We start from the raw sequence: 44404 nt of genomic DNA on the forward strand, positions 1-44404 counted from the left end.
GCACGCAAGTGGGGCTGGTGTTCCAGCAGTTCAACTTGATCAGCAGCCTGCGGTCGAAGACAACCTGGGGTTCCAGGCGCGGCTGGCGGGGCGCTTCGATCCCCGCTGGCAAGCACAGTTGGTGGAGCGCCTGGGGCTGGGTGATTTGCTTCAGCGCTACCCCGAACAGCTCTCCGGCGGGCCAGCAGCAGCGGGTGGCCCTGGGTCGGGCCCTGGCGGCGAAACCGGGCCTGCTGCTGGCTGACGAACCCACCGGCAGCCTCGACGAAGCCACGGGCGATCAGGTCCTGCAACTGTTGCTGGAGGTGTTGGCCGACAGCTCCACCAGCCTGTTGATGGTCACCCACAGCCAGCGGGTGGCCAGCCGCCTGGCGCGGACCGTGGTGTTGCAGGGTGGCCGTCTGGCCGCTGTGCAGGAGGCTTGAGGTGCGGGTCATGCGTTGGACCCTCGACGCCTTGCTCAGCCATTGGCGCCAGCACCCGGTGCAGTTTTTCAGTGTGCTGACCGGGCTGTGGCTGGCCACCAGCCTGCTGACCGGGGTCCTGGCGCTGAACAGCCAGGCCCGGGACAGTTATGCCCGGGCCAGCCAACTGCTGGGCGGCGAACCCCAATCCAGCCTGGCCACCGCCAATGGCGCCAACTTTTCCCAAGACCTCTTCATCAGTCTGCGGCGGGCCGGCTGGCCGGTGTCGCCGGTGCTGCAAGGCCGGGTGCAGCTCAAGGGACACCCAGACCAGCGCCTGCAACTGATGGGCATCGAGCCGCTGTCCCTGCCGGCCGGTTCCGCGGTGGCCGGGCAAGCCCTGGACCTTCGCAGCATCGTCGAGTTCTTCAGCCCGCCGGGCAGCACCTGGGTGGCACCGCAAACCTTGCAGGCCCTCGGCTATCAACCGGGTGAGCAACCCCAGGCCCTGGAGGGCCAGCGCTTGCCGCCGTTGCGCAGCCAGGAGGGCATGGCCCCGGGCGTGTTGCTGGTGGACATCGGCTTTGCCCAGGCCGTGCTGGGGCAGCCCGGGCAACTGTCGCGCCTGCTGCTGCCCAGGGAGTTCGCCAGCCAAATGCCGCCGTTGCCCGAGGCCCTTGCGGGGCCGTTGCAACTGCGCCCGGGTACGCAAGACAACGACTTGTCACGGCTCACCGAAAGCTTTCACCTGAACCTCAATGCCTTGGGTTTCCTGTCATTTGTGGTCGGGCTGTTTATCGTCCACGCTGCCATCGGCCTGGCCCTGGAACAGCGTCGTGGCCTGTTGCGCACGGTGCGTGCCTGCGGCGTCAGTGCGCGGATGCTGATCCTGTGCCTGGGGCTGGAATTGGGTGCTCTGGCCCTGTTGGGCGGGGTGGCCGGGGTGGCCAGTGGTTACCTGCTGGCGGCGCTGTTGCTGCCCGACGTGGCCGCCAGCCTGCGCGGTTTGTATGGCGCCGAAGTGGCGGGGCAGTTGAGCCTGAGCCCCTGGTGGTGGCTCAGCGGCATTGGCTTGAGCCTGCTGGGCGCGTTGCTGGCCGGTGCCAACAGCCTGTTGCGTGCCGCACGCTTGCCGTTGCTGGCCCTGGCCAACCCCCAAGCCTGGCATCAAGCCCATGCCCGCTGGCTGCGCCGCCAGGCTTGGGTCGCCGCGCTGGCGGTGGTAGTGGCTGTCACGGCGTGGTGGTTGGGCGACAGCCTGGGCAGCGGCTTTGTGCTGATGGCGGCCTTGTTGCTGGGTGCTGCCCTGGCGCTGCCGGTGTTGCTGAATGCCTTGCTCGGTGGGTTGTTGGGGCGCAGTCGCTCGGTGCTGGGGCAATGGTTTGTCGCCGACTGCCGCCAGCAACTGCCGGCCCTGAGCCTGGCGTTGATGGCGCTGCTGCTGGCCCTGGCGGCCAATATCGGTGCCGGCAGCATGACCGCCGGCTTCCGCGAGACCTTCAACGACTGGCTCGAACAACGCCTGACTGCCGAGCTGTACCTCAACCCGCAAGACCCGGCCCAGGCCCGCGAGCTGCAACAGTGGCTGCCCACTCAGCCGGAGGTGCAGGCAGTGCTGCCCAGTTGGCTGGTGCCGTTGCCATTGCAGGGTTGGCCGGCGGAGCTGTACGGGGTGATCGATCACCCGACCTACCGCCAGCACTGGCCCCTGCTGGAGGCTCTGGGGGACAAGCCCTGGGAGCAACTGGCCGAGGGCGACAGCCTGATGCTCAGCGAGCAGTTGGCGCGCCGGCTCAAAGTGCGCCTCGGTGATCGCTTGCCGATCCCGGTGCCCGACGGCCAATGGGCACCGCAGGTGGTGGGGATCTATGCCGACTACGGCAACCCTAAGGGCCACGTGCTGGTCAACGTCGAGCACCTGTTGCAGCACTGGCCGGGGCTGGCGCCGAGCCGCTTCAACCTGCGGATTGCACCGTCCGCCATCGGGCCTCTGGTTGCCGCCTTGCATCAGCGCTTTGCCCTCGACGACAGCCGCATCGTCGATCAGGCGCAACTCAAGGGCTGGTCGAGCCAAGTCTTCGAGCGCACCTTCGCCGCCACGGCTGCCCTTAACAGCCTGACCCTGGGCGTGGCCGGCGTGGCGCTGTTTATCAGCCTGCTGACCCAGAGCCAGAGCCGCCTTGGCCAGTTGGCGCCGCTGTGGGCCTTGGGCGTGACCCGGCGCCAACTGATGCTGCTCAACCTGGGCCAGACCTGGCTGCTGGCGGTGCTGACCCTGGTGCTGGCGTTGCCCTTGGGTATCGCCCTGGCCTGGTGCCTGGATACGGTGATCAACGTCCAGGCCTTTGGCTGGCGCCTGCCATTGCGGGTGTTCCCCTGGCAGCTCGCGCAGTTGTTGGGCTTGGCGCTGCTGGCCACCTTGCTGGCGTCGGCGTGGCCGCTGTTCAAACTCTACCGCACGCAACCGGTGGACCTGCTGAGGACCTTTGCCGATGAGCGTTGAATGGGCACGGGGCCTGGTTCTGTTACTGCTGCTGGGTTTGAGCGGATGCGATCAGTCGAGCGAACCGCAGCAGGGCTTTGCCGGGTTGGGCAACCAGGCGGCCGAGTTCACTCAGGTGGTGCCCGGTCGGGTATTCAGCTTTCCGGCCGATCACGGCGCCCATGAGGGGTTTCGCATCGAATGGTGGTACCTCACCGCCGATCTGGTGGACCCGAGTGGTCAGCGCTTCGGGGTGCAGTGGACGTTGTTTCGCAGCGCCTTGCGCCCTGGCCCCGAGCAGCCGGGCTGGCATTCGCCGGTGGTGTGGTTGGGGCACGCGGCGGCGACCTCGGCCAGCAGCCACCATGCGGCCGAGCGCTACGCCCGGGGCGGCGTTGGCCAGGCCGGGGTGAGTGCCCAGCCGTTCCAGGCCTGGATCGATGACTGGGGGTTGCGCAGCCTGTCAGCGGCAGGCGACCCCCTTGCGCACCTGCACGTGCAGGCCAACGGGCCGGGGTTCGCTTACCAACTGCAATTGCGCACTCAGCAGCTGCTGGTGCTGCAGGGTGAGCAGGGCTATAGCCGCAAGTCCGAGCAGGGCCAGGCGTCCTATTACTACAGCCAGCCGTTTTTCCAGGCGGCGGGCAGCCTGCAGATCGGTGGCCAGACCTATCAGGTCAGCGGTCCGGCCTGGCTTGATCGCGAGTGGAGCAGCCAGCCCCTGGCGGCCGGGCAGAGTGGCTGGGACTGGTTCTCCCTGCACCTGGACAGTGGCGAGCGGCTGATGCTGTTCCGCGTCCGAGAAAGCACCGGTGCGCACTACATCACCGGCACCTGGATCAGCGCCGACGGGCGAACCCGGACCTTGCACAAGGGGGAGATCGAGCTGTTGCCCTTGGATGTTTCCAAGGTCGAGGGCCGTGAATTGCCCACCCGCTGGCAGTTGAAAATTCCCTCCAAGGGCCTGGACGTCACGACTCAGGCACTCAACCCCAAGGCCTGGATGAACTTGCGCATTCCTTACTGGGAAGGGCCGGTGCACATCAGCGGCAGCCACGGCGGCAGCGGCTACCTGGAAATGACCGGTTATTGAGGCGGCAGCCGAAGAAAAATCCGACCGTCAAACACCCGTTTTTACGGGCTACTCCGAACAATTCTGGCGGGAATTGTGTGCAGTTTTTTTCAGAATCTGGGCAAGGACTTTCCTTGTTCATTCGATTAAAATAGCGCCCGTTCGCCCGGTGCAAAGGCTCTTTACCAGTGCATGGATTGCCGAGGCCATAGCACTGGGCGAACACCTTTTGTGGGGGGCTTGCCCTCAATACTTCACAGTCCGCAATGGACCGATTTTCTCGCTCAACGCTGCCGTAAATTCCCCCTCATCGGCAAACCGCCCCTCTTCGATAAAGCTCAGAAACCACTCGGCCTGCAAGGCTGTGAACACGGCCCACCAGCGTGGCTCGCTGGCCGCGGCCAGGGTTATCACGCTGCCTGCCAGACCATGCCCTTTGCCCTCGGTCAGCATGATGCTGCGGTCTTGCGGGCAGTAGGCAATCTGCTTGGGCCAGTCGGCGTGATGGGGGTATTGGGGGTACAGGTCTTTTTCGGCGATCACGTAGTAGAGCTTCATACGCCGATCACCATGGGCGCGACTTGGCCTTGGCGACAGCGCTCGACGAACGCCAGTGCCGCCTGCGGGTCACGCTGGAACTGCTCGAAGGCGGCAGCGTCCAGCTCGAAGTAGTGGTCGAACTCGATCAGGCACCCGTTGGGGCGCAACGGCATCGACACATAGGTCCTGCCCGACTCCGTTTCGATGCCGATGCAAAACTGCTCGACGCGGTTGATGAACACATCGTGATAGGTCATGGGTGCTCTCGGTAATCAATGGATTGGCCCAGCAGGAAGTGCAGGAAGCCCCTATCGTCGAGGGGGCTCCAGCTGTCGTTGTCGTGCAGGTAGATCGACACCTGAGGCAGGCAATGGCCCTTGCTGATGGGAAAGCCATAGAGGTCGCCACAGCCATTGTCGGAAAACACCACATGCGCCCCACGCAAATGGGCGCACTGCTGGTTGCGCTGGATCAGGTTGAAATCACTGGCTTCATCCAGCGAGTAGACGATGCCCAGCCCGAAGTAGCCGCCACCGTAGCGGCTGATGAAACTCAGATAGTCCTCGGGCAGCAGGCAGTTCAACTGCTGCTGGGCATGCTCGATCTGGCCGGCGCTTGGCGGCTGGTCCGGCTCCAGCGCGAACCAGATCGGTTGCTCCTGGCGTGCGCTGTCGATGAGACGGTTGAAGTGCTCAAAACGGTTCGGTGGTGGCGCAGTGGTCATTTCGGTTCTGGACATGGTCTGGTGGGTTGGGCCCGTGGCGATAAGTGGGTGGCGTGGCGCTATGGCGTGACTGTCACGGGCTGATGGTCAGTCGCCTGACCAAGTTGCCGCCTCAGGTTGGCTGGCCCGCTCGCAGTGGTAGCTGCCGGCAATGACGCTCAGCACCGGGCGAGCGCTCCAGGCACAGATAAAGCTGTAGCTGTGGGGGCTTGATGTCAGTTCCTGTGGATCGACCTGGGCCATTAACAGGGGCATGGCAGCCATACTCAATTCGGCGATCTGCGAGCCCTCGGCGCCCAGGCTCTGGAACGCCACCAGGTCGTTGAAGGACAGCACCCATGGCTGCTCCTGCCAGTCGATGAATTCAACCCGCAAAAGCCCGGGGCGGCTACCGATGCCTTGGATGCTACCGTCGACCACCGAGAACGACGCGTCTGGCTGGAGGGGGGGTTGTGATGGCCGGTTCATCGTTCAACTCCATGCAGGGTCAGGTCCTGGGCGACCAGTTCGACCCATCCCGTATGGGCCTCTGTGTGGGGCTGGAGGCTGATCAGGACGATAGAGCCATGCAGGTTGAGCACGGCTGTGCCATCCGCTTCCAGGGCCACCAGCTCGGCGCACAGGTGCAGCCCATCAGCCTGCACGTTCAGGCTGGCGCTGTGGCGCTGAGTTGGCTTCAGGTTGTGCCCCCAACGGAATTCATCATCGAGGTCGAGCTCGACTTCGCACCAGGTGTCGACTGAAGGCAGTGGGCCTGACCAGTTGGCTTCGCCCGTACCGCACGCGCTGAAAAAGCTGACCCGTGGTGGGGTGGATGGGTGGATCTGCAAGAGGCGAACGTTCATGGCTGCAAACACAGGCTGGAAAGACCGTGGGATTGCAGGTGCTGTTGCACACGCGCCACCTGCGAAGCGTCGGGTTTGTGCGTGCTGCACGCGCGGTAAATATCGTTGAGCACCCGGTGCGCATCCCGGCCGCTGATCGCGGCAACCAGCTCGGCCAGATTGCGGTCGGAAAAGTGCTCGTAGAGCAAGGCCAGCAGCGGCAGGTAATCCCCATCGGGCAGGCCCTGTGGGTAGGCGGCATGGAGCATGTTCAGACTGCTTTGCATGGGGGGAACACCTCGCGTCGGGCCATGACCATCGGCTTAAAGCACACGCAGGTCATGCAGGTGCAACAGGCCGTCATCGCCCTGGAACAGCACCTCCAGGGACAGGGTCAGGTCGCTCAGGCCTTCCTCCGCCGTCCACAGCGGTACATCCAGATGCAGGCCCGAACCATCCTTGTAGGGGTAGGCCTCGATGCTGTCCATAAAGGTCGGGGGAGGGCTGATCAGCTTGGCGCCGTATTCGCTTAGGCGTCGCTGCAGGTCGTCTGCGTGTAGCCGGCCCAGCCAGCCTTCGGTGGCGATTTTTGTGTAGTCAGCCGCGACCAGTGCGTCGATCAGCTCGCGGATCTGCTGTTGCAGAGGGGGGGCGACGTCCATGGTCCAGTCCCTGTCAGGTGAGCGCGGAGCCTGAATTGATGCGGTGTTTTTTACAAGCCGGTGGCAGGCTTTTTTATCTGCAGCCAGGCCACCGATCAGGCATGGGGTACATGGGTGCGCAGTTCAATTCCCAGGGCACGCATGACCTTGAGTACGGTGTCGAAGCGCGGCTTGGCACCGGGAGCGAAGGTTTTGTACAGGCTGGCGCGGCCCAGGCCCGAGTCGCGGGAAACCTGGGCCATGCCCCGTGCTCGGGCGACGTGGCCCAGGGCTCGCAGCAGTTCATCGGTATCGCCGTCGGCGAGGATCTGGGACAGGTACTCGCTGATGGCCTCGTCACTGTCGAGCAGGGTGGCGATGTCGAAGGGAATCAGTGTGTCAGCCATTTAAAACTCCTTTGCCAGGGCCCGGGCTTTTTGGATATCGGCGGCTTGGGTGGCCTTGTTGCCGCCCTGCAGCAGAATGATCAGCCAGGTGCCACGCCGGATGAAATAAATGCGGTAGCCGGCGCTGATATCTACACGCATTTCACAGAGTTCGCCGCCCAGGGCTTTGACGTCGCCGAGGTTGCCCGCCGCCGCACGTTCAAGACGCCGTGCGATGGCGATCCGGGCCCGCAGATCGCGAAGCGAGGAGTGCCAGCGCGCAAAGACGGGCGTCTGCTGGAGGGTGTAGTTCATGGTGGAGTGTATCCATATGGAGACTTATTACAATGCCGTCGTGCAACTGATCCGACTGGCGGTCCATGGCGAATGCCTGGCTATCAGGTAAGCAGCAGAGGGGGAGGAGGGGGCGCGATTTTCGTATCGGAATGTTGAGTGGGCGACATTAGTCGGGGGATTGAAGTGGGCCAAAGGTGAAGAGCGACAGCCCGTGGGAGGCGTTTTCACCCGGGTCATTTAATGCAGCGCTTTGCGTTTACTCTAAAATGCCTTCGAATGTTTGTAGCATCAGCCTCAAGTCAAAAGCCGTCGGCCCCACTTGCCCACGATTACGGGCGGTGCCGATAGGGCATTAGCGAATTTTCCAGAGCGAGTGCGCATGAGTGATTTTCAACCGTTGGCCCAATCTTGCGGCATAGCGTTGCCGGATGTGTTTGTCCGCCTGTTGGCGGATGGCAAGACCCGCTACGGCAAAGACCGCGCTGATTGGCAGAAAGAGTGGCGCAACTACAGCTTGTCGGCGCAGCCCGCGTTGTCGTGTGTCTATGACCTAGAGTGGATCGATGCTCAGGAGGCCGCTGAGTTTGTCGAGCAATGGCTCAATCCGGCCTATCAGAATGGACGGCGCTTTTTGCCCTTTGCGCAATCAGGTGCCGGTGATGCGTATTGCTTGACGCCCATGGCCGACGGGCAAATGGGCGTGGCTTTTATCTGGCATGACCAAACGTTCAGCGAAGTGGAAAGCCTGTCCTTCGCTGAGTTCGTGTATCGGTTGTTGGTGGAGTCCGCGAGGGACGTTGAGCACCAGCTTGAAAGCGATTTTGACCTGAGCGATGCCCGGCAGTGTGTGATCGCCAACCTGCGATTGTTTGATGGCTACCTGCCGGAACCCTTGCGCACGGGCCTGGAGCGGGTGCGGGTGCTGATTGAGCAACGGGAGGCAGATTCACCGGCCTTGATCAGTGCCGAGGAAGCCAGGGTGGCGTTGGCCGTGCTGCCGCCGAGCGTTGTCGAGAAGGTGTCGATAACCGCCTCCTGGGAGTGCGAGCCGAGCTGAAGGCTTCGGGTCTGTTTGCCTTGACGCCTTTGTCGGCTGGACAAGCCGCCAAGGGCGTGGTTCAGCCCTATTGAGCCGCTCAGTCAGGTGCCGGACCGTTGCAATAAAACAGTCTTCGGCCAGTGATGGCTATTTGATCGTGCGCTGATAGACTGCCTAGCACTATCCCCTTCATGCTTTTCTCTCCGCACAGTTTCAACGGAGGAGCCTTGGGCCCTGCGCAGTACAGCAAAGGCAAAGGACTGTCATTGGCCAGGAGGCTATATAAATCGCGCATTCTGGGCCTTAGCCTGGGACTGATTTGTGTCGCGGCCGGTCTTTACCCCTTGCATCCTCCCGCTTGGCTGTGGGGGCTCATGTTGTTCAACGCCTTCATCTGGCCCCATGTGGCTTATCAATGGGCGCGTCGGGCGCGGGTGCCGTTCTGGGCTGAGCATCGCAATCTGCTGGTGGACTCCTTGATGGGCGGCTTCTGGGTCGCGGCCATGCAGTTCAATCCGCTGCCCCTGGCTACCACCTTGGGGATGATGGCGATGCACAACGTCGCCATTGGCGGCATGCGTTTCTTTTTGTTCGGTTCGCTGGCCCAGGCCTTGGGCATCGGCATATCCCTGCTGCTGTTCCCCGTGACCTCGGTGCCCGACACCACGCCGCTGCAGTTGTACGCCTGCCTGCCGATGTTGACCCTGTACCCGCTGGTGCTGGGCTACATCTGCTACCAGCAGGCCTTCACCCTGGGCCGGCATAAACGTGAATTGCTGGCGCTGAGTCGCACCGACAGCCTGACCGGGTTGCTCAACCATGGTGCCTGGAAAGACCAGTTGGACATCGAGTTCCAGCGTTGCAAGCGCCAGCAGCAGGGCGGGGCGATCGCCCTGATCGATATCGATCACTTCAAGGTCATCAACGACACCTACGGCCATGTGGCGGGGGACATCGTGCTGCGCCAGTTGAGCAAGATCCTTCGGCAGAACCTGCGGGTCAGCGACCTGGCCGGGCGTTATGGCGGCGATGAGTTCTGCGTGATTTTGCCGGATGTGCCCATTGCCCATGCGGCGCAGTTGATGGAAGCGCTGCGGGACCGGTTCAGCGCGCTGGGCTATGAGCAAAACCCCGCATTGCAGGTCAGCCTGAGCATTGGCCTGGCGGCGTTCGACCCCCAGCATGGGGATGCCCTGGGCTGGCTGAATGACGCCGACCTGGCCTTGTACGAGGCCAAGAGCACGGGACGCAACAAGGTCGCCTATCGGCCTTGGGATGAACAGTCGCTGCGGCTGATGACCTCACACTGACGCCACGCCGCCCTGGCTGGTGTTGGTGCCCTCTACGTTGATTCCCCTGGTTTCCCCTCCATCAGCAGCGCAGTTAGCGCACCAGGCTGCCGCGGAACGCTGCGCTCAGGGCACGTAAGGTGGCCTGGGTCCGGGCATCGCCGGCACGGGTATGAAGCACGATTTCAGTCAGCGGCAGGCTCGGCAGGCCCAGGCGTTCGCCCACTTCCACGGCGCCGCTCGGTGCCACGCGGTGGGCCAGGGCGGCCACCCCCAGCCCGGCACTCACCGCTGCGCCCACGGCCATCACGCCACCTCCGATAAACACTTCGCGCCAGGCCACTGTGGCGGCGTCCAGCACCTGCACTGCCAGTTGCCGTACGCCACAAGGTGCGGCCAGGGTCGCCAGGGGCAGGGGCGCCTCCGGCGAATGCTGCCAGTGGGGGGCGGCAAACCAGCCCATGGGCTCGGCCACCAGCACTTCGCCGTCCTGCCGGGCCCCCTCGTTGCGCACGATGGCGGCGTCCAGTTCATGGCGGTCGAAGGCCGCGGTCAGCTCCCGGGACGCGGCGATGCGCACTTCGATCAGCAACAAGGGGTCGTACGTGGCGATGCGCCCCAGCATGTGCGGCAGATCGGGCCCGGCCACATGGTCGCTGATGCCGATCACCAGGCGCCGTTTCGGCGCCGCCTGCAGATGGCCCAGGGCCCGCTCATGGGCGCGCAGCAACTCGCGGGCGGCGACGATAAAAGTCTCGCCTTCTGCAGTCAGGCGCACATGACGCGGCGTGCGTTCGAGTAGCCGGTAGCCCAGGCGTTCCTCCAGGCGCTTGAGTTTGAGGCTGATGGCCGCCTGGGAGGTGTCCAGGGCCTGGGCGGCCCGGGTGAAACTGGCGAAGTCGGCGATCAGGACAAAGGCCTGCACGGTGTCGAGGTCCAGGGGCTTGGCGGGCTCAGACATAGCAATCTCTTATCGCAGATATATTTGGCGATATCTTGTTGTAATCATCAGGGCTGCGCAAGCTGGCAACACCTTCCGTGCACTGGAGCACTGCCATGTTTGCCAAACAGTATTCTCACCGCTTGCCCGCCGATTACGACATGGGCCTGATCCGCCGTCGGGCGGCAGAACGGGGGCCGTTGTGGGACCAGGTCCCGGGTTTGCTGTTCAAGGTCTTCGCCGGCCAGGAGCGGGGTGTACACGGCGCGGTGCACAACGGTTATGCGTCGATTTACCTGTGGGCTGATCCCTCAGCAGCGGGGGCGTTCCTGATGGGCCCGGGGTTTCAGGGGGTGATCGATTCATTTGGCCGCCCGGTGATTGAGTCCTGGCTGCCGCTGGACTGGCGTCGTGGCCCGGCGACGCAAGCCCGGGTGCTGTACCGCGAGAGTTACGACATCGATCCGCAGGCCGATCGAACCCAACTGCTGGCCGAGGAACAGCAACGCAACCAGGCCATCGCCGCCGACCCAGAGACCTTTGCGGTGTTCGTGGCCCTGGACCTGCAAGTCTGGCGATTGCTGCGCTTTACCTTGTCGTCCGGAGCGCCGGTTCCTGCTCACGGGGTCGAACACTATGAAGTGCTGTACCTGGCGCAGCCCGGGCTCAAGGCGGTCGCAGGCTGACACGGCAGGCTGGGAAACGGGCATCGACCCGTGCTACAAACCCCGCCTCAACCCTGGCTGTCCTTTATCGAGAACCCCCCTGTGCAGGCGACCCGCTTGACCCTGATGTGCCACGGCCGGACCGCCGCCCAGAAGCGTGCCTGTTTCCCCCTGGATGAGCCGCTGGACATGCCCTGGTCAACCCCCAAGGGCAGCCGCGCTGGGCAGTTCAAGGGCACGCCGCGCCTGCTGTGCGGGCCTGAACTCAGGGCCCGGCAGACCGCCGAGCTGTTTGCCGGGCCGGCGACCATCGTTCCAGCCCTGCGGGACCTCGACCTGGGCTGCTGGCAGGGGCAGGGCCTCGATCAGGTGCAACAACAGCAGCCCGATGCCTTGCAGGCCTGGCTTGATGACAGCGCTGCGGCGCCCCACGGCGGTGAGTCCTTGCTGCAACTCCAGGCGCGCCTTGCGCAGTGGTTACAGGAAGTCTCTGCGCAGCCTGGGCATCTGCTGGCCATCACCCATCCCTGGGTGATCCGGGTGGCGCTGGCCCAGGTGCTGAATTGCCCGTTGCACAGCTGCCGGCAGATGGACGTGGAGCCGCTGTCGAGCCTGGAATTGCGCTTCAATGGGGGGTGGCGGTTGCGCCTGCAAGCCAACAACGAGGATGTGCAGGGTTGAACCGACGCTGACGCAAACCATGCTGACTCAGCCCCCTGGCCCCACCGATCACGACCCGCCCCGAGAGCCTGTCCCCATGAAAACCCTTCTGATCATCGGCATTGGTGCCGGCAACCCCGACCACATCACCGTGCAGGCGATCAAGGCGTTGAATCGCAGCCAGGTGATTTTCCTGATGGACAAGGGTGCCCGTAAGGACTCGTTGGTCGACCTGCGCCGCGAGCTGTGTCGGCAGCACATCGCCGGCGGCGACTACCGGTTTGTCGAGGCGCCCAGCCCCGAGCGCGAGCGTGGGGAGGTGGACTATCAGAGCAGCGTCGAGGCCCTCAACCTCGCTAAGCAGCAACTGTTCGAGCGGCTGATAAATGAAGAACTGGCGGACGGTGAGACCGGGGCTTTCCTGGCCTGGGGCGACCCGGCGCTGTACGACAGCACGATCCGCATTCTCCAGGGGCTCCTCGCGGCGGGGCAGTGCCGGTTCGAGTTCGAGGTGATCCCCGGCATCACCAGCGTCCAGGCCCTGGCGGCGCGGCACCGGGTGCCGTTGAACCGCATCGGCCGTTCCCTGGAAATCACCACCGGGCGCCGTGTGGCTGCGGGCCAGTTCAGTGAGGCCGACAGCCTGGTGGTGATGCTCGATGCCGAGGACGCTTACCAGCACCTGCGTGGCCAGGATTGGGATATTTTCTGGGGCGCCTACCTGGGCACACCCGAGGAAATCCTGGTGGCCGGTCGCCTCGACGAGGTGGCGGATCAGATCCAGCGCCAGCGCACGGCGGCCCGCGCCGCGAACGGCTGGATCATGGACACGTATCTGCTGCGCAAACCCTAGGCACCGGCTGCGCACATCCTGGGCGCAGCTGCCAGCCTCGGCGCTAGGGGCTGAGGTCAGCGCCGCTTCGGCCGAACCGCTCGCGGTACGCCGATGGCGGCAAGCCCACCACGCTGCGAAAGGCCACACGAAAACTCTCCACCGAGCGATAACCGCAACGCTGGGCGATGTGCTCGGTGGTGTCGGTGCCACTTTCCAGCAGTTCCCGGGCTCGGGCCAGCCGCTCGTGTTGCAGCCAGGCCTTCGGCGTGGCGCCGGTGGCGTCGCTGAAACGCCGCAGAAGGGTGCGTTCGCTCATCAGCGCCTGGCCGGCCAGGTCGCGCACTTCCAGTGGCTCGTGCAGGTGCTCGCGGGCCCATTGCATGACTCGCGACAAATCGTTGCGCGGCGTGCGCCCCACCGGGGTCGGGATAAATTGCGCCTGGCCGCCGGTGCGTTGCGGTGACATCACCAGGCGCCGGGCCACGCTGTTGGCCACCGCCGTGCCGAAATCCCGGGCCACCAAGTGCAGGCAGGCGTCGATCCCGGCCGCGCTGCCGGCCGAGGTGATCAGTTGCCCGGAGTCGACATAGAGCACATCCGGGTCCACCCGAATCTTCGGAAAGCGCTCGGCCAGTTCGTCGGTGTAGCGCCAATGGGTGGTGGCGCCCAGGCCATCGAGCAAACCGCTGGCGGCCAGGGCAAACACCCCGGAGCAGATCGACAGCAGCCGCGCACCGCGCTGGTGAGCCCGCTGCAGGGCCTCGATCAGCAGGGGCGGCAAGGGCTCGCTGCGGCTGCGCCAGCCGGGGATGATTATCGTCTGCGCCTGCTCCAGCAGGTCCAGGCCGCCATCGGCCAACACCTGGATGCCACCGGTGGCGCGCATCGGGCCACTGTCCACGGCGACGATGCAATGCCGGTACCAGGGGAAATCGAACTCCGGCCGCGGCAGGCCGAAGATCTCCACAGCAATGCCGAATTCAAAGGTGCAGAGGCCGTCATAGGCCAGGATGGCGACCAAACCGGGGGCAGTGTGCATTTGGCGGAAAGTTACCAGTCAATGTCTGGGCCGCCACTGTAGCGCCAGGTGCGCAGCGGATAAAGTCCTTCCCAGCCCTTATCGACTCCTGGAGAGCGCCCATGACCAGCCTGGTCCGTGATATTCCCGCCGCCCCTTCGGCCATTGCCCTGATGCATTTTTCCAACCGCCTGACCTTCGAGACCGATTGTTCCGACGTACACGCTAGCCAAGCCGCCGGGGAGGTGGATTTTGTCCTGGTGGACGTGCGCGGCCCTGACGCGTTCGAGCGCGGGCATGTGCCGGGGGCGATCAATATTCCGACACGGCAGCTTAGCGCCGAGGGCTTGGCGGCCTACCCGCGAGACACCTTGTTTGTGGTGTATTGCGCCGGGCCCCATTGCAACGGGGCGAACAAGGCGGCGGTGAAACTGGCCGCGCTGGAGTACCCGGTCAAAGAGATGATCGGCGGCGTCACGGGCTGGCTGGATGAAGGCTTTGCCTTGACCACCAATGTGCTGCGCGAGCAACCCGTCACCTTGGCCTGCGATTGCTGAGCGGTCACTGCTTGATAGTGCGCGGACCGTTGACGACGGTCCGCGTGTGACGCTCCAACGTTCAAGGGTTTTCAACGAGACTCGCGGGTCGGATTTCGGCCGCCAACGTGCACCCTTTGGTGGCGATCCGCGGGGTTTTTACTGGCTTTTGCAACGAACCGGGGCAGGGTTTTCGGCGCGCGCGCGAGGTCATGGATTTTTTATAAGTATTTGTCGCATCAACATAATTTCATTCCTGGGGGCGCCTCTAGACTGCTGGCCACTTCGCTGCTCAGGCAGTCGAAACCAGCCAATAAAAACCTCCGCCCCTTGGAGTTATAAATGAACAAGTTCGCGCTGTTCGGTGCCCTGGCACTGTCCCTGTTTTCCCTGACCGCCACCGCTGACGAGGCCAAGCCGATCCGCATCGGTATCGAAGCCGGCTACCCGCCGTTCTCGATGAAAACCTCCGACGGCAAACTCACCGGTTTCGACGTCGACCTGGGCGACGCCCTGTGTGAGCAGATGAAGGTCAAATGCACCTGGGTCGAGCAAGAGTTCGACGGCCTGATTCCGGCGCTGAAAGTGAAGAAGATCGACGCCATCCTGTCGTCCATGACCATCACCGACGACCGCAAGAAGAACGTCGACTTCACCATCAAGTACTACCACACCCCTGCGCGCTTCGTGATGAAGGCCGGTTCGACCGTCAAAGACCCGCTGACCGAACTCAAGGGCAAGAAAGTCGGTGTGCTGCGTGCCAGTACCCACGACCGCTTCGCCACTGAAGTGCTGGCCCCGGCCGGGATCAACCTGGTGCGCTACGGCTCCCAGCAGGAAGCCAACCTGGACATGCTCGCCGGTCGCGTCGATGCCTTGCTGGCCGACTCGGTCAACCTCGACGACGGTTTCCTGAAAACCGACGCCGGCAAAGGATTTGCCTTTGTAGGCCCTGAGTACAACGATCCGAAATACTTCGGCGGCGGTGCCGGCATTGCGGTGCGCAAGGGTGACACGGCCCTGGCGGAGCAATTCAACAAGGCCATCACCGACATCCGTGCCAACGGCAAGTACAAGCAAGTGCAAGACAAGTACTTCGATTTCGACGTCTACGGCGAGTAATTCCCTCGTTGTAAAAAGGTGGCCACGGTTGACCCGTTGGCCACCTTTTTTGTGCCTCAGTGTTTTATCCTGCGCCACGCTTTTTTTACCCGGGAGCCCCCATGCAACGCATCGACCATTCTCTGCCCTGGAGTCACCTGGGCAGCCAGCGCCAGCTCAGCGTGTTCCGTTTCGGCAGCGGCCAGCGCAAGGTGTACATCCAGGCCAGCCTGCACGCCGATGAGCTGCCGGGCATGCGCACCGCCTGGGAACTCAAGCAACGCCTGGCCGAGCTGGAGACACGCGGGCAATTGCAGGGGGTGATCGAACTGGTGCCGGTGGCCAACCCCATTGGCCTCGACCAGCATGTGCAAGGCAGCCACCTGGGACGTTTCGAGTTGGGCAGCGGCAAAAACTTCAACCGCGCCTTCGTCGAACTCAGCGGCCCGGTGGGCGACCTGATCGGCGCGCAACTGGGCAGCGACGCGGCCGCCAACATCGTCCTGATTCGCCACGCCATGGGCCAGGTCCTGGACGGGCTGCCAGCCCCGGGGTCGCAGTTGGAAGCCCTGCACCGGCTGTTGCTGCGCCACGCCTGCGACGCCGATATCACCCTCGACCTGCACTGTGATTTCGAGGCAGCGATCCACCTGTACGCACTGCCCCAGCACTGGCCGCAATGGCAATCCCTGGCGGCACGGCTCAAGGCCGGGGTGGCTTTGCTGTGCGAGGACTCGGGCGGCAGTTCGTTCGATGAATCCTGCTCTTCGCCCTGGTTGCGCCTGGCCCGGGACTTTCCCAAGGCGGCGATCCCGCCGGCCAACCTGGCCACGACCCTGGAACTGGGCAGCATGGGCGACACCCGGGTCGAGCAGGCGCGGGCCAACAGCGAGGCAATCCTCGGTTTTCTTGCGGAGCAGGGGTTTATCACCGGTGATTGGCCAGCCGCGCCCGAACACTGTTGCGAAGGCATGCCGTTCGAGGGCACCGAGTATCTGTTTGCGCCGCACCACGGCGTGGTCAGCTTCCTGCGGGACGCCGGAGAATGGGTGGAGCAGGGCGATGCCCTGTTCGAAGTGGTGGACCCGCTCAGCGATCAGGTCAGCACCGTGCGCGCCGGCACCGCGGGGGTGCTCTTTGCCCTGGATCGCGGACGCTACACCCAGCCGGGCACCTGGCTGGCCAAGGTCGCCGGACGCGACGCGATACGGGCCGGCAAGCTGATCAACGACTGACCCCCGGCCTCACCCCCAAGGATGGAACCCATGAACCGTGTTGCCCTGAGACAAAGCGCCCTGACCTGCATGGTGCTGCTGATTGTGTTTCCGCAAACCCTGATGGCCGTGTCGGCGGGGCTGATGGGGCTGCAAGCGGCCCTGAATGGCCTGGCCCGCGACCCCGTTGCCGCCTTGGGGTTGCTGTTGATGGTGCTGGCCTGCTGGTACGGCGTGCTCAGTGGCTGGATCGTCTATTTCCACCTGATGAGCGCGCAGCCGCTGTTCGAGCACAAACGTCGCTGGGCCCTGGGCTTGTGGTGCGGCATTGGCGTTTCGGTGCTGCTGATGTTCGGCGCCTACCTGCCCGTGGGCTTCAGCCCCCTGGTGATGGGCCCCGGGGTCATGGTCGCGATGGTGTTGCTGCTGTTGATGCGCCGGGCGCCGTACCAGACCTGGCCAACGGGCTGATCGAATCGCTCCTGGGTTCAGCCGCGCGTCGAGTGTTAGGCTCTGGCCTGGTCTTTTTCAGCCCTCAAGGAGCCCCCTATGATCCGCTGTCTAGCGCTCTTGGCGCTGCTCGCCGCGCCGGTTGTCCAGGCGCAGGCGCCGCTGCACGACGACCTGCCTTTGCGTTACCTGGAGCAGGCCGACAACCCGGCGCCCCACCAGCCTTTGGTGATTTTTCTTCACGGTTATGGCAGTAACGAAGAAGACCTGTTCGGCCTTCGGGAAGGCTTGCCGAGGGGCTATAACTACCTGTCGGTGCGGGCGCCGCTGACCCTGGAAGAGGGCAGTTACCAGTGGTTTCGACGTAAAGGCGACGGGCCTTATGACGGCGTGACCGAGGACCTGGCCGACAGCACCCGGGTGCTGGGAAGCTTTGTCGAGAAAGCCGCCGCCAAGTACCACGCCACGGCCGACAAGGTGTTCCTGGTGGGCTTCAGCCAGGGGGCGATGATGTCTTATCAACTGGCGCTGCGACAGCCCCAGGCGGTACGCGGGATCGCCGCCTTGAGTGGCAAGGTGCTGCCGGTGCTGCGCGCGGAACTCAAGGCCCGGCCGGCGCTGACGCAACTGGCGATCTTTATCGGTCATGGCACCAACGACTCACTGGTGCCCTACAGCGATGGCGTCGAGGCCAACAGCCTGCTACGGGCGCTGGGGCTGCAACCCCAGTGGCAGGTGTACCCGGGCATGGGCCACGGTATCAACGCGGCCGAGGTCCAGGACCTGGCCCGTTGGCTTCAGGCCCTCAACCCCTAGGCGGGGTTATTGACCGAGGATCTGCTTCATCAGGGTTTCATGGCCGGCCTTGTCGCCGGCCCGGGAAATCACCTGGATCACCATCATTTTGTTGCCCGAACCGGCCAGCAGGGTGGAGTTCAGGGTCAGGCCGCCGCCCATGCTTGCGGTGCTGTCGATCTGCCGTACGCCCAGGCTTTTGACGCGCATGCTTTTTTCGCTCTGCTTGCTGAAGTCCGGCAGGGCGGCGGCCTGTTGCGAGAGAAAACCCGCCACCGCGCCATCGAGGAAGACGCTGTCGTTGTCTTCGACCTGCTGGCCGTTAGGCAGCGTGTTATGCGCAGCGATCACCACGGTCTTGGTCGTGGCGTTGGAGTACAGGGTGCCGCTGGCGCCGGCGGTGCCACTGGCCTCGTCGCCGGCCCCCAGCGTGGAAGCGGTGAAGCCCTTGGGCAGGGTGAAGCTGAACTTGCCATTGAGCATCGAGATGTTTTGCGCCGCAGGGGTCTTGCTGCTTTTCTTGTCCGCCGCCTGGGCGCTCATGGCGCCGAAACCGGCCAGTGCCGCGAGGATCAGGACTGCGGCGTGTTTGCCGAACAATGACATGGGGAAGGGCTCCAGGGTGGTCGCGAAAGGCGCGCATCATCCCATGGCCGTGATTGAGCGCTCCAGTGGGATTTGTGCCTTCGGATAAAAAGCCGCCCCATCTAAACCGCCTGTGCCCCAGGCCCGAGTGCTTAGGCGCGGCCTGCCAGCAAGCGCTTGCTGATGCCCAGCACCGCCATCGACACCAGCACTGCCACGACAAAGGCCACCAGCCCCAGGTGTGGCAACGCCAGGGCCAGCACCAGGCAAAACGCCGCGAACGAATATAGCCCGGTGGCCAGGGCCCGCAACAGCACGGTGGTAAAGGCTGGGCCATGGCGTTGATGGGAGAACACCGCAAGCACGCTGCCCAGCACCGGGAACACCGCTAGCAGGCCGCTCCACTGTTGGCCCACAGTGCTCGCCAGCCAGGTCACGGCCAGGGTCAGCAGGGCCCCGGCGAACATGCGGTATGGCAGTTTGTCGGAGCCCGGGCCAGGGCTCACGGCAAGCGTGCCCACGGCGGGAAACAGGCGCGGCGCGAGGATCAGCGCCGACAGGGCGCAGACGACGGAAAACCCCAGGGACGTCGGCACTTGGGCAATCGCTGTGGCCAACAACGCCCAGACCAGGATGGCGACCGCCAGGGCTCCCGGCCAGGCCAGGTGTTGTGCCGCCCGGGCGTAGGCGACGCTAAAGGCGACCATGGCAAACAGTGCCGACAAGGCCGCGACCGCCGCCTGGGCGGCGAAGTCCTGGCCTTGTTCCAGGGCCAGGAACAACAGGATCGGCCCCACCACCACAGGCAGTCCCGCGAGCCAGCCGGCGACACTCGGGCCCCAGCGCCGGTTGGCGAGGGCAATCAGCCAGAGAAACCCGGGAACCGTCAGCAGTTTTACAAGCAGCACGGGATCAGACCTGAAGGAGGAGGTTGGCAAAACTAGCATCCAATCGCGGTGTTGGCGCGTATGTCTTGCAAGACGCTCCCGGAGGACGGGCGGGCTTGGTTTTTTCTTGTACAGGAATTTTGTCGTTGGGCAGGTATTCAGTCGGATATGTACAGGTTTTTGCAATTTCAAGCGCTATATCGCTTAAAAAATTGTACAAGATCTGTTTTTGCGTATAGGTTTTTACCCAGGGAACAGCGAGCTCGCCTTTACCGGGATCAACTCCCCGACCTGCGTTGTGCTGTTCCCCCGGTTTTGGACCTGAGGCCACGCCCGAGCACTGCCCGGGCACGGTCAGACGAGCAATCGACCGCCTCAGGTCCACTTTGCTACCCCCTTTGCAGCGCTCACCTGCCGAGCGCTGCAACCGCCTTTCGGATGACCCTGTAATGAGTGACCTGCTGCCAGAACACTATCGCGAGATCCTTTCCGGCGTTGGCGAAGACCCCGCTCGCGAGGGCCTGCGCGACACCCCGCAGCGCGCCGCCAAGGCCATGCGCTACCTGTGCAACGGCTACCACAAGAGCCTGGAAGAGGTGGTCAACGGCGCGCTGTTCAGCTCCACCAGCGACGAGATGGTGATCGTCCAGAACATCGAGCTGTACTCCTTGTGCGAGCATCACCTGCTGCCTTTTATCGGCCAGGCCCATGTGGCCTACCTGCCCACCGGCAAGGTGCTGGGGCTGTCCAAGGTGGCGCGCATCGTCGACATGTACGCCCGCCGCCTGCAGATCCAGGAAAACCTCACCCGGCAGGTCGCTGAGGCCATTCAGGAGGTCACCCGGGCCGCCGGTGTGGCCGTGGTGATCGAGGCGCGGCACATGTGCATGATGATGCGCGGCGTGGAGAAGCAGAATTCGCTGATGAACACCTCGGTGATGCTGGGCGCGTTCCGCGAATCGAGCAGCACCCGCCAGGAATTCCTGCAACTGATCAGAAGGCAGCCCTAAGTGCAGCGCCCACCGCTGACGGCCCTGCGCCGTGCGCTCTGGCTCCTGGTGCTGCTCAGCGCCACGGCATCGGCCGGCTGGCAGGCGACCTTGCCCAACGCACGGGTGGTGGGCAGCGGTGAATTTACCTGGTTCGGTTTCAAGGTTTACCAGGCGCGGCTGTGGAGCTCGGCGGCGCCCCTGGCGGCCGATACGCCGTTTGCCCTGGAACTGACCTACCAGCGCAAGATCAGCCGCGACGACCTGGTGCAAACCAGCCTGGATGAGATCCAGCGCCTGTCGGGCCCGGCGGTCAGCGCGGCCCAGCTCAGCGACTGGCGGGCGCAGATGCAGCGTTCGTTTGTCGACGTGGTGCCGGGGCGGATCATTACTGGGGTGTTTCTGCCCGGGCGTGGCGCGCAGTTCTTCGTCGACCAGACCTTGCAGCACGAAGTGAAGGACCCGGCGTTCGCCCAGGCGTTTTTCGCCATCTGGCTCGACCCGCGCACCCGCAACCCGGAATTACGCGCCCGGTTGCTCGGGCAATAACCGCCTTTATCGAGGAGTTTGCTGATGTTCAAGACATGGATCTTGCTGCTATGCGCCGCGTTGCTGTCCGGCTGTGCGGGCGTTGAGGTGAGCCAGTACCGTGAGCAGACCCCAGCACTTGAACTGCGTCAGTTCTTCACGGGGCGGGTCGAGGCCTGGGGCATGTTCCAGAAGCGCTCGGGGGAGGTGATCAAGCGGTTCCATGTGCAGATCAACAGCCGCAGCGAGGGCGACCGTTTCATCATGCATGAGGACTTCACCTACAGCGACGGCACCCGCCAGACCCGTGTCTGGACCTTGCGCCCCGACGGTCCGGGGCGCTGGCGCGGCACTGCCGACGACGTGGTCGGCGAGGCCGAGGGCGAAGTGGCCGGCAATGCCTTGCGCTGGCGCTATGTGTTGAACCTGCCGGTGGACGGCAAGATCTACCAGGTGCACTTCGACGATTGGATGTTCCTGCTGGATGAAAACACCTTGGCCAATCGCTCCTACATGACCAAGTTCGGCTTCGAGCTGGGCCAGGTCACCCTGTTCTTCCGCAAGCAGCCTTGAGCGGGCAGGGGCGCCGCTTGGGCGGCGTGGCACGGTGAATTTTCCGGCTTGGGCGCGTGGGCTGAAACGTCTAAGCTTGGCCATCGTTTCAGCCGCCCGGATGCTTGTGTGAAATTCAGCCTGCCCAAAATCGGTACCGCCCCGTTCTGCCCGCCAGAAGTGGCGGGCTCTGTCAGCGTTGATCCCAACGCTTCGCTGTTCAAGCGCATCCTGCGTTTTGCCGGCCCCGGGCTGTTGATTTCCATTGGCTACATGGACCCAGGCAACTGGGCCACGGCCATCGAGGCCGGTTCCCGTTACGGCTACAACCTGTTGTTCGTGGTGTTGCTGGCCAGCCTGGCGGGCATGGCGGTGCAGTGCCTGTGCTCGCGGCTGGGCATCGCCACCGGGCATGATTTGGCCCAACTCTGCCGCCAGCGCTACAGCCGCCGTTCGGCGCGCACCCAGTGGCTGCTGGCGGAAGTCTCGATCATCGCCACCGACTTGGCGGAAGTGCTGGGCTGCGCCCTGGCGTTTCACTTGCTGCTGGGGGTATCGCTGACCACCGGCATTGTCATCACCGCCTTCGATACCTTGCTCATTCTGGCCTTGCAGAACCGCGGCTTTCGGCGCCTGGAAGCGATCATGCTGGCGCTGGTGGCGACCATTGGCGTGTGCTTCTTCATTGAACTGCTGCTGATCAAACCTTACTGGCCCGACGTGGCCCGGGGCTTCACCCCGTCGCTGTCGGCCATCAGCGATGCCGCGCCGCTGTACCTGGCTATCGGCATTCTCGGGGCCACGGTCATGCCCCATAACCTCTATTTGCACACCTCCATCGTCCAGACCCGGTTGATCGGCAAGGACCTGGAGAGCCGCCGCGACGCGATCAAGCTGGCGCGCATCGACACCATTGGCTCCCTGGCCCTGGCGCTGTTGGTGAATGCCTCGATCCTGATCCTTGCGGCGGCGGCCTTCCACAGCACCGGGCACAGCGACGTGGTGGAAATCCAGGACGCTTATCACTTGCTCGACCCGCTGGTGGGCGGGGCGTTGGCCAGCGTGCTGTTCGGCGTGGCGTTGCTGGCCTCGGGGCAAAGCTCGACCTTCACCGGCACCATCGCCGGGCAAGTAATCATGGAGGGCTACCTCGACCTGCGCCTGCCGTGCTGGCAGCGCCGCCTGATCACTCGGGGCCTGGCCCTGGTGCCGGCGTTTGTTGGCGTGTGGCTGATGGGCGACGGCGCGGTGGGCAAGTTGCTGGTGTTGAGCCAGGTGGTGCTCAGCCTGCAATTGCCCTTTGCCCTGTACCCGTTGATTCGCATGACCAACGACCCGCGCCTGATGGGCGAGTTCGTCAACCGTTGGCCAACCCGGGTTTTGGCCTGGAGCCTGTTCGCGGTGATCAGCGCGGCCAATGCCTGGCTGATTGCGCAACTGCTGTTCTGAACCGGCCCTGGCGGGGTTGCGGCCTGGGCTAGCGGTCCCAATAGGGCGTTGGGCCGAACTTCTCGACAAAAAAATCAATCACTGTCCGGACCTTCACCGACAGGCGCCGGCTGCCGGGCCAGAGTGCGGCGATCTGTTGCGGTTCCAGGCTGATGGCCACCTGATAGTCGTCGAACAGGGCCACCAGGCGCCCCTGATGCAGGGCCTCGCCAATCAGCCAGGACGGAAACAGCACCAGCCCCAGGCCCTGTTCGGCCGCCTGGGTCAGGGTGTCGGCGTGGTTGCCGGTCAACGGCCCCTTGACGCTGTAAGGCACCCAATCCTCTTGGCCCTGGCGGTAGAACCAGCGCTGTTGCCCGGCCTCGCCCTTGTACGCCAGGCACTGATGTTGGTGCAGCTCCTGCGGGTGCCGAGGCGTGCCGTATCGGGCCAGGTAAGCCGGGCTTGCAGCGACGCAGTAGCGCTGGGGCGCCAGCACCCGGGCCTGCATTCCGGAGTCGTTCAGGCTGCCGATGCGAAACAGCAGGTCGGCGCCTTCCTGTAGCGGGTCGATGTAGCGGTCGGTCTGCTGCACATCCAGTTGCAGCTTGGGGTAGCGCCCGCACAGTTCACCCAGCCACGGCGCCAGGTGCAACTGGCCGAACGCCATCGGTGCACTGATGCGCACCAGGCCGCTGGGTTCGCTGTCCTGTTCCTGCAGGGCCTGTTCCGCTTCCTGCCACTGGGCCAGCACCCGCCGTGCGTGGTGCCCCAGCAGACGCCCGGCTTCGGTGGGGCTGACGGCGCGGGTGTGGCGGTACAGCAACTGTTGGCTCAGGGCCTGTTCCATCAATTGCACCTGCCGCGAGATGGAAGACGGCGCCAGCCCTTCACGGCGGGCCACGGCGGAGAAGCTGCCCTGGTCGAGCACCGCCACGAACAGGCGCAGGGCCTTGAAGCTGAGATCGTTGAAGCCTTGCATGGGAATGTCCTGCTGTGCGTAATGCGCAAAGGTGTTGTCGGGATGGTCCCATTTATCGCAAAGCTTGGGCAATCGATAATGGCCGCCATTCTTTCCCGTCATTACAGGTTGTTGCATGCCGTCTTCTTCGCTGGATGAGCGCGTGTCGCTCAGGGTTCCGCGCCCTTCGCTGAGCCGTTTACTGCTGTTGCCCCTGGTGATTCTCGCCGGCATGGGCCTTTCCGTAGAGGCCGGTTTGCTCGGGCCGTTGGGGGCCCAGGTTGGCCATTTATGGGCCACCTTGAGCATCTTCGGGGTCGGTTCGGCGCTGTTGTTTTTGCTCTTGCTGTTCAGCGGTCCGCAGCCGGGGCCGGCCTTCAGCAGCCTGCCGCGCTGGCAATTGATCGGCGGCCTGCTCGGGCCGATCTACGTGGTGGTGCTGACCCTGGCCACGCCCCATATCGGCATTGCCATGACCATGATTGCGATCCTGTCCGGCCAGGTGGGCAAAAGCGTGCTGATCGACCATTTCGGCTGGTTCGGTGCGGCGCGCAAGCAGGTCAATGCCGAGCGCTGGCTGGCGCTGGTATTGATTGTCGCGGCCCTAGTCCTGATTGCCCGAGGTTGAACATGAGTGTGTTTCTGTTGTTGCTGTTGGTGGTGGCCGCCGGTGCGGTGTTGAGTGTGCAGGCGGCGATCAATGGCCGTCTGGGTGAGACGGTGGGGGTGTTGCGCAGCAGCCTGCTGACCTTTGTGGTGGGGGCTGTGGTCAGCGCCTTGCTGATCCTGTTTTTCCAGCCGCCCCAGGCCATGAACCTGCTCCAGGTGCCCAAGTGGCAACTGGTCGGAGCCTTGTTCGGCGTGGTTTACATGATGGTCATGGTGGGCGCCGTGCCCCGGCTGGGCGCGGCGGTGGCTACGGTGGCGGTGATTCTCGGGCAACTGGCCATGGGGCTGTTGATCGACAACTTCGGTTGGCTCGGCAACCCGGCCATCGAGCTGTCGTCCAACCGTTTGCTGGCCATGCTGTGCCTGGCGCTGGCCCTGGTGTTTATGTACCGCAGCAGTCGCCAGGCCTGAGGCGGCTCAGCCCAGGGATGGCTCAGCCCAGGCATTGCGCGCCGCAGTGGGCGATCTGTGCATCGTCCGCAGACTTGACCCCGGACACACCGATGGCGCCGATCACCTGGCCTTCATGCAGGATCGGCACCCCGCCTTCCAGGGGCGTGAGGGTCGGCGCGCCGAGAAAGGCGGTGCGCCCGCCGTTGACCATTTCTTCGTAGAACTTCGATTCGCGGCGGCCCAGGGCCGAGGTGCGGGCCTTTTCCGTGGCGATGTAGGCGCTGATGGACGAGGCACCGTCCAGGCGTTCCAGGGCCAGGGGGTGGCCACCGTCGTCAACGATGGCGATGCTCACGGCCCATTGGTTGCGCACGGCTTCGGCGCGGGCGGCCTGGAGAATCTGTTGCACTTCATGCTGGCTGAGTACGGCTTTGCTGTTCATCGAGGGGTTCCAGTGAGGGAAAGGGCGGCGTCCACCAGTTCGATCCAGTGCCGCACCGGGGTGCGTCCGGCGCCGCCGAGGTGGGTCTGGCAGCCGATATTGGCAGTCACGATGACGTCCGGTCGACCACTTTCCAAGGCACAGAGTTTGTTGTCCCGCAGTTGCCGGGCCAATTGTGGCTGGGTCAGTGAGTAGGTGCCCGCCGAGCCGCAGCATAGATGACTGTCCGGCACCTGGGTGAGGTTGAAGCCCAGGCGAACCAGCACCGCCTCCACCGCGCCGCCCAGTCGTTGCGCGTGTTGCAGGGTGCACGGGCAATGCACCGCCAGGCGCTGGTCGCTGCACACCGACAGGGGCTCCAGGGGTTCGTCACGCAGGATCTCCACCAGGTCCCTGGCCGATTCGCTGACCCGCGCCGCCTTGGCCGCATAGGCCGGGTCGGCGGCCAGCAGGTAGCGGTATTCCTTGATAAAGGCGCCGCAGCCACTGGCGGTCTGGACGATGGCCTCGGCGCCGTTTTCCAGGTGCGGCCACCAGGCGTCGATGTTGTCCCGGGCCCGCTGCAGCGCGGCTTCCTGGGCGTCCAGGTGATAGTCCACGGCGCCGCAACAGCCGGCCTGGGGGACGCTGTCGACGCTGATGCCCAGGCGATCCAGGACCCGCGCCGTCGCCGCGTTGGTGTTGGGCGACAGCCCCGGTTGCACGCAGCCTTCCAGCAGCAGTACTCGCCGCCCATGACGTGCTGCGGGGCGTACGCCAGCCGGTTGGGCGCGCTGGGGCAGTTTGTCTTGCAGAGCCTGGGGCAGCAGCGGGCGCCAGTGGCTGGCGCCGTTGACCAGGGCCTTGAACCCCTGGGCATTGATTGTCAGTGCCCGCAGGCCTTGGCGCAGCAGGCGCTGGCCCAGGGGCCGGGGCACGGCGGCGTCGACCACGGCGCGGCCGATGTCCAGCAGGTGGTGGTAGTCGACCCCGGACGGACAGGTGGTTTCACAGTTGCGGCACGACAGGCAGCGGTCCAGGTGCTGCTGGGTCAGGGCCGTGGCGGGGGCGCCTTCCAGCACCTGCTTGATCAGGTAGATGCGCCCCCGGGGCCCGTCCAGTTCATCGCCCAGCAGTTGGTAGGTGGGGCAGGTGGCGTTGCAGAAACCGCAGTGCACGCAACTGCGCAGGATGCGCTCGGCTTCTTCGGCCCTTGGCAGTTGCCGGGCCTGTTCGCTCAGGGTGGTCTGCATGAGTCAAAGCTCCCGGTACAGGCGGCCGGGGTTGAAAATCCCCTGGGGGTCCAGCTGCGCCTTGAGTTGCCGGTGGTAGCGCAGCATCAGCGGCGCCAGGGGTTGGAACGGGCTGTCGATCAGGCCGTGGCTGTAGCAGGTGGCATGGCCGCCAGCCGCGCTGACCACGGTGCGGATCTGTTCGGCGTCGGCCTCGGACTTGAGCCAGCGCTGGGCGCCGGCCCAGTCCAGCAGTTGCTCGCCGGGCAACGCCAGGGGCCCACAGTGGTTAGGCAGCGACAGGCGCCACAACGGCAGGCCGGCGTCGAAAAAGTCCAGGCGTTGCTCGTTCAGGTCATCCCAATAGCGGTCCGCCAGGGGCTCGCCGCCGAGGCGCTCATGGGCCGCGGCCACCGAGCCCGCGCCGCCCTCCAGGCGCAGGTGCAGGCGCCCGTCATGCTGGCTGGCGGCGCTGATGGGCAGCGGTTGCTGGCCCCATTCGCTGAGCTTGGCCAGGGCTTCGGCGCTGTGCATCTCCAGCACCAGGCTCAGGCATTGCCGGGGTTTGGGCAGGACCTTGAGGGACACTTCAGTGAGCACCCCCAGGCAGCCGTAACTGCCCACCAACAGGCGCGACAGGTCGTAGCCAGCGACGTTTTTCATCACCTCGCCGCCAAAGCGCAGGTGCTGGCCCTGGCCGCTGATGACCCGGGTGCCGAGGACGAAATCCCGCACCGAGCCGGCCCAGGGCGCCGTGGCCCCGACAGCCCGCTGGCGACCATGCCGCCCAGGGTCGCGCCCTCACCGAAGGCGGGCGGCTCGCACGGCAGCATCTGTCCGGCGGCGTCTAGGGCCGCCTGCAGTTCGCGCAACGGGGTGCCGGCGCGCGCGGTGATCACCAGTTCCGTGGGGTCGTAGCTGACAATGCCGCGATGGGCCCGGGTGTCCAGAACCTCGCCGGCGCCGCTGCGGCCCAGGAACGCCTTGCTGTTGGCGCCCTGGATCAGCAGTGGCGTGCGGTTTTCCAAGGCCTGGCGCACTTGCTCCAGCAGCACGGCACTGGTGTCGTCGTCCGCAGTCTCCAGCATCAGAAACGCTCCAGTTCGGGGAAGGGCAGTTGCCCGGCGTGCACATGCATGGCGCCAAACTCGGCGCAGCGTTGCAGGGTCGGGATGTTCTTGCCGGGGTTGAGCAGGCCGCCGGGGTCGAAGGCGGCTTTCACCCCATGAAACACGTGCAGTTCGTGGGCGTTGAACTGGGCGCACATCTGGTTGATTTTTTCCCGGCCCACGCCATGTTCGCCGGTGATGCTGCCGCCGACCTTGACGCACAGTTCGAGGATTTTGCCGCCGAGGTTTTCCGCCCGTTCCAGTTCCCCGGGCTGGTTGGCGTCGAACAGGATCAGTGGGTGCATGTTGCCGTCGCCGGCGTGAAACACATTGGCCACCCGCAGTCCGTATGCCTGCGCCAGTTCCTCGATGCCCCGGAGGACCTGGGGCAGGGCGCGTCGGGGGATGGTGCCGTCCATGCAGTAATAGTCCGGCGACAGCCGCCCGACGGCGGGAAAGGCATTTTTGCGCCCGGCCCAGAAACGCACGCGTTCGGCCTCGTCTCGGGCCTGGCGCACGTCCGTGGCGCCGCAGCGCTGCAGCACGGCGTGGACCCGCTGGCAATCGTCATGGACATCGGCTTCCACACCGTCCAGCTCACAGAGCAGGATGGCCGCCGCGTCCACCGGGTAGCCGGCGTGGATAAAGTCCTCGGCGGCGCGGATCGCCAGGTTGTCCATCATTTCCAGGCCGCCGGGAATGATCCCCTCCGCGATGATCTCGGCCACCGCGCGACCGGCGTTGTCCACTGTGTCGAAGGCCGCCAGCAAGACCTTGGCCACTTGAGGTTTGGGCAGCAACTTCACCGTGACCTCGGTGATGATGCCCAGCAGGCCTTCGGAGCCGGTGAACAGCGCCAGCAGGTCGAAGCCCGGCGCGTCCAGGGCGTCGCTGCCCAGCACCAGGCGCTCGCCTTCGATGCTCAGGACTTCCAAACGCAGCAGGTTGTGCACGGTCAGGCCGTACTTAAGGCAGTGCACGCCGCCAGCGTTTTCCGCGACGTTGCCGCCGATGGAGCAGGCGATCTGTGACGAAGGGTCTGGCGCGTAGTACAGGCCGAAGGGCGCCGCCGCCTGGGAGATTGCCAGGTTGCGTACCCCCGGCTGGACCCGGGCGGTGCGCGCCTGAGGGTCGACTTCAAGCACCTGATTGAAGCGCGCCATCACCAGCAGCACGCCGCTGGCCAGGGGCAAGGCGCCGCCGGACAGGCCAGTGCCGGCGCCCCGGGCCACCACCGGCACATTCATCTGGTGGCAGATCTGCAACAGGGTCTGCACCTGCTCCAGGTGCCGGGGCAGCAGCACCAGCAGCGGCGTGGTTCGGTAGGCGCTGAGGCCATCACATTCGTAGGGCTTGAGTTGCTCGGGCTGGTGAAGGATATCCAGGTCCGGCAATTGGCTGCGCAGGGCGTGCAGCAGGGCGGTTTTGTCGACCTTGGGCAAGGCACCGTCGAGGGCTTCGTCGTAGAGGATGTTCATGGGCGGTCAGGACCCTTGTTGTTGTTTTTATCGTGTTGTTTTTTTCGGCCGCGCCGCGTGTGTTGGCCAACCGTGGCTGCGAGGGCGTTGCCGCTGAGCCTAGACGAGGGTCACGCAAAAAGGCCGATGATCTGGCCGTCCCCGGCTAAAGTCATGGATACAGGCGCGTGCTCTGACGCGCCTGGGGGCCTCAGCCGATGAGTGCCCTCTGCCATTGGAAGCGCTCAGTCAATGGGTGCCTTCAGTCCATAGGAGTCCGCACCATGCCCGATTCGACTTGTGCCTGCCCGGCCTGTACCTGCAAGGTCGGCCCCAATGCCATCGTCCGTCACGGCAAGCAGTACTGCTGCATGGCCTGTGCCGATCATCACGCTGACGGCGCACCTTGTGTGTCCCACGACGGGTGTAAATGCGCGGAGGGCTCCGAAGGCGGATGACCATCAGCCATAGCCAGCCCCTCGGGTGCGATGCCCGAGGGGCCGGTGACGCTTCAGGCCGACGGTCGCCAGGTGACGTTTTCGATGCCGAATTTCTCTGCCATGGGTTTGCTGGTCTTTTTCACCTGTTCCCGGCCAAAGCGTCCGATGCGACCGACCCCTGCGTCGCAGCTTGCCCAGTGCCAGGCTTCGGCGTTGTCCATCTTGTCCAGGCGGATGATGAAAGACTTGGGGCTGCCGTGCAGGGTGTATTCGATGACGAAGAGTTTTGCGTTGTTCATAAAGCCGTTGATCCTCCCTGTGTTGGTTTAGTGATCCCTGTGGTGGCGAAAAATTCAGTCGGATTGTCCGACGCCGCTACCAACGGTCACGTGCCCCGAAAGCGTTGGCCAACCACGGCACAGATCGACGCTGGCGACTGCCCGGGACGCTGGTTAACATGGGCGCCCGCCCGTTCAGTGACGACGCCTTGCCATGGCCCTTGCCGCGCCCCCCGACCTCACCGACACCGATGTGCCGCTGCAACCCCTGGCCCGCACCTACCCGCGGGGGTTGTTTATCGAGCCCCACCAGCACGACTGGGGCCAGTTGCTGTACGCCATGAGCGGGGTGATGTGGGTCGAGACACCCCACGAAGCCCTGGTGGTGCCGCCCCAGCGAGCGGTCTGGTTGCCGCCCGGTGTGGAACACGGGATCCGCGTGGTCAGCGACCTGCAGATGCGCAATATCTACTTGCGTCCGGCCCTGGCGGCCACCCTCGATGGTCAGGTCCAGGTGTTGCAGGTGGACAACCTGTTGCGTGAGCTGATCCTGCGGCTGGTGGAGCAGGGCGAGGGGGCGTCGGCGGACTATTACGAGGCCTTGGTGGGGCTGGCGCTGCTGGAGTTGCGACGGGCCCGCCGTTCGCAGCTCAAGATTGCCCTGCCGGACGCCGCCGACCGGCGCCTGATGAGCCTGTGCCAGGCGGTGATGGCGGCGCCGTCCTTGGCGATTTCCTTTGAACAGCACGCGGCAGCAGCGGGGGCTAGCGTGCGCACCCTGGCGCGTTTGTTCAAAGAGGGGTTGGGCCTGGGCTTTGCCGAGTGGCGGCGCCAGGTGCAGTTGGCCACTGCGGCGGCGGAGTTGATCCAGGGCGTGCCAGTGAGTCGCATCGCTCGAGAACTGGGCTACTCCCCCAGCAGCTTCAGCGACATGTTCCGCCGGGAGCTGGGCTTGGCCCCCTCGCAATACGCCGCCGAAGGCGTGTCGGCCTGACACAGGGCTGAGGCTGAACCCGGGCCTTTGGCCGAAATCCTGAAGCACTTGGCCGATGCCTGGCCGCGCCCCTCCCTAGACTCCGTGCATCGACTGTCCCTTGTTCGGAGCTGAGCATGAACTACCTGATATCCCTGGCCATCGGCCTCGCCGTGGGGCTGCTCTACGGCGCGCTGCAGGTGCGCTCGCCGGCGCCCCCGGCCATCGCCCTGGTGGGGCTGCTGGGCATGTTGAGCGGTGAGCAACTCTGGCCTTGGGGCCGGCAGTTGCTCAGCAGTTGGTTGTCTTGAAGCGGTTTCCCTGTGTTCGTTGAAGGAGTTTTTTATGCAAGCCCTGCAATTTTCCGCCACCGGTGACCTGGCCTCCCTGCAATGGGTGGACGTGCCGACCCCGGTGCCGAGCGCTGGCCAGGTCCTGGTGCAGATCAAGGCCGCCGGCCTGAACCCCAGCGACGTGAAAAACGTCCTTGGGCGTTTCCCCTACACCACGTTGCCGCGGATTCCGGGGCGCGATTTTGCCGGGGTGGTGGTGCAGGGGCCCGACGCGCTGCTGGGCCGTGAGGTCTGGGGCACGGGCAAGGAACTGGGGTTTTTCGCGGATGGCTCCCACGCCGAATATCTGGTGGTGTCGGCCCAGGGCGTGACACCCAAACCCAGTCACCTGAGCTTTGCCCAGGCCGCCAGCCTCGGCGTGCCTTACACCACCGCCTGGGATGCCCTGCAACGCAGTGGCGTCAATGCTGAAACCCGTTTTTTGGTGATCGGTGGCGGTGCCGTGGCCAGTGCCGCCCTGGCCCTGGCCAAGGTGCGCGGGGCGCAGGTGCTCGCAGCGGCGCGGCGCCCGGAGCAGGTCCAGGCCTTGCAGGCCCAGGGCTATGCCACGTTGCAGTTGCAGGGCCCGGAAGCGTTGCAAGAGCAGGTCAATGGGGTGTTTGCCGGCGGTGCCGATGTGATCTTCGATACCACCGGGTTCTGGTTGCCGGCGTCGGTGGCGGCCTTGGCCACCTTCGGCCGCATCGCCATCATTGCCGCGCCGGTAGACGGGCAGGTGCAACTGCCGGCCCTGGCCCTGTACCGCAAAGGCGGCTCGGTGGTGGGGATCAACTCGCTGCTGTACGGCGTCGAAGCTTGCGCGGCGATGCTCGAAGAGTTTGGCCGTTTCTTTGACCAGGGCTTGCTGCCCCTGCCCGAAGGCCTGCTCGAATCGCCCCTGGCCGAGGGCCTGGCGCGTTATGCCGAAGTGAACCAGGGCTGCGGCGAAAAAATCATCCTCATCCCTTGAACCACGGGGCAGGCGTCACGCTTTCTATAGGCGCCTGCTTGCCAGCGATAGGGCCCGTGAGATCCCTATCGCCTCAGCTCGGGCAGCTTTGTTCGCCGTTATCCAGCCCTTGCTTGTAGCTGCGGCTGTCGAGGCTGGCTTTGCCGTTGTGCCAGGTCAGGGTCAAGACGTAGAGCGAGTCATAGTCGTTGGAGGCCCAGTCGTCGGCGATGTTGCGTTTTTCGCCCACGGCTTCGCGGGCGACTTTGTTGATCAACTCCGGCAGGTAACCGTGGGACCAGGCGGTGTAGATAATCGAGTTGTGATAGCGGTCGTCCAGCAGTTCATCGGCCAGTTCGCTGGTGTCGTTGGCCGAGTACTCGATGTTCACCGGCAGGCCCAACTTGATGGCGCTGGGGCTGATGGTCATCAGCGGGCGGATGTAGCTGTAGGAGTTGTCGGCTTCGCCTTCCTCGACATTGCGCGTCGGGTTGGCGGCGAACACGTAGTCGGCCTTGCCGAATTTTTCCGGCAGCAGGGAGGCCAGGTCGATGGCGCGGTTCAAGCCCTGGCAGTTGAGCTGGCCAAGGCCGCCGGCGGGTTTTTCGGCATGGCGCAGGAACACCAGGGTCTGGGTGCCGTCCGCCGGTTGTGCCCGGCTGTCGCTGGATTCCAGGGACAGGCACAAGGCGCCGCCCAGCAGCAGGGCTGGCAACAACAGCGGGCCGCGACGGGGCAGGCGGCGAATCAGCGTCAGCAATCGAGTCATGGGTTAGTCATTCTTCAGCGCAGCGGTTTAAGGCTGACAAACCTGTCCACGGTGGCCGTTGGCGTGCCGTGATGTCCCTGTCGTTGAACCTGTGCATCAGCCCGAAGGCAGTTGTCTGAGTCCCTGGGTGCCGTTTGGTTCGATGCCGGTGCAGCCTAACGGCTGAATGTTGCCGATTTAAGAAGGCGCGGCGCCGTGCCTATAATCCCCCGCGCCTTAGCCGGCATGCGTCTTAGCCCCCTGATTGTCACTGGAAGCCTGTCATGACTGATCTCTCTGCATTCCCCATCACTGCAAAGTGGCCTGCTCAGTTCCCCGAATGGATTCAACTGTATTCCCTGCCCACGCCCAACGGGGTCAAGGTCTCGATCATGCTCGAAGAGATCGGTCTGCCCTATGAGCCGCACCGCGTGGCGTTCGACAGCAATGACCAGATGTCCGCCGAGTTCCTGTCCCTGAACCCCAACAACAAGATCCCGGCGATTCTCGACCCCCACGGGCCGGGCGACCAGCCGCTGGCGGTGTTCGAGTCCGGGGCGATCCTGATCTACCTGGCAGACAAAAGCGGGCAGTTGCTGGCCCAGGAAGGCGCGGCGCGCTACGAGACCCTGCAATGGCTGATGTGGCAAATGGGCGGCATCGGCCCGATGTTCGGCCAGTTGGGCTTCTTCAATAAGTTCGCCGGCAAGGATTACGAGGACAAGCGTCCGCGGGACCGTTATGTGGCCGAATCCAAGCGCCTGCTGAGCGTGCTTGAAGGGCGCTTGCAGGGCCGTGACTGGATCATGGGCGAGCGCTACACCATCGCCGACATCGCGACCTTCCCCTGGGTGCGCAACCTGATCGGTTTCTATGAAGCCGGGGACCTGGTGGGCATCAACGATTTCCCCAATGTGCAGCGAGTGCTGGCGCGCTTCGTGGCGCGGCCTGCGGTGATTCGTGGCCTGGAAATACCCAAGGCGGTCTGACCGCGCACCTCGCCCGCATCGGATGCGGGCGCTTTGACTACAGGACCGCTCATGGGCCCCTTGCCATTTAAACAAGTCGACGTGTTCAGTCATCAGCCGCTCAAAGGCAACCCGGTGGCGGTGGTGTTCGAGGCCGACGCGCTGGGTGACGAGCGCATGGCGGCGTTCGCCAACTGGACCAACCTCGCCGAAACCACCTTTATCCTCAAACCCCAGGACCCGCGCGCCGACTACCGCCTGCGGATCTTCACCACGGTCCAGGAGCTGCCGTTCGCCGGCCACCCGACCCTGGGCAGTTGCCATGCCTGGCTGGAATCCGGCGGCCAGCCCAAGGGCAAGGAGATCATTCAGGAATGCGGTGTGGGCCTGGTGCGGATCCGGCGCCAGGGTTCGGAGCTGGCGTTCCTGGCGCCACCCTTGCTGCGTTCCGGCCCGGTGGAACCCGAGTTGCTGGAGCAGGTGCGCATTGGCCTGCGCCTGGAACCGCAGGCGATCATTGCCGCCCAGTGGGTGGACAACGGCGCCGGCTGGCTGGCGGTGATGCTTGCCGAGCGCCAGCAGGTGCTGGACTTGCAGCCCGATTACACGCAACTGCTGGGCCTGGCCGTGGGGGTAATCGCCCGCTGTGACCCAGCGCGCGATGCCACGGATGCACAGTTCGAAGTGCGGGGTTTTATTGCCGGTGACGGCATGCCTGAAGACCCGGCCACTGGCAGCTTGAACGCCGGTATCGCCCAATGGCTGCTGGGGGCCGGCCTGGCGCCGAGCCGCTACGTGGTCAGCCAGGGGCTGAGCATGGGGCGCGCGGGGTGGATTCAGGTGGAGCAGGTGGGGGATGACGTGTGGATCGGCGGTGCCGCCGTGACCTGCCTGCAGGGCACGTTGTCGCTGTAAGTGCCGGCGATGGCGGCGGTCATCGCGCCATCGCCGGCAGGTCAGGGTTCAGCGGTTATTGGCCGCCAGCTTGATGCCGAAACCAATCAATGCCAGGCCCGCCACCCGAGTGGCAATGGCCCGTGCCAGGGGCAGGGCCTTGAGGCGGATGGCTGCGGCATTGCCCAGCAGCACCAGCACGACCTGGTACACCAGGCTGATCAGGGTGATGTGCAGCATCATCACCAGCAAGGTCAGGCTGGAGCCGTCCGGGCGGATAAACAGCGGAAAGAACGCGACAAAGAACAGGATCACTTTCGGGTTGGTCAGGGCCACCGCCAGGCCATTGCGAAAGTACACCCGGGCGGATTTCTTCGGCTCCACGGCGCTGCCGTTGCTGGCCGCCGGCGCGCAGCAGTTGCACGCCGAGCCAGCACAGGTAGGCCGCGCCAAACCATTGCAGGCCCTGGAACAGCAGCGGGTTGGCCTGCATCAGCGCCGCCAGCCCGGCGACCGCCGCCACCATGTAGATAATGTCGCCGAGCAGGGTCCCCAGCACTGCACCGAACCCCGCGGCCACGCCATTGCGCGCCGTGGCATTGAGGATCGCCAGGGTGCCGGCGCCGGGGATCATCTGGAAAATCACGATGGCAGCGATAAAGCTGCCGTAGTTCTGGATCTCGAACATCGCGGGTGCCTTCCTGTGCGGGTACGAATAGGGGGGTTAACACCTGCAAATACTAGGGGCAAAACCCATTGTTGCGAAAGTGGCAACGCACTCTTGGGCAACCGGGGTTTGTATCGCTCGGCGCTGGGGCATAAGCTTTGCGCCTTTTTTCGACTTTGGTCCGCTTCACACCCGGCCTGCCTTTAGGAAAAATCATGTCCAGCCAGTTCCCAGAAGCCCGTCCCCGTCGCCTGCGTCGCTCCGAACAACTGCGCAGCCTGTTCCAGGAAACCGAGTTCACCCTCAACGACCTGGTGTTGCCGATTTTCGTTGAAGAAGAGATCGACGATTTCGTGCCGATCAAGAGCATGCCGGGGGTGATGCGCATTCCGGAATCCCGGCTGGCCGGGGAGATCGAGCGCTACGCCCGGGCCGGGATCAAGTCGGTGATGACCTTTGGCGTTTCCCACCATTTGAACAGCGACGGCAGCGACACCTGGAACGAGAACGGTCTGGTGTCGCGCATGTCGCGCATCGCCAAGGACGCCGTGCCGGAGATGATCGTGATGTCCGACACCTGCTTCTGCGAATACACCGACCACGGCCATTGCGGCGTGATGCACGGTCATGAAGTGGACAACGACCAGACCCTGCTCAACCTCGGCAAGCAAGCCGTGGCAGCCGCTCGCGCCGGGGCCGATGTGATTGCCCCGTCGGCCGCCATGGACGGCCAGGTCCAGGCCATTCGCCGGGCGCTGGACGCGGCCGGGTTCACCCAGACGCCGATCATGGCCTATTCCACCAAGTTCGCCTCGGCGCTCTATGGCCCCTTCCGCGAAGCCGGCGGCAGCGCCCTGAAGGGCGACCGCAAGAGCTACCAGATGAACCCGATGAACCGCCGCGAAGCGGTGCGCGAATCGCTGCTGGATGAGCAGGAAGGCGCCGACTCGCTGATGGTCAAGCCGGCCGGGGCTTACCTGGACATCATCCGTGACATCCGCGAAGCCTCGCGCCTGCCGGTGGCGGCATATCAGGTCAGCGGCGAGTACGCGATGATCAAGTTCGGCGCCCAGGCTGGCGCCATCGACGAAGCCCGCGTGGTGCGTGAAAGCCTCGGCTCGATCAAGCGCGCCGGTGCCGACCTGATCTTCACCTACTTCGCCATGGACCTGGCCCTGAGCGGCATCTGATGCGCCCTTGAGCCCCGGCAGGGCCACGCCGCCGATTCCCGGTGGCGTGGCTATTGCCAAGCCTTTGCTGTCTGCATGACAATGCGATTCATTATCAAATGTGAACTTTTATTGTCATGCCCGCCGACGATCTGTCCCTGCGCTGCGCCGTCAACGACCTCTATTGCGACCACCATGGCTGGCTCCACGGCTGGCTGCGCCAGCGCCTGGGCAACGCCTGCGATGCCTCGGACCTGGTGCAGGACACCTTCGTGCGCATCATCAAGGCGCGCAACGCCCTGGACATCCGCGAGCCGCGGCCCTATCTGTCGCGGGTCGCTCAAGGCCTGATGATCGATCTGTTTCGCCGCCGCTCCCTGGAACAGGCTTACCTTGAAGCCCTGGCCTGGATGCCCGAAGGCGAGCATCCGTCGCCGGAAGAGCAGGCCATCCTGCTTCAGGCCCTGCTGGAGATTGACCGTTTGCTCGACGGCCTGGGCACCAAGGTCAAGCAGGCGTTCCTGCTGTCCCAGTGCGACGGCCTGACCTACGAGCACATCGCCGAGCGCCTGCAGATTTCGGTGCGCAGCGTGAACAACTACATGGCCAAGGCCATGGAGCACTGCTGCCTGATGCAGATCCGGATGCAGTATTCATGAGTTTTTCCAGCCCCCAGCTCAGTGACAGCGAACTCCAGGCCATCAGCGCCGCGGCCCGCTGGTACGCGCGGCTGCGTTCCGGCAGCGCCAGCCAGCAGGAGCAACAGGAGTGGCAGCACTGGCTGGCGGCGGACCTGTTGCATCGCCAGGCCTGGGAGCGCATGCAAATGGTCGGCGAACAAATGGCCGGGGTGCCGGGACGCTTGGCCGGCCCAGCGCTGCGCCGGGCCGGGCAATCGCGGCGCCAGGTGTTGCGCGGGGTCCTGCTGCTGACCTCGGCCAGCGCCTTGGGCTGGCTGGGTTGGCGCAGCGACACGGCGCAGAACCTGATGGCCGACTACCGCACCCGTGTGGGCGAGCGTCGCGAAGTGCGCCTGGCGGACGGCAGTTCGCTGCTGCTCAATACCGACACCTCGGTGAACCTGCGGTTTGACGGCCAGCAGCGGGTGCTGGAGTTGCTTTGGGGCGAAGTCCTGGTGGGCGCGGCGCCGGACTCGCTGCAGCGGCCGTTGCGCATCGACACCCGTCACGGCCGGGTGCAGACCTTGGCCGGACGCTTCCTGGTGCGTTCCGAGGCCCTTCGGGGCCAGGTGGCGGTGCTGGAGCAGGCGGTGCAGTTGAGCCTGTCGGACGGATCGCCACCCCGGCGCCTGGAGGCCGGCCAGGGCCTGGACTTCGACGCTCGCAGTGTGGGCGCGGTGCGGCGCAACGATGCTTCGGTAGGGGCGTGGCGCCAGGGCAGCATCATTGCCATCGACCGGCCGCTGGGCGAGTTGCTGGCCGACTTGTCGCGTTATCGGCCGGGGCTCCTGCACTGCGACCCGCAGATCGCCGGCCTGAAAGTCTCCGGGGCCTTTCCCATCGACAACACCGACCGCGCCCTGGCGGCGCTGGAAAGCGGTTTTGGCCTCAAAATCAGCCGCTATACGCTTTATTGGGTGCGGGTTCGCGCCTAGCCCGTGGCTGCCGGAAAATATTTTTCCCAAGCGTTGCACTTTGTTCGCCCCTGGTTCGGCTTATCCCCCAGTGGATTCATTTTCATCATTGGGGGAAGGCAAGACATGTCGGATGTTCACAAGCCGAAGTTGGCGAATGCGGTGAAGGCCGGGCTCTGGGGCATGCTCGCGGTGTATGGCGCGACAGCGCTGCCGCAGGCGGCCATGGCGGCGGGGGAGCAGACCCAGGTGCGGCGTTTCGATATCGCCGCCGGCAACCTGAGCGAAGTCCTCAGCCGTTTCGCCAGCGAAGCGGGTGCGGCGATTTCCTTCGACGCGCGGCAAACCGACGGCTTGGCTTCGGCGGGCTTGCAGGGCGAGTACGGCGTGCTTGAGGGCTTTGCGCGGATTCTCTCCGGCACGGGCTTGCAAGCCGAGCCGCAGAGCAACGGCAGCTACGTGCTGCGTTCTGTGCCCAAGAGCGCGTCGAGCCTGGAACTGGGGGTGACTAGTGTGCAGGCCCAGGCCCTGGGCGCCACCACCGAAAACTCCGGTTCCTACACCACGGGTGCGGTGACCATCGGCAAGGGCGCTCATTCCCTGCGGCAGACCCCGCAATCGATCACGGTGATGACCCGCAAGCTGATGGACGATCAGAACATCACCACGGTCGAAGACGTGATGGCCAAGACCCCCGGCATCACCCTTTACGAGTCGCCCATGGGCGGCAAGTACTTCTATTCCCGGGGCTTCCAGATGCTCGGCCAGTACCAGTACGACGGCGTGCCCCTGGACATGGGCAACAACTACGTGCAGGCCGACAGCTTCAGTGGCGACCTGGCCTATTACGACCGAGTGGAAATCCTCCGCGGCGCGGCGGGCATGATGAAGGGCGCCGGTGGCACCTCGGGTTCGGTCAACTTCGTGCGCAAGCGCGGCCAGAGCGAGGCCCACACCGAGCTCTCGTTGTCCGGCGGCAGTTGGGACAACTACCGTGGCCAGGTCGATACCGGCGGGCCGCTGAACGAAGGCGGCACCGTGCGCGGGCGGGTGGTGGTGGCCGAGCAGAGCAAGCACTACTTCTACGACAACGCCAGCCGCAAGGACCAGACCTACTACGGTGCCCTGGACGTTGACCTGGACCCGGCCACCACCGTGGGCCTGGGCATCGCCTATGAAGACGTGGACGCCACGCCTTGCTGGGGCGGCCTGCCGCGCTATCGCGATGGCAGCGACCTCAAGCTCGGCCGTTCCACCTGCCTGAATCCGTCGTGGAATACCTGGCGCAGCCAGCGCACCACCCTGTTCGGCGACCTCAAGCACCAGTTCAATGATGATTGGTCGCTGAAGGTGGCCGGGGTCTATACCAAGAACACCCAGGACATCAAATACGCCTTCGCCTCGGGTTCGGTGACCCCGGCCAACACCACCTCGCCGCTGATCAGCGGCCTGTTCGACTACGACCAAGTGGACTACGGCTTCGACGCCTACGTGGACGGCAAATTCGATGCCTTCGGCCTGGAGCACGAGTTGACGGTGGGGGTGAACGCCAGTCGCTCGAACAAGGACGACTTTTTCAGCGTCGCGATCCTTCCTCAGCGCCAGGACGTGTTCAACCCGAACAAGCACATCCCCGAGCCTGACGACAGCTACTACTACGCCAACTCGACCCGTGGCGGCCCGGTGGATTCGGTGACCAAGCAGTACGGCGCCTATTCCACCCTGCGCCTGAAACTGGCCGATCCGCTGACTCTGGTTCTGGGCAGCCGGGTGAGTTGGTACAAGTCGCAAACCGACTACCTGTTTATCTCCGACAACAGCACCCAGCACGCCGAGACCAAGGAAACCGGGCAGGTCACGCCCTTTGCCGCTGTGCTCTATGACCTCAACGACAACCTGACGCTGTACGCCAGCTACTCGGACATTTTCACGCCCCAGGGCGGTTACCGCACTGAATCCGGCTCTTCCCTCAAACCGTTGGTGGGCCAGAGCTACGAGCTGGGGATCAAGGGCGAGTGGTTCGAGGGGCGCCTGAACAGCTCTTTCAACCTGTTCCGCACGATTCAGAAAGACCAGGCACAGACCGACTACCTGTCCAGCTGCGCATCGTTCGACGGCTATTGCTACGCCAATGCCGGCAAGGTCCGGGCCCAGGGCTTCGAGGCTGAAGTCAGTGGTGAAGTCATCGAGCGCCTGCAATTGTTGGCCGGCTACACCTTCACCCAGACCCGTACTCTGGACGACCTGGACAGCAGCAAGAATGGCGCGGCGTTCAACAGTTACGTGCCCAAGCACCTGCTGCGGGTCTGGGGCGACTACAGCCTCAGCGGCCCTCTTGAGCGCTTCACCGTCGGTGCCGGGGTCAACGCGCAAAGCGGCAACTTCCGCAGCTCGCCGGCCACCGGGCAGAAGATTACCCAAGCCGGCTATGCGATCTGGAACGGGCGCATCGGCTACCGCATCGACGACACCTGGTCCCTGGCGCTCAACGGCAACAACCTGTTGGACAAGCGCTACTACGCCACCGTGGGCACCGAGAACTTCGGCAACTTCTATGGTGACCCGCGCAACTTCATGGTCTCGGTCAAAGCCAGCTTCTAAGGCCTTTGTCCCAAAGCCAGGGGCGTATGTCGCGCTCGATGAAATAGCGTGCCAGGGCCTTGGGGTCCGCGCTGCGCTCGGCCAGGGCCACGTAGGTGTCGGGGCGCAGCAGGTAGTAACCGTTGCGCGCCAGCCCTGCCGCGGCATGCGCCGGGCGCCAGTCGAAGATACTCAGGGGCAGCTTGTGCTCCTGGCACCAAGAGATCAGCTCGTCGCTGGTGACCCCGTACACGTGCACTTGCCAGCCGGTCAGGGTCAGGCTGGTGAAGTTGTCGTGTTCCGCATCGTGGGCCCAGGGCAGGCGATCACCGCCATGTACTTGGCCGGCGCTGCCGCTGCTCAACGGCATGTTGCGGTAGTTCAGGGTGATCTGCGACACGGTGCGAAAGAGCCATTCGCGTGCCGCCTCGAACGCCGCCAGTTTGGGAATCAGCATCGGCGCCAGGCGCGTGCGCAGCAGGTTGGCAAGGGTGCCTTCGGCCGTGGCGAAGCTGAACACCCGGTCAGTGGTGGCCACCAGGCGCCGGGCAAACTCCATGCGCTCGACTTCGTAACTGTCCAGCAGGCGTCCTTCGGCCTGGCCGGTGAGCACGGCGGCGAGCTTCCAGGCCAGGTTGATGGCGTCGCCGATTCCGGTGTTCATGCCCTGGCCGCCGGCCGGGCTGTGCACATGGGCCGCATCCCCCAAGAGAAACACCCGCCCGCTGCGAAACTGCTCTGCCACCCGGTGATGCACACGGTAGGTGGAGAACCAGTTGACCCGTTGCACCTCGACCTGGAGTTGGTCCAGGGCGCGGTGGCTGACGTCCTCGAAACGCAACTCTTCCGGGGCTTCGGCGTGTTCGCCGGTGACCGTGCCGATCAGCCGGGCGCGGCCTGCACCGGCCAGGGGGAAGACCGCGAGAAAGTCCGACTCATCCAGGTCCACGTGCAGTTGGCCGTCGATGGACGGGCCGCTGGCGTCCACATCCGCGACATAAAACACCTGCCGATAGGTGCCTCCCGGAAAACCGCTGCCCAGGGTTTGGCGCACCGTCGAGCGGGCGCCGTCGCAGCCGGCCAGGTAAAAGGCCTGGCAGCGTTCCTCGTAGCCGTCGGCATGGCGCAGTCGGGCTTCCACCAGGTTGCCCAGGTCGTTGAAGCCCAGCAGTTCGGTGTCGCGCTCCACACTCACCCCCAGGCTCGCCAGGCGCTCCACCAGCAATTGCTCGTGCAGGTCCTGGGGGAAAATGTGCAGGAAGGGGTAGGGCGTCAGGTCCTCGCCAATGTCATTGAGGGGCAACTGGGCGGCGCGCTGGCCCTGGACCCAGAGATTCACCGCCGGCACCTGGTGGCCCTGTTCAAGGATGGCCTGGGTCAGGTCCAGTTGGCGGTACAGCTCCAGGGTCCGGGCTTGCACGGCCAGGGCCCGGGACGTGGTACCGGGCCCCGAGGTGCGGTCGATGATGCGCACCTGGATACCTTGCTGGCGTAACCACAGGGCCAGAACCAGGCCGGTAGGCCCGGCGCCGATGATCAATACGTCGCTGCAGTTCATGTCTTGCCCTCACTGGGAAATCAAATGCATGCACTGGACGGCGGGGCGCTGTAGCCGCCCCCTCAGCGTTGGGCGAACGCCAGGTTCAGGCCCAGGGCGGCGAAGCTCGCGGCAAAACTGCGGCGTAGCCAGTTTTGCACCCGGGGCGACTCGATCACGGCTCGGCGGAACAGGTTTGCCAGCAACCCGTAGAGCACGAACACCGCCAGGGTCATGGCCATGAATACCGCGCTCAAGCTGAGCATTTGCAGGGCCGGGGCGGCGCCATCGTGGCGGATGAACTGGGGCAGGAAGGCCAGGAAGAAGATGGTCAGTTTGGGGTTGAGGATGTTCAGCAGGCAGGCCTTGAGCATCAGGCTGCCGGCGCGGGTACTGCCGGTGTGCCGGTCCACGGCGAAGGCCGAGCGATCACGCCAGGTGGCATACGCCAGGTACAGCAGGTAGGCGACCCCGGCGAATTTCAGGCCCTGGAAAGCCAGGGCGCTGGTGTGCAACAGCGCCGACAGGCCCAGCACCGAGGCCAGCAGGTGCGGGACGATGCCGGCGGTGCAGCCCACGGCGGTGAACAGGCTGGCGCGCTTGCCGGCCACCAGGGCGGTGGAAATGGTCAGGATCACGCCGCTGCCGGGGATCAGCACGACGATCAGTGAGGTGATGAGAAAATCCAGGCTTAACATCCAGTTCGAACTCCTTGAACAGTGGGTTTTACGGCAGATCAGCCGGCGCCCCGTGACGCCCTCGGGGCGCTGCAGATTGAGCGTAGGTGAAAATCGCCGATCTTCGCGGTTATTGGTCTAGCCGGGTGGCGTGGGGGAACGCCGTTGGCGGTTGTCGGTCGATATTCGCGGCAACCTGCTTCACTGGAAGCAGGGTGGACCGGCACGGTATTTGGGGAATCATGAACCTGCATCGAGTTATTTTCACCAGTACGGCGCTGTTGCTGCTGGCCGGTTGCGCCGGCCAGCGCGGTGCCCAGGCGCCGACGCCAAGCCCGGCCGAGGTGCAGGCGCAGGTTGTTCGCCTGTTGCCGCCGCAGACCCAGGATCGCCAGGGCTGGGCCACGGACATCCAGGTGGCGTTCAGCGCCCAGGGCATCGAGCCGAGCAAGGGCAACCTGTGTGCGGTGCTGGCGGTGGCCGAGCAGGAGTCGACCTTTCAGGTGGACCCGCCGGTGCCCGGTTTGGGCAAAATCGCCCGCCAGGAGATCGACCGGCGCGCGGCCAAGGTGCATGTGCCGTCGCTGCTGGTGAGTGCGGCCCTGCAGGTGCGCTCGCCCAACGGCCAGTCCTACAGCGAGCGGCTGGCCAAGGCTCGCACCGAGAAAGAGTTGAGCGCGATTTTCGATGACTTCATCGGCATGGTGCCCATGGGCAAGACCTTGTTCGGCAGCTTCAACCCGGTGCACACCGGCGGGCCGATGCAGGTCAGCATCGAATTCGCCGAAAAACAGGCCAGGGCCTATCCCTATCCAGTTCAGGGTTCAGTGCGTCAGGAAGTCTTCAGTCGCCGGGGCGGGATGTATTTCGGCATCGCCCATTTACTCGGCTACCCAGTGAATTACCCGCAGCCGCTGTACCGTTTCGCCGATTTCAACGCCGGCTGGTACGCCAGTCGCAACGCCGCGTTCCAGAACGCCGTCAGCCGTGCCACGGGGATTGCCCTGGCCCTGGACGGCGACCTGATCCGCTACGACTCGGTGATGCCGGGCAGCACCGAATTGGCGGTGCGCACCCTGGGCAAGCAGTTGGACATGCGCAACCCGACCCTGCGCGATCAATTGGAAAAGGGCAGTGGCGCGGAGTTTGAGCAGACCCGCCTGTACCAGCGGGTGTTCGCCCTGGCCGACCGTGCCGCCGGCCAGCCGCTGCCCCGTCAGTTGTTGCCAGGCATCGAACTCAAGAGCCCGAAAATCACCCGCAAACTGACCACGGCCTGGTTCGCCAAGCGGGTGGATGAGCGTTACCAGCGCTGCATGAAACGCGGCTAACGACGTTCCTGGCGCTGGACGGTTATCAGAATGAAAAAAGCCCGGCTGATAAGGCCGGGCTTCTTTTCCGATACCGCTGTTGAGTGACTCATGCACGGTTTTGAACCCGTCGATCCGAACCACCTTCAGCGACACGGCGTTCGA

General features: G+C 64.6%; 50 protein-coding genes and 3 pseudogenes. 30 read left to right on the plus strand and 23 right to left on the minus strand.

Annotated elements, in window-relative coordinates; all coding sequences use genetic code 11:
- The 3 genes and pseudogenes from M1B34_RS19360 to M1B34_RS19370 form a co-directional block, all read left to right on the plus strand.
- Nucleotides 1–425: pseudogene (locus M1B34_RS19360) on the plus strand (ATP-binding cassette domain-containing protein); the annotation flags it as partial.
- Between the two features lie 10 nt (nt 426–435).
- Nucleotides 436–2907, plus strand: coding sequence for an ABC transporter permease (locus M1B34_RS19365; RefSeq protein WP_279653366.1), 2472 nt, complete (start codon nt 436–438; stop codon nt 2905–2907).
- Nucleotides 2897–3979 carry a lipocalin-like domain-containing protein gene (locus M1B34_RS19370; RefSeq protein ID WP_268265985.1) on the plus strand — a complete coding sequence of 361 codons (1083 nt, stop codon included), beginning with the start codon at nt 2897–2899 and terminating at the stop codon, nt 3977–3979. The genes M1B34_RS19365 and M1B34_RS19370 overlap by 11 nt, the downstream gene beginning before the upstream one ends.
- A 225-nt stretch (nt 3980–4204) precedes the next feature.
- Here M1B34_RS19370 and M1B34_RS19375 read toward each other — a convergent pair whose 3' ends face one another.
- From M1B34_RS19375 to M1B34_RS19415, 9 genes are all read right to left on the minus strand, one after another.
- Nucleotides 4205–4516, minus strand: coding sequence for a hypothetical protein (locus tag M1B34_RS19375; RefSeq protein WP_268265986.1), 312 nt, complete (start codon nt 4514–4516; stop codon nt 4205–4207).
- Entirely contained in the window at nt 4513–4755 is a 243-nt protein-coding gene (locus M1B34_RS19380; protein ID WP_268263958.1) for a hypothetical protein, read from the minus strand. The genes M1B34_RS19375 and M1B34_RS19380 overlap by 4 nt, the downstream gene beginning before the upstream one ends.
- Nucleotides 4752–5222: an SMI1/KNR4 family protein gene (locus M1B34_RS19385; RefSeq protein WP_268263959.1), complete on the minus strand. Its 471-nt coding sequence runs from the start codon at nt 5220–5222 to the stop codon at nt 4752–4754. The genes M1B34_RS19380 and M1B34_RS19385 overlap by 4 nt, the downstream gene beginning before the upstream one ends.
- An 87-nt stretch (nt 5223–5309) precedes the next feature.
- The gene (locus M1B34_RS19390) at nt 5310–5690 is read right to left on the minus strand and encodes a hypothetical protein (RefSeq protein ID WP_268265987.1); all 381 of its coding nucleotides are present in this window, start codon (nt 5688–5690) and stop codon (nt 5310–5312) included.
- Nucleotides 5687–6067 carry a hypothetical protein gene (locus M1B34_RS19395; RefSeq protein WP_268265988.1) on the minus strand — a complete coding sequence of 127 codons (381 nt, stop codon included), beginning with the start codon at nt 6065–6067 and terminating at the stop codon, nt 5687–5689. Before M1B34_RS19395 ends, M1B34_RS19390 begins: the two co-directional genes overlap by 4 nt.
- Nucleotides 6064–6333 carry a DUF3349 domain-containing protein gene (locus M1B34_RS19400; protein WP_123331303.1) on the minus strand — a complete coding sequence of 90 codons (270 nt, stop codon included), beginning with the start codon at nt 6331–6333 and terminating at the stop codon, nt 6064–6066. The genes M1B34_RS19395 and M1B34_RS19400 overlap by 4 nt, the downstream gene beginning before the upstream one ends.
- Nucleotides 6334–6369: 36 nt before the next feature.
- Nucleotides 6370–6708 carry a DUF7668 domain-containing protein gene (locus M1B34_RS19405; RefSeq protein ID WP_268265989.1) on the minus strand — a complete coding sequence of 113 codons (339 nt, stop codon included), beginning with the start codon at nt 6706–6708 and terminating at the stop codon, nt 6370–6372.
- A gap of 95 nt (nt 6709–6803) precedes the next feature.
- Nucleotides 6804–7094 (minus strand): addiction module antidote protein, encoded by a 291-nt coding sequence (locus M1B34_RS19410; protein ID WP_123331307.1) that lies wholly within the window; start codon nt 7092–7094, stop codon nt 6804–6806.
- The gene (locus M1B34_RS19415; protein WP_123331309.1) at nt 7095–7388 is read right to left on the minus strand and encodes a type II toxin-antitoxin system RelE/ParE family toxin; all 294 of its coding nucleotides are present in this window, start codon (nt 7386–7388) and stop codon (nt 7095–7097) included.
- Between the two features lie 361 nt (nt 7389–7749).
- Here M1B34_RS19415 and M1B34_RS19420 point away from each other — a divergent pair, with 361 nt between their 5' ends.
- Nucleotides 7750–8427, plus strand: coding sequence for an SMI1/KNR4 family protein (locus M1B34_RS19420; protein WP_268265990.1), 678 nt, complete (start codon nt 7750–7752; stop codon nt 8425–8427).
- A 173-nt stretch (nt 8428–8600) separates the two neighbouring features.
- Nucleotides 8601–9719, plus strand: coding sequence for a diguanylate cyclase (locus M1B34_RS19425; RefSeq protein WP_268265991.1), 1119 nt, complete (start codon nt 8601–8603; stop codon nt 9717–9719).
- A 73-nt stretch (nt 9720–9792) separates the two neighbouring features.
- On the opposite strand, the gene M1B34_RS19430 is transcribed toward M1B34_RS19425, so the two are convergent.
- Entirely contained in the window at nt 9793–10659 is an 867-nt protein-coding gene (locus M1B34_RS19430; RefSeq protein ID WP_268265992.1) for a LysR family transcriptional regulator, read from the minus strand.
- 95 nt (nt 10660–10754) lie between these two features.
- Between M1B34_RS19430 and M1B34_RS19435 the strand changes: the two genes are divergently transcribed.
- The 3 genes from M1B34_RS19435 to cobF all read left to right on the plus strand — a co-directional run bounded on the left by M1B34_RS19435 (nt 10755) and on the right by cobF (nt 12816).
- Nucleotides 10755–11324, plus strand: a complete 570-nt coding sequence (locus tag M1B34_RS19435; RefSeq protein WP_268265993.1) for a DUF4865 family protein — start codon at nt 10755–10757, stop codon at nt 11322–11324.
- An 81-nt stretch (nt 11325–11405) separates the two neighbouring features.
- The gene (locus M1B34_RS19440) at nt 11406–11984 is read left to right on the plus strand and encodes a histidine phosphatase family protein (protein WP_268266014.1); all 579 of its coding nucleotides are present in this window, start codon (nt 11406–11408) and stop codon (nt 11982–11984) included.
- Nucleotides 11985–12060: 76 nt separating this feature from the next.
- Nucleotides 12061–12816: a precorrin-6A synthase (deacetylating) gene (cobF, locus tag M1B34_RS19445; RefSeq protein WP_268265994.1), complete on the plus strand. Its 756-nt coding sequence runs from the start codon at nt 12061–12063 to the stop codon at nt 12814–12816.
- A 43-nt stretch (nt 12817–12859) separates the two neighbouring features.
- On the opposite strand, the gene ftrA is transcribed toward cobF, so the two are convergent.
- Complete coding sequence (gene ftrA / locus M1B34_RS19450) at nt 12860–13837, minus strand: transcriptional regulator FtrA (RefSeq protein ID WP_268265995.1); 978 nt, start codon at nt 13835–13837, stop codon at nt 12860–12862.
- A gap of 101 nt (nt 13838–13938) precedes the next feature.
- On the opposite strand from ftrA, the gene M1B34_RS19455 reads away from it, so the two are divergent.
- The 5 genes from M1B34_RS19455 to M1B34_RS19475 all read left to right on the plus strand — a co-directional run bounded on the left by M1B34_RS19455 (nt 13939) and on the right by M1B34_RS19475 (nt 17933).
- Nucleotides 13939–14373, plus strand: coding sequence for a rhodanese-like domain-containing protein (locus tag M1B34_RS19455; RefSeq protein WP_268265996.1), 435 nt, complete (start codon nt 13939–13941; stop codon nt 14371–14373).
- Between the two features lie 321 nt (nt 14374–14694).
- Nucleotides 14695–15474 carry an ABC transporter substrate-binding protein gene (locus M1B34_RS19460; RefSeq protein WP_123331329.1) on the plus strand — a complete coding sequence of 260 codons (780 nt, stop codon included), beginning with the start codon at nt 14695–14697 and terminating at the stop codon, nt 15472–15474.
- 101 nt (nt 15475–15575) lie between these two features.
- A complete protein-coding gene (locus tag M1B34_RS19465; protein ID WP_268265997.1) occupies nt 15576–16688 on the plus strand; it encodes a M14 family metallopeptidase in 1113 nt (370 codons plus the stop codon).
- Nucleotides 16689–16718: 30 nt separating this feature from the next.
- The gene (locus M1B34_RS19470; protein WP_268265998.1) at nt 16719–17138 is read left to right on the plus strand and encodes a hypothetical protein; all 420 of its coding nucleotides are present in this window, start codon (nt 16719–16721) and stop codon (nt 17136–17138) included.
- Between the two features lie 78 nt (nt 17139–17216).
- Complete coding sequence (locus M1B34_RS19475) at nt 17217–17933, plus strand: alpha/beta hydrolase (RefSeq protein WP_268265999.1); 717 nt, start codon at nt 17217–17219, stop codon at nt 17931–17933.
- Nucleotides 17934–17939: 6 nt separating this feature from the next.
- Here the strand turns inward: M1B34_RS19475 and M1B34_RS19480 are convergent, their stop codons facing one another.
- Nucleotides 17940–18518 (minus strand): DcrB/PsbP domain-containing protein, encoded by a 579-nt coding sequence (locus M1B34_RS19480; protein ID WP_268266000.1) that lies wholly within the window; start codon nt 18516–18518, stop codon nt 17940–17942.
- A 131-nt stretch (nt 18519–18649) separates the two neighbouring features.
- Nucleotides 18650–19405 carry a hypothetical protein gene (locus tag M1B34_RS19485; RefSeq protein WP_268266001.1) on the minus strand — a complete coding sequence of 252 codons (756 nt, stop codon included), beginning with the start codon at nt 19403–19405 and terminating at the stop codon, nt 18650–18652.
- A gap of 428 nt (nt 19406–19833) precedes the next feature.
- On the opposite strand from M1B34_RS19485, the gene folE reads away from it, so the two are divergent.
- From folE to M1B34_RS19505, 4 genes are all read left to right on the plus strand, one after another.
- A complete protein-coding gene (folE, locus tag M1B34_RS19490) occupies nt 19834–20394 on the plus strand; it encodes a GTP cyclohydrolase I FolE (RefSeq protein ID WP_123331340.1) in 561 nt (186 codons plus the stop codon).
- Nucleotides 20395–20922 carry a chalcone isomerase family protein gene (locus tag M1B34_RS19495; RefSeq protein ID WP_259740367.1) on the plus strand — a complete coding sequence of 176 codons (528 nt, stop codon included), beginning with the start codon at nt 20395–20397 and terminating at the stop codon, nt 20920–20922.
- A 24-nt stretch (nt 20923–20946) separates the two neighbouring features.
- A complete protein-coding gene (locus tag M1B34_RS19500; RefSeq protein ID WP_268266002.1) occupies nt 20947–21474 on the plus strand; it encodes a DUF3833 domain-containing protein in 528 nt (175 codons plus the stop codon).
- Between the two features lie 108 nt (nt 21475–21582).
- The gene (locus M1B34_RS19505) at nt 21583–22902 is read left to right on the plus strand and encodes an Nramp family divalent metal transporter (protein WP_268266003.1); all 1320 of its coding nucleotides are present in this window, start codon (nt 21583–21585) and stop codon (nt 22900–22902) included.
- Between the two features lie 28 nt (nt 22903–22930).
- Here the strand turns inward: M1B34_RS19505 and M1B34_RS19510 are convergent, their stop codons facing one another.
- The gene (locus M1B34_RS19510; protein ID WP_268266015.1) at nt 22931–23863 is read right to left on the minus strand and encodes a LysR family transcriptional regulator; all 933 of its coding nucleotides are present in this window, start codon (nt 23861–23863) and stop codon (nt 22931–22933) included.
- A gap of 115 nt (nt 23864–23978) precedes the next feature.
- On the opposite strand from M1B34_RS19510, the gene M1B34_RS19515 reads away from it, so the two are divergent.
- Both M1B34_RS19515 and M1B34_RS19520 read left to right on the plus strand, forming a co-directional pair.
- Entirely contained in the window at nt 23979–24470 is a 492-nt protein-coding gene (locus M1B34_RS19515; protein WP_123331349.1) for a DMT family transporter, read from the plus strand.
- A 2-nt stretch (nt 24471–24472) separates the two neighbouring features.
- Nucleotides 24473–24922: a DMT family transporter gene (locus M1B34_RS19520; RefSeq protein ID WP_123331351.1), complete on the plus strand. Its 450-nt coding sequence runs from the start codon at nt 24473–24475 to the stop codon at nt 24920–24922.
- 22 nt (nt 24923–24944) lie between these two features.
- Here the strand turns inward: M1B34_RS19520 and M1B34_RS19525 are convergent, their stop codons facing one another.
- From M1B34_RS19525 to glcD, 4 genes and pseudogenes are all read right to left on the minus strand, one after another.
- On the minus strand, nt 24945–25346 hold the full coding sequence (locus M1B34_RS19525; RefSeq protein ID WP_268266004.1) for a heme-binding protein: 402 nt from the start codon (nt 25344–25346) through the stop codon (nt 24945–24947).
- Nucleotides 25343–26578: a glycolate oxidase subunit GlcF gene (gene glcF, locus M1B34_RS19530; protein ID WP_268266005.1), complete on the minus strand. Its 1236-nt coding sequence runs from the start codon at nt 26576–26578 to the stop codon at nt 25343–25345. Before glcF ends, M1B34_RS19525 begins: the two co-directional genes overlap by 4 nt.
- Before the next feature lie 3 nt (nt 26579–26581).
- Nucleotides 26582–27645: pseudogene (glcE, locus tag M1B34_RS19535) on the minus strand (glycolate oxidase subunit GlcE).
- On the minus strand, nt 27645–29144 hold the full coding sequence (gene glcD / locus M1B34_RS19540) for a glycolate oxidase subunit GlcD (RefSeq protein WP_268266006.1): 1500 nt from the start codon (nt 29142–29144) through the stop codon (nt 27645–27647). Before glcD ends, glcE begins: the two are co-directional and overlap by 1 nt.
- A gap of 263 nt (nt 29145–29407) precedes the next feature.
- On the opposite strand from glcD, the gene M1B34_RS19545 reads away from it, so the two are divergent.
- Nucleotides 29408–29581: a metallothionein gene (locus M1B34_RS19545; protein ID WP_123331361.1), complete on the plus strand. Its 174-nt coding sequence runs from the start codon at nt 29408–29410 to the stop codon at nt 29579–29581.
- Nucleotides 29582–29634: 53 nt separating this feature from the next.
- On the opposite strand, the gene M1B34_RS19550 is transcribed toward M1B34_RS19545, so the two are convergent.
- The gene (locus M1B34_RS19550; protein ID WP_123331363.1) at nt 29635–29862 is read right to left on the minus strand and encodes a DUF6555 family protein; all 228 of its coding nucleotides are present in this window, start codon (nt 29860–29862) and stop codon (nt 29635–29637) included.
- A 193-nt stretch (nt 29863–30055) separates the two neighbouring features.
- Here M1B34_RS19550 and M1B34_RS19555 point away from each other — a divergent pair, with 193 nt between their 5' ends.
- The 3 genes from M1B34_RS19555 (at nt 30056) to M1B34_RS19565 (ending at nt 32116) form a co-directional block, all read left to right on the plus strand.
- Complete coding sequence (locus M1B34_RS19555) at nt 30056–30835, plus strand: AraC family transcriptional regulator (RefSeq protein ID WP_123331365.1); 780 nt, start codon at nt 30056–30058, stop codon at nt 30833–30835.
- A gap of 116 nt (nt 30836–30951) precedes the next feature.
- Nucleotides 30952–31125 carry a DUF1427 family protein gene (locus tag M1B34_RS19560; protein ID WP_123331367.1) on the plus strand — a complete coding sequence of 58 codons (174 nt, stop codon included), beginning with the start codon at nt 30952–30954 and terminating at the stop codon, nt 31123–31125.
- Nucleotides 31126–31159: 34 nt separating this feature from the next.
- The gene (locus M1B34_RS19565) at nt 31160–32116 is read left to right on the plus strand and encodes a quinone oxidoreductase family protein (RefSeq protein WP_268266007.1); all 957 of its coding nucleotides are present in this window, start codon (nt 31160–31162) and stop codon (nt 32114–32116) included.
- A gap of 73 nt (nt 32117–32189) precedes the next feature.
- Here the strand turns inward: M1B34_RS19565 and M1B34_RS19570 are convergent, their stop codons facing one another.
- Complete coding sequence (locus M1B34_RS19570; protein WP_123331371.1) at nt 32190–32864, minus strand: histidine phosphatase family protein; 675 nt, start codon at nt 32862–32864, stop codon at nt 32190–32192.
- 263 nt (nt 32865–33127) lie between these two features.
- Here M1B34_RS19570 and M1B34_RS19575 point away from each other — a divergent pair, with 263 nt between their 5' ends.
- Complete coding sequence (locus M1B34_RS19575) at nt 33128–33832, plus strand: glutathione binding-like protein (RefSeq protein WP_268266008.1); 705 nt, start codon at nt 33128–33130, stop codon at nt 33830–33832.
- A 51-nt stretch (nt 33833–33883) separates the two neighbouring features.
- A complete protein-coding gene (locus M1B34_RS19580) occupies nt 33884–34726 on the plus strand; it encodes a PhzF family phenazine biosynthesis protein (protein ID WP_123331375.1) in 843 nt (280 codons plus the stop codon).
- A gap of 48 nt (nt 34727–34774) precedes the next feature.
- Here the strand turns inward: M1B34_RS19580 and M1B34_RS33875 are convergent.
- Nucleotides 34775–35393 (minus strand): annotated as a pseudogene (locus M1B34_RS33875) (LysE family translocator).
- A gap of 194 nt (nt 35394–35587) precedes the next feature.
- On the opposite strand from M1B34_RS33875, the gene hemB reads away from it, so the two are divergent.
- From hemB to M1B34_RS19605, 4 genes are all read left to right on the plus strand, one after another.
- The gene (gene hemB, locus M1B34_RS19590) at nt 35588–36562 is read left to right on the plus strand and encodes a porphobilinogen synthase (RefSeq protein WP_123331379.1); all 975 of its coding nucleotides are present in this window, start codon (nt 35588–35590) and stop codon (nt 36560–36562) included.
- Between the two features lie 116 nt (nt 36563–36678).
- A complete protein-coding gene (locus M1B34_RS19595) occupies nt 36679–37200 on the plus strand; it encodes a sigma-70 family RNA polymerase sigma factor (protein ID WP_123331381.1) in 522 nt (173 codons plus the stop codon).
- A complete protein-coding gene (locus M1B34_RS19600; protein WP_268266010.1) occupies nt 37197–38156 on the plus strand; it encodes a FecR domain-containing protein in 960 nt (319 codons plus the stop codon). Before M1B34_RS19595 ends, M1B34_RS19600 begins: the two co-directional genes overlap by 4 nt.
- Before the next feature lie 105 nt (nt 38157–38261).
- Nucleotides 38262–40736: a TonB-dependent siderophore receptor gene (locus M1B34_RS19605; RefSeq protein ID WP_268266011.1), complete on the plus strand. Its 2475-nt coding sequence runs from the start codon at nt 38262–38264 to the stop codon at nt 40734–40736.
- Here the strand turns inward: M1B34_RS19605 and M1B34_RS19610 are convergent.
- Nucleotides 40720–42273: an FAD-dependent oxidoreductase gene (locus M1B34_RS19610; protein WP_268266012.1), complete on the minus strand. Its 1554-nt coding sequence runs from the start codon at nt 42271–42273 to the stop codon at nt 40720–40722. The two genes, M1B34_RS19605 and M1B34_RS19610, sit on opposite strands and share 17 nt — an antisense overlap.
- Nucleotides 42274–42335: 62 nt before the next feature.
- Nucleotides 42336–42950 (minus strand): LysE family translocator, encoded by a 615-nt coding sequence (locus M1B34_RS19615; RefSeq protein ID WP_123331388.1) that lies wholly within the window; start codon nt 42948–42950, stop codon nt 42336–42338.
- Nucleotides 42951–43171: 221 nt separating this feature from the next.
- Between M1B34_RS19615 and M1B34_RS19620 the strand changes: the two genes are divergently transcribed.
- The gene (locus M1B34_RS19620; RefSeq protein WP_268266013.1) at nt 43172–44260 is read left to right on the plus strand and encodes a DUF1615 domain-containing protein; all 1089 of its coding nucleotides are present in this window, start codon (nt 43172–43174) and stop codon (nt 44258–44260) included.
- The last annotated feature ends 144 nt before the right edge of the window (nt 44261–44404 follow it).

The sequence above is a fragment of the Pseudomonas morbosilactucae genome (genome assembly GCF_023241715.1).
GTDB lineage: Bacteria > Pseudomonadota > Gammaproteobacteria > Pseudomonadales > Pseudomonadaceae > Aquipseudomonas > Aquipseudomonas morbosilactucae.

Bases quoted from the DNA above. Each gene is read 5' to 3' on its own strand.
- M1B34_RS19365 (WP_279653366.1), top strand. From the start codon at position 436: ATGCGTTGGACCCTCGACGCCTTGCTCAGCCATTGGCGCCAGCACCCG.
- M1B34_RS19370 (WP_268265985.1), top strand. From the start codon at position 2,897: ATGAGCGTTGAATGGGCACGGGGCCTGGTTCTGTTACTGCTGCTGGGT.
- M1B34_RS19375 (WP_268265986.1), bottom strand. From the start codon at position 4,516: ATGAAGCTCTACTACGTGATCGCCGAAAAAGACCTGTACCCCCAATAC.
- M1B34_RS19380 (WP_268263958.1), bottom strand. From the start codon at position 4,755: ATGACCTATCACGATGTGTTCATCAACCGCGTCGAGCAGTTTTGCATC.
- M1B34_RS19385 (WP_268263959.1), bottom strand. From the start codon at position 5,222: ATGACCACTGCGCCACCACCGAACCGTTTTGAGCACTTCAACCGTCTC.
- M1B34_RS19390 (WP_268265987.1), bottom strand. From the start codon at position 5,690: ATGAACCGGCCATCACAACCCCCCCTCCAGCCAGACGCGTCGTTCTCG.
- M1B34_RS19395 (WP_268265988.1), bottom strand. From the start codon at position 6,067: ATGAACGTTCGCCTCTTGCAGATCCACCCATCCACCCCACCACGGGTC.
- M1B34_RS19400 (WP_123331303.1), bottom strand. From the start codon at position 6,333: ATGCAAAGCAGTCTGAACATGCTCCATGCCGCCTACCCACAGGGCCTG.
- M1B34_RS19405 (WP_268265989.1), bottom strand. From the start codon at position 6,708: ATGGACGTCGCCCCCCCTCTGCAACAGCAGATCCGCGAGCTGATCGAC.
- M1B34_RS19410 (WP_123331307.1), bottom strand. From the start codon at position 7,094: ATGGCTGACACACTGATTCCCTTCGACATCGCCACCCTGCTCGACAGT.
- M1B34_RS19415 (WP_123331309.1), bottom strand. From the start codon at position 7,388: ATGAACTACACCCTCCAGCAGACGCCCGTCTTTGCGCGCTGGCACTCC.
- M1B34_RS19420 (WP_268265990.1), top strand. From the start codon at position 7,750: ATGAGTGATTTTCAACCGTTGGCCCAATCTTGCGGCATAGCGTTGCCG.
- M1B34_RS19425 (WP_268265991.1), top strand. From the start codon at position 8,601: ATGCTTTTCTCTCCGCACAGTTTCAACGGAGGAGCCTTGGGCCCTGCG.
- M1B34_RS19430 (WP_268265992.1), bottom strand. From the start codon at position 10,659: ATGTCTGAGCCCGCCAAGCCCCTGGACCTCGACACCGTGCAGGCCTTT.
- M1B34_RS19435 (WP_268265993.1), top strand. From the start codon at position 10,755: ATGTTTGCCAAACAGTATTCTCACCGCTTGCCCGCCGATTACGACATG.
- cobF (WP_268265994.1), top strand. From the start codon at position 12,061: ATGAAAACCCTTCTGATCATCGGCATTGGTGCCGGCAACCCCGACCAC.
- ftrA (WP_268265995.1), bottom strand. From the start codon at position 13,837: ATGCACACTGCCCCCGGTTTGGTCGCCATCCTGGCCTATGACGGCCTC.
- M1B34_RS19455 (WP_268265996.1), top strand. From the start codon at position 13,939: ATGACCAGCCTGGTCCGTGATATTCCCGCCGCCCCTTCGGCCATTGCC.
- M1B34_RS19460 (WP_123331329.1), top strand. From the start codon at position 14,695: ATGAACAAGTTCGCGCTGTTCGGTGCCCTGGCACTGTCCCTGTTTTCC.
- M1B34_RS19465 (WP_268265997.1), top strand. From the start codon at position 15,576: ATGCAACGCATCGACCATTCTCTGCCCTGGAGTCACCTGGGCAGCCAG.
- M1B34_RS19470 (WP_268265998.1), top strand. From the start codon at position 16,719: ATGAACCGTGTTGCCCTGAGACAAAGCGCCCTGACCTGCATGGTGCTG.
- M1B34_RS19475 (WP_268265999.1), top strand. From the start codon at position 17,217: ATGATCCGCTGTCTAGCGCTCTTGGCGCTGCTCGCCGCGCCGGTTGTC.
- M1B34_RS19480 (WP_268266000.1), bottom strand. From the start codon at position 18,518: ATGTCATTGTTCGGCAAACACGCCGCAGTCCTGATCCTCGCGGCACTG.
- folE (WP_123331340.1), top strand. From the start codon at position 19,834: ATGAGTGACCTGCTGCCAGAACACTATCGCGAGATCCTTTCCGGCGTT.
- M1B34_RS19500 (WP_268266002.1), top strand. From the start codon at position 20,947: ATGTTCAAGACATGGATCTTGCTGCTATGCGCCGCGTTGCTGTCCGGC.
- M1B34_RS19510 (WP_268266015.1), bottom strand. From the start codon at position 23,863: ATGCAAGGCTTCAACGATCTCAGCTTCAAGGCCCTGCGCCTGTTCGTG.
- M1B34_RS19515 (WP_123331349.1), top strand. From the start codon at position 23,979: ATGCCGTCTTCTTCGCTGGATGAGCGCGTGTCGCTCAGGGTTCCGCGC.
- M1B34_RS19520 (WP_123331351.1), top strand. From the start codon at position 24,473: ATGAGTGTGTTTCTGTTGTTGCTGTTGGTGGTGGCCGCCGGTGCGGTG.
- M1B34_RS19525 (WP_268266004.1), bottom strand. From the start codon at position 25,346: ATGAACAGCAAAGCCGTACTCAGCCAGCATGAAGTGCAACAGATTCTC.
- glcF (WP_268266005.1), bottom strand. From the start codon at position 26,578: ATGCAGACCACCCTGAGCGAACAGGCCCGGCAACTGCCAAGGGCCGAA.
- glcD (WP_268266006.1), bottom strand. From the start codon at position 29,144: ATGAACATCCTCTACGACGAAGCCCTCGACGGTGCCTTGCCCAAGGTC.
- M1B34_RS19545 (WP_123331361.1), top strand. From the start codon at position 29,408: ATGCCCGATTCGACTTGTGCCTGCCCGGCCTGTACCTGCAAGGTCGGC.
- M1B34_RS19550 (WP_123331363.1), bottom strand. From the start codon at position 29,862: ATGAACAACGCAAAACTCTTCGTCATCGAATACACCCTGCACGGCAGC.
- M1B34_RS19555 (WP_123331365.1), top strand. From the start codon at position 30,056: ATGGCCCTTGCCGCGCCCCCCGACCTCACCGACACCGATGTGCCGCTG.
- M1B34_RS19560 (WP_123331367.1), top strand. From the start codon at position 30,952: ATGAACTACCTGATATCCCTGGCCATCGGCCTCGCCGTGGGGCTGCTC.
- M1B34_RS19565 (WP_268266007.1), top strand. From the start codon at position 31,160: ATGCAAGCCCTGCAATTTTCCGCCACCGGTGACCTGGCCTCCCTGCAA.
- M1B34_RS19570 (WP_123331371.1), bottom strand. From the start codon at position 32,864: ATGACTCGATTGCTGACGCTGATTCGCCGCCTGCCCCGTCGCGGCCCG.
- M1B34_RS19575 (WP_268266008.1), top strand. From the start codon at position 33,128: ATGACTGATCTCTCTGCATTCCCCATCACTGCAAAGTGGCCTGCTCAG.
- M1B34_RS19580 (WP_123331375.1), top strand. From the start codon at position 33,884: ATGGGCCCCTTGCCATTTAAACAAGTCGACGTGTTCAGTCATCAGCCG.
- hemB (WP_123331379.1), top strand. From the start codon at position 35,588: ATGTCCAGCCAGTTCCCAGAAGCCCGTCCCCGTCGCCTGCGTCGCTCC.
- M1B34_RS19595 (WP_123331381.1), top strand. From the start codon at position 36,679: ATGCCCGCCGACGATCTGTCCCTGCGCTGCGCCGTCAACGACCTCTAT.
- M1B34_RS19600 (WP_268266010.1), top strand. From the start codon at position 37,197: ATGAGTTTTTCCAGCCCCCAGCTCAGTGACAGCGAACTCCAGGCCATC.
- M1B34_RS19605 (WP_268266011.1), top strand. From the start codon at position 38,262: ATGTCGGATGTTCACAAGCCGAAGTTGGCGAATGCGGTGAAGGCCGGG.
- M1B34_RS19610 (WP_268266012.1), bottom strand. From the start codon at position 42,273: ATGAACTGCAGCGACGTATTGATCATCGGCGCCGGGCCTACCGGCCTG.
- M1B34_RS19615 (WP_123331388.1), bottom strand. From the start codon at position 42,950: ATGTTAAGCCTGGATTTTCTCATCACCTCACTGATCGTCGTGCTGATC.
- M1B34_RS19620 (WP_268266013.1), top strand. From the start codon at position 43,172: ATGAACCTGCATCGAGTTATTTTCACCAGTACGGCGCTGTTGCTGCTG.